General features: G+C 42.3%; 57 protein-coding genes, 4 tRNA genes and 1 riboswitch (1 of these 62 running past the window's edge). Of the genes, 46 read left to right on the forward strand and 15 right to left on the reverse strand.

Annotated elements, in window-relative coordinates; all coding sequences use genetic code 11:
• Both J8Z24_RS02160 and J8Z24_RS02165 read right to left on the reverse strand, forming a co-directional pair.
• A protein-coding gene (locus J8Z24_RS02160) for a class I fructose-bisphosphate aldolase (RefSeq protein ID WP_125252279.1) crosses the window boundary here: on the reverse strand, window positions 1-32 show its 5' portion. It extends 802 nt beyond the left edge of the window; only the first 32 of its 834 coding nucleotides appear in the window; it begins with the start codon at window positions 30-32; its stop codon lies off the left edge, out of view.
• Between the two features lie 29 nt (window positions 33-61).
• Window positions 62-1,351, reverse strand: coding sequence for a 3-dehydroquinate synthase II domain-containing protein (locus J8Z24_RS02165; RefSeq protein ID WP_147389386.1), 1,290 nt, complete (start codon window positions 1,349-1,351; stop codon window positions 62-64).
• A gap of 372 nt (window positions 1,352-1,723) precedes the next feature.
• On the opposite strand from J8Z24_RS02165, the gene J8Z24_RS02170 reads away from it, so the two are divergent.
• Window positions 1,724-2,620 (forward strand): LysR family transcriptional regulator, encoded by an 897-nt coding sequence (locus J8Z24_RS02170; RefSeq protein ID WP_125252277.1) that lies wholly within the window; start codon window positions 1,724-1,726, stop codon window positions 2,618-2,620.
• 141 nt (window positions 2,621-2,761) lie between these two features.
• On the opposite strand, the gene J8Z24_RS02175 is transcribed toward J8Z24_RS02170, so the two are convergent.
• Together J8Z24_RS02175 and J8Z24_RS02180 are read right to left on the reverse strand one after the other, a co-directional pair.
• Window positions 2,762-4,132, reverse strand: coding sequence for an aspartate kinase (locus J8Z24_RS02175; RefSeq protein ID WP_252095185.1), 1,371 nt, complete (start codon window positions 4,130-4,132; stop codon window positions 2,762-2,764).
• Window positions 4,133-4,142: 10 nt separating this feature from the next.
• The gene (locus tag J8Z24_RS02180; RefSeq protein WP_125252275.1) at window positions 4,143-4,592 is read right to left on the reverse strand and encodes a carboxymuconolactone decarboxylase family protein; all 450 of its coding nucleotides are present in this window, start codon (window positions 4,590-4,592) and stop codon (window positions 4,143-4,145) included.
• 318 nt (window positions 4,593-4,910) lie between these two features.
• Here J8Z24_RS02180 and J8Z24_RS02185 point away from each other — a divergent pair, with 318 nt between their 5' ends.
• The 16 genes from J8Z24_RS02185 to speD all read left to right on the forward strand — a co-directional run bounded on the left by J8Z24_RS02185 (window position 4,911) and on the right by speD (window position 23,822).
• A complete protein-coding gene (locus J8Z24_RS02185; RefSeq protein WP_147389388.1) occupies window positions 4,911-5,753 on the forward strand; it encodes an SGNH/GDSL hydrolase family protein in 843 nt (280 codons plus the stop codon).
• A 9-nt stretch (window positions 5,754-5,762) separates the two neighbouring features.
• The gene (locus J8Z24_RS02190) at window positions 5,763-6,215 is read left to right on the forward strand and encodes a GNAT family N-acetyltransferase (protein WP_252095186.1); all 453 of its coding nucleotides are present in this window, start codon (window positions 5,763-5,765) and stop codon (window positions 6,213-6,215) included.
• 4 nt (window positions 6,216-6,219) lie between these two features.
• On the forward strand, window positions 6,220-6,753 hold the full coding sequence (locus J8Z24_RS02195) for a nitroreductase family protein (protein ID WP_128732296.1): 534 nt from the start codon (window positions 6,220-6,222) through the stop codon (window positions 6,751-6,753).
• 2 nt (window positions 6,754-6,755) lie between these two features.
• A complete protein-coding gene (locus J8Z24_RS02200; protein ID WP_125252272.1) occupies window positions 6,756-7,301 on the forward strand; it encodes a nitroreductase family protein in 546 nt (181 codons plus the stop codon).
• Between the two features lie 12 nt (window positions 7,302-7,313).
• On the forward strand, window positions 7,314-10,640 hold the full coding sequence (locus J8Z24_RS02205) for a non-ribosomal peptide synthetase (RefSeq protein ID WP_252095187.1): 3,327 nt from the start codon (window positions 7,314-7,316) through the stop codon (window positions 10,638-10,640).
• Window positions 10,640-12,253: an NAD(P)/FAD-dependent oxidoreductase gene (locus J8Z24_RS02210; protein ID WP_176032442.1), complete on the forward strand. Its 1,614-nt coding sequence runs from the start codon at window positions 10,640-10,642 to the stop codon at window positions 12,251-12,253. The genes J8Z24_RS02205 and J8Z24_RS02210 overlap by 1 nt, the downstream gene beginning before the upstream one ends.
• 28 nt (window positions 12,254-12,281) lie before the next feature.
• Window positions 12,282-13,460 carry an iron-containing redox enzyme family protein gene (locus J8Z24_RS02215; RefSeq protein WP_125252269.1) on the forward strand — a complete coding sequence of 393 codons (1,179 nt, stop codon included), beginning with the start codon at window positions 12,282-12,284 and terminating at the stop codon, window positions 13,458-13,460.
• A gap of 627 nt (window positions 13,461-14,087) precedes the next feature.
• Window positions 14,088-15,098, forward strand: coding sequence for a sigma-54-dependent transcriptional regulator (locus J8Z24_RS02220; RefSeq protein WP_161972763.1), 1,011 nt, complete (start codon window positions 14,088-14,090; stop codon window positions 15,096-15,098).
• A gap of 567 nt (window positions 15,099-15,665) precedes the next feature.
• Window positions 15,666-16,247, forward strand: a complete 582-nt coding sequence (locus J8Z24_RS02225; RefSeq protein ID WP_128732293.1) for an anthranilate synthase component II — start codon at window positions 15,666-15,668, stop codon at window positions 16,245-16,247.
• 372 nt (window positions 16,248-16,619) lie between these two features.
• Entirely contained in the window at window positions 16,620-17,795 is a 1,176-nt protein-coding gene (locus tag J8Z24_RS02230; RefSeq protein WP_176032441.1) for an HDOD domain-containing protein, read from the forward strand.
• A gap of 356 nt (window positions 17,796-18,151) precedes the next feature.
• Window positions 18,152-19,363 (forward strand): aspartate aminotransferase family protein, encoded by a 1,212-nt coding sequence (locus J8Z24_RS02235; RefSeq protein ID WP_125252264.1) that lies wholly within the window; start codon window positions 18,152-18,154, stop codon window positions 19,361-19,363.
• 67 nt (window positions 19,364-19,430) lie between these two features.
• On the forward strand, window positions 19,431-20,444 hold the full coding sequence (astA, locus tag J8Z24_RS02240) for an arginine N-succinyltransferase (protein ID WP_147391182.1): 1,014 nt from the start codon (window positions 19,431-19,433) through the stop codon (window positions 20,442-20,444).
• A gap of 15 nt (window positions 20,445-20,459) precedes the next feature.
• Entirely contained in the window at window positions 20,460-21,932 is a 1,473-nt protein-coding gene (gene astD / locus J8Z24_RS02245) for a succinylglutamate-semialdehyde dehydrogenase (protein WP_147391183.1), read from the forward strand.
• Window positions 21,933-22,071: 139 nt separating this feature from the next.
• Window positions 22,072-22,407, forward strand: coding sequence for a DUF3802 family protein (locus J8Z24_RS02250; RefSeq protein WP_176032459.1), 336 nt, complete (start codon window positions 22,072-22,074; stop codon window positions 22,405-22,407).
• A 106-nt stretch (window positions 22,408-22,513) separates the two neighbouring features.
• Window positions 22,514-22,927, forward strand: coding sequence for an OsmC family protein (locus J8Z24_RS02255; protein WP_125252260.1), 414 nt, complete (start codon window positions 22,514-22,516; stop codon window positions 22,925-22,927).
• Window positions 22,928-23,012: 85 nt separating this feature from the next.
• Window positions 23,013-23,822: an adenosylmethionine decarboxylase gene (gene speD / locus J8Z24_RS02260; RefSeq protein WP_125252259.1), complete on the forward strand. Its 810-nt coding sequence runs from the start codon at window positions 23,013-23,015 to the stop codon at window positions 23,820-23,822.
• Between the two features lie 134 nt (window positions 23,823-23,956).
• On the opposite strand, the gene J8Z24_RS02265 is transcribed toward speD, so the two are convergent.
• From J8Z24_RS02265 to J8Z24_RS02275, 3 genes are all read right to left on the reverse strand, one after another.
• Window positions 23,957-24,604 (reverse strand): hypothetical protein, encoded by a 648-nt coding sequence (locus J8Z24_RS02265; RefSeq protein WP_252095188.1) that lies wholly within the window; start codon window positions 24,602-24,604, stop codon window positions 23,957-23,959.
• Window positions 24,605-24,623: 19 nt separating this feature from the next.
• Entirely contained in the window at window positions 24,624-24,779 is a 156-nt protein-coding gene (locus J8Z24_RS02270; protein ID WP_252095189.1) for a hypothetical protein, read from the reverse strand.
• 154 nt (window positions 24,780-24,933) lie between these two features.
• On the reverse strand, window positions 24,934-25,239 hold the full coding sequence (locus tag J8Z24_RS02275) for a helix-turn-helix domain-containing protein (protein WP_176032437.1): 306 nt from the start codon (window positions 25,237-25,239) through the stop codon (window positions 24,934-24,936).
• A gap of 376 nt (window positions 25,240-25,615) precedes the next feature.
• On the opposite strand from J8Z24_RS02275, the gene J8Z24_RS02280 reads away from it, so the two are divergent.
• Entirely contained in the window at window positions 25,616-25,849 is a 234-nt protein-coding gene (locus J8Z24_RS02280; RefSeq protein ID WP_128731284.1) for a hypothetical protein, read from the forward strand.
• Between the two features lie 266 nt (window positions 25,850-26,115).
• Here J8Z24_RS02280 and J8Z24_RS02285 read toward each other — a convergent pair whose 3' ends face one another.
• Window positions 26,116-28,194, reverse strand: coding sequence for a TonB-dependent receptor (locus J8Z24_RS02285; RefSeq protein ID WP_176032436.1), 2,079 nt, complete (start codon window positions 28,192-28,194; stop codon window positions 26,116-26,118).
• 112 nt (window positions 28,195-28,306) lie between these two features.
• Here J8Z24_RS02285 and J8Z24_RS02290 point away from each other — a divergent pair, with 112 nt between their 5' ends.
• The 8 genes from J8Z24_RS02290 (at window position 28,307) to J8Z24_RS02325 (ending at window position 36,066) form a co-directional block, all read left to right on the forward strand.
• Complete coding sequence (locus J8Z24_RS02290) at window positions 28,307-28,696, forward strand: acyl-CoA thioesterase (protein WP_176032435.1); 390 nt, start codon at window positions 28,307-28,309, stop codon at window positions 28,694-28,696.
• A gap of 96 nt (window positions 28,697-28,792) precedes the next feature.
• Window positions 28,793-29,212: an META domain-containing protein gene (locus J8Z24_RS02295; RefSeq protein ID WP_176032434.1), complete on the forward strand. Its 420-nt coding sequence runs from the start codon at window positions 28,793-28,795 to the stop codon at window positions 29,210-29,212.
• 80 nt (window positions 29,213-29,292) lie between these two features.
• Window positions 29,293-29,423, forward strand: a riboswitch (TPP riboswitch).
• A 118-nt stretch (window positions 29,424-29,541) separates the two neighbouring features.
• A complete protein-coding gene (gene thiC / locus J8Z24_RS02300; protein WP_252095190.1) occupies window positions 29,542-31,494 on the forward strand; it encodes a phosphomethylpyrimidine synthase ThiC in 1,953 nt (650 codons plus the stop codon).
• A gap of 268 nt (window positions 31,495-31,762) precedes the next feature.
• Window positions 31,763-32,776 carry an FAD-dependent oxidoreductase gene (locus tag J8Z24_RS02305; protein WP_176032432.1) on the forward strand — a complete coding sequence of 338 codons (1,014 nt, stop codon included), beginning with the start codon at window positions 31,763-31,765 and terminating at the stop codon, window positions 32,774-32,776.
• Entirely contained in the window at window positions 32,773-32,970 is a 198-nt protein-coding gene (gene thiS / locus J8Z24_RS02310) for a sulfur carrier protein ThiS (protein WP_176032431.1), read from the forward strand. The genes J8Z24_RS02305 and thiS overlap by 4 nt, the downstream gene beginning before the upstream one ends.
• A gap of 3 nt (window positions 32,971-32,973) precedes the next feature.
• The gene (locus J8Z24_RS02315; protein WP_128731280.1) at window positions 32,974-33,771 is read left to right on the forward strand and encodes a thiazole synthase; all 798 of its coding nucleotides are present in this window, start codon (window positions 32,974-32,976) and stop codon (window positions 33,769-33,771) included.
• A 35-nt stretch (window positions 33,772-33,806) separates the two neighbouring features.
• A complete protein-coding gene (gene thiE, locus J8Z24_RS02320; RefSeq protein WP_252095191.1) occupies window positions 33,807-35,330 on the forward strand; it encodes a thiamine phosphate synthase in 1,524 nt (507 codons plus the stop codon).
• Entirely contained in the window at window positions 35,323-36,066 is a 744-nt protein-coding gene (locus J8Z24_RS02325) for a HesA/MoeB/ThiF family protein (RefSeq protein ID WP_176032428.1), read from the forward strand. Before thiE ends, J8Z24_RS02325 begins: the two co-directional genes overlap by 8 nt.
• 135 nt (window positions 36,067-36,201) lie before the next feature.
• Here the strand turns inward: J8Z24_RS02325 and J8Z24_RS02330 are convergent, their stop codons facing one another.
• The 3 genes from J8Z24_RS02330 to rsgA form a co-directional block, all read right to left on the reverse strand.
• Window positions 36,202-36,522 carry a hypothetical protein gene (locus J8Z24_RS02330; protein ID WP_176032427.1) on the reverse strand — a complete coding sequence of 107 codons (321 nt, stop codon included), beginning with the start codon at window positions 36,520-36,522 and terminating at the stop codon, window positions 36,202-36,204.
• A gap of 252 nt (window positions 36,523-36,774) precedes the next feature.
• Window positions 36,775-37,641 (reverse strand): archaetidylserine decarboxylase, encoded by an 867-nt coding sequence (gene asd, locus J8Z24_RS02335; RefSeq protein ID WP_128731277.1) that lies wholly within the window; start codon window positions 37,639-37,641, stop codon window positions 36,775-36,777.
• Between the two features lie 86 nt (window positions 37,642-37,727).
• Window positions 37,728-38,780, reverse strand: a complete 1,053-nt coding sequence (rsgA, locus tag J8Z24_RS02340; RefSeq protein WP_147391243.1) for a small ribosomal subunit biogenesis GTPase RsgA — start codon at window positions 38,778-38,780, stop codon at window positions 37,728-37,730.
• A 161-nt stretch (window positions 38,781-38,941) separates the two neighbouring features.
• On the opposite strand from rsgA, the gene orn reads away from it, so the two are divergent.
• The 19 genes from orn to alr all read left to right on the forward strand — a co-directional run bounded on the left by orn (window position 38,942) and on the right by alr (window position 50,697).
• Entirely contained in the window at window positions 38,942-39,487 is a 546-nt protein-coding gene (orn, locus tag J8Z24_RS02345; protein ID WP_125252243.1) for an oligoribonuclease, read from the forward strand.
• A gap of 162 nt (window positions 39,488-39,649) precedes the next feature.
• Window positions 39,650-39,725: transfer RNA gene (locus J8Z24_RS02350), tRNA-Gly, on the forward strand.
• A 48-nt stretch (window positions 39,726-39,773) separates the two neighbouring features.
• Window positions 39,774-39,849, forward strand: a tRNA-Gly gene (locus J8Z24_RS02355).
• Window positions 39,850-39,977: 128 nt separating this feature from the next.
• A tRNA-Gly gene (locus J8Z24_RS02360) sits at window positions 39,978-40,053 on the forward strand.
• A 285-nt stretch (window positions 40,054-40,338) separates the two neighbouring features.
• Window positions 40,339-40,414, forward strand: a tRNA-Gly gene (locus tag J8Z24_RS02365).
• 206 nt (window positions 40,415-40,620) lie between these two features.
• Window positions 40,621-40,962 carry a 30S ribosomal protein S6 gene (gene rpsF, locus J8Z24_RS02370; RefSeq protein ID WP_010368810.1) on the forward strand — a complete coding sequence of 114 codons (342 nt, stop codon included), beginning with the start codon at window positions 40,621-40,623 and terminating at the stop codon, window positions 40,960-40,962.
• Between the two features lie 38 nt (window positions 40,963-41,000).
• The gene (priB, locus tag J8Z24_RS02375; RefSeq protein WP_088531731.1) at window positions 41,001-41,330 is read left to right on the forward strand and encodes a primosomal replication protein N; all 330 of its coding nucleotides are present in this window, start codon (window positions 41,001-41,003) and stop codon (window positions 41,328-41,330) included.
• Window positions 41,331-41,341: 11 nt separating this feature from the next.
• A complete protein-coding gene (rpsR, locus tag J8Z24_RS02380) occupies window positions 41,342-41,569 on the forward strand; it encodes a 30S ribosomal protein S18 (protein ID WP_002962753.1) in 228 nt (75 codons plus the stop codon).
• Window positions 41,570-41,604: 35 nt separating this feature from the next.
• Window positions 41,605-42,057: a 50S ribosomal protein L9 gene (gene rplI / locus J8Z24_RS02385; RefSeq protein ID WP_099640397.1), complete on the forward strand. Its 453-nt coding sequence runs from the start codon at window positions 41,605-41,607 to the stop codon at window positions 42,055-42,057.
• A gap of 325 nt (window positions 42,058-42,382) precedes the next feature.
• Complete coding sequence (locus J8Z24_RS02390; RefSeq protein ID WP_125250983.1) at window positions 42,383-42,793, forward strand: type IV pilin protein; 411 nt, start codon at window positions 42,383-42,385, stop codon at window positions 42,791-42,793.
• Window positions 42,780-43,238: a GspH/FimT family pseudopilin gene (locus J8Z24_RS02395; RefSeq protein WP_128731275.1), complete on the forward strand. Its 459-nt coding sequence runs from the start codon at window positions 42,780-42,782 to the stop codon at window positions 43,236-43,238. Before J8Z24_RS02390 ends, J8Z24_RS02395 begins: the two co-directional genes overlap by 14 nt.
• The gene (locus tag J8Z24_RS02400; protein ID WP_147390762.1) at window positions 43,229-43,648 is read left to right on the forward strand and encodes a type IV pilus modification PilV family protein; all 420 of its coding nucleotides are present in this window, start codon (window positions 43,229-43,231) and stop codon (window positions 43,646-43,648) included. The genes J8Z24_RS02395 and J8Z24_RS02400 overlap by 10 nt, the downstream gene beginning before the upstream one ends.
• Window positions 43,648-44,127, forward strand: a complete 480-nt coding sequence (locus J8Z24_RS02405) for a PilW family protein (RefSeq protein ID WP_176032426.1) — start codon at window positions 43,648-43,650, stop codon at window positions 44,125-44,127. Before J8Z24_RS02400 ends, J8Z24_RS02405 begins: the two co-directional genes overlap by 1 nt.
• A 4-nt stretch (window positions 44,128-44,131) precedes the next feature.
• Complete coding sequence (locus tag J8Z24_RS02410; RefSeq protein ID WP_176032425.1) at window positions 44,132-45,865, forward strand: DUF7305 domain-containing protein; 1,734 nt, start codon at window positions 44,132-44,134, stop codon at window positions 45,863-45,865.
• Between the two features lie 257 nt (window positions 45,866-46,122).
• A complete protein-coding gene (locus tag J8Z24_RS02415) occupies window positions 46,123-46,674 on the forward strand; it encodes an RNA polymerase sigma factor (RefSeq protein WP_125250988.1) in 552 nt (183 codons plus the stop codon).
• Window positions 46,667-47,146, forward strand: a complete 480-nt coding sequence (locus J8Z24_RS02420) for a hypothetical protein (RefSeq protein WP_128732447.1) — start codon at window positions 46,667-46,669, stop codon at window positions 47,144-47,146. The genes J8Z24_RS02415 and J8Z24_RS02420 overlap by 8 nt, the downstream gene beginning before the upstream one ends.
• 10 nt (window positions 47,147-47,156) lie before the next feature.
• The gene (locus tag J8Z24_RS02425; RefSeq protein WP_128732448.1) at window positions 47,157-48,095 is read left to right on the forward strand and encodes a DUF4097 family beta strand repeat-containing protein; all 939 of its coding nucleotides are present in this window, start codon (window positions 47,157-47,159) and stop codon (window positions 48,093-48,095) included.
• Between the two features lie 123 nt (window positions 48,096-48,218).
• Window positions 48,219-49,598, forward strand: coding sequence for a replicative DNA helicase (dnaB, locus tag J8Z24_RS02430; RefSeq protein ID WP_125250991.1), 1,380 nt, complete (start codon window positions 48,219-48,221; stop codon window positions 49,596-49,598).
• Between the two features lie 19 nt (window positions 49,599-49,617).
• The gene (gene alr, locus J8Z24_RS02435; RefSeq protein WP_128732449.1) at window positions 49,618-50,697 is read left to right on the forward strand and encodes an alanine racemase; all 1,080 of its coding nucleotides are present in this window, start codon (window positions 49,618-49,620) and stop codon (window positions 50,695-50,697) included.
• A 32-nt stretch (window positions 50,698-50,729) separates the two neighbouring features.
• Here the strand turns inward: alr and J8Z24_RS02440 are convergent, their stop codons facing one another.
• The 4 genes from J8Z24_RS02440 to J8Z24_RS02455 form a co-directional block, all read right to left on the reverse strand.
• Window positions 50,730-51,158 carry a secondary thiamine-phosphate synthase enzyme YjbQ gene (locus J8Z24_RS02440; protein ID WP_176032424.1) on the reverse strand — a complete coding sequence of 143 codons (429 nt, stop codon included), beginning with the start codon at window positions 51,156-51,158 and terminating at the stop codon, window positions 50,730-50,732.
• A 22-nt stretch (window positions 51,159-51,180) separates the two neighbouring features.
• Window positions 51,181-51,654 (reverse strand): chemotaxis protein CheX, encoded by a 474-nt coding sequence (locus J8Z24_RS02445; RefSeq protein ID WP_125250994.1) that lies wholly within the window; start codon window positions 51,652-51,654, stop codon window positions 51,181-51,183.
• A 79-nt stretch (window positions 51,655-51,733) separates the two neighbouring features.
• Window positions 51,734-52,168 carry a zinc uptake transcriptional repressor Zur gene (zur, locus tag J8Z24_RS02450; protein WP_125250995.1) on the reverse strand — a complete coding sequence of 145 codons (435 nt, stop codon included), beginning with the start codon at window positions 52,166-52,168 and terminating at the stop codon, window positions 51,734-51,736.
• Between the two features lie 72 nt (window positions 52,169-52,240).
• On the reverse strand, window positions 52,241-54,715 hold the full coding sequence (locus J8Z24_RS02455; protein ID WP_176032423.1) for an EAL domain-containing protein: 2,475 nt from the start codon (window positions 54,713-54,715) through the stop codon (window positions 52,241-52,243).
• Between the two features lie 451 nt (window positions 54,716-55,166).
• Between J8Z24_RS02455 and J8Z24_RS02460 the strand changes: the two genes are divergently transcribed.
• On the forward strand, window positions 55,167-57,182 hold the full coding sequence (locus J8Z24_RS02460) for an amidohydrolase family protein (RefSeq protein WP_252095192.1): 2,016 nt from the start codon (window positions 55,167-55,169) through the stop codon (window positions 57,180-57,182).
• Window positions 57,183-57,671: the final 489 nt, after the last annotated feature.

Here is a 57,671-nt window from a genome sequence, read left to right on the forward strand (position 1 = left end):
CTTAAACGTAACTTTCTTCCAAAATAACTCATATTGACTAATCCTTTGAGTTGAGCTGTGATTACTTCTCTATGATGTTTTCATCTATTTTGATACCAACGTGACGACCAACTTCAGTGGTGTAGCCCAGTACTTTGTCACCAGCTTTTAGTTCAGAAATGTTCAGTGGTTTAGCATCTGCAGAGAAGATACGAACATGCCAGTCATCCTGCATGATGACGTTCACTTGTTCACCATTAGGGAACTCGACTTCAATGATACGTAGTGGGCGTTTTTCGATTTTTACACGACCTACAGGTGCTGTTCTTACGCGACCTTTAGAATTTACTAGCATGACATTAGAGCCTGCTTTTAGCTCTGACATGTAATCTGTTCTGTCGTTGGTGTTATAGACATAGCTGTGTACGGCACCAGCATTAACTCTAAATGGACGTAGCTCCATATATGGTAGGAAGTAAACTTCAGGACAACATAAAATACCGCCTTGAGATGTTGAGCCAACTAACATACCTTCATCATCATCAAATAACGTACCAGTGTCGATACATGCGCGGTAACCCATACCTACCGGGTAGCTTGCTTTTACAGTACCAACTTGGATAGGTAGATTATCTTGCTCACGATGTTCAATACGAGAGATAAACTCGTCTAAATACGAGTGTTCTTCAGGTGAGTAAATAACACCTTCTGCACCGTATTCCATTACACCTAATGTAACAATTGCGTCATCAACATCTCTTGGCGATGAGATTTGCTTCATTAGAATAGTGTTGGTTTTTTGCAAAGATGCGATCACAAGTTCGAGTGGAATATTCGTTGGATCTTTAAATAGGATACTTAAATAATCTGCCTTTAAACCATCATATACTGAACTGTGTAGGCTATCGTTGTCATCTACATAACAGTGATAACATACTGAAAAACCCTCTTCTTTTAGAGGTAGAATCATCTGGTTATCAGTGTAGCTAACGACCAATCTTTTTGACTTATCTTCTTTAAACTGTTTACAAAGCTTGCTCTTCTTAAATTGCTCAAGCTCTTTTTTATCAGATAGCTTTAAGATAACTAACATTCTGTTAGGAATGTACTTAATTAAATTCTCGATATTATTTAAATAAGTAATAATACCTGAATACTGTAAATTAATTATTCTTGCAAACATGTCGTCATCCGGAGACTGTTGCTTTAGATTTTTTGTATCAAACCAGATGATAGGTCCATTCAGCTCGGCTCTTTTATCATTTTTACCTTCGCCGATATTGCTTAATTTAATCGCATTACGGCGATTAATATTTTCAGCTGTTTCATACTGTTCAGTTACCTGTTCATCTTTTTTGACGGTAGCTTCCATTTTCTTGTCCTTAAATTATTGAGTAGTTGATTTGGTCGACATAGGTAGAGCAAGAAACGAACCATAATAAAACTTCTTTTAAATCATGCGCTTGATTGTTCGTCTAATAGGGGCGGGATAGAAAAAAGTACATGGTGTATTTTTTTTGTTACTGATCTATTAGATAATTTACAATGTAACATATTGTTAAAGGTTTTTAGTTGATTTAGCAGTCTGGATGGTTGCTTATATATGTAAATGTTGTGTTTCTTTTGTTTTTAAGTGGTATATGTATTTAGTGTTTTACATATATGTATACAAATGTATTGTTTTTGTTTTGTTTGAAGTGGTGTATCTTCCTCAATTAGGAATGGATAACAACAGGTGGTAGTAATGCTGAAAAAGGTATCGACATTTTTAAAAGTCGTAGAGTGTGGAAGTTTTAGTAAAGCAGCCGATGTATTAGGAGTTAGCCCTTCATCTATTTCACGTCAGATCAGTCAACTTGAGGATCAAGTAAAAGGTAAACTACTTAAAAGGACTGCAAGGTCTATCGCATTAACAGAAGTAGGGAGAGAGTATTATAAACAGGCTGCTAAAATCATTCAGGACATTGAAAGTTTAAATTCAATAGGTCAATCTCAGTGTTCTGAGGTTGAGGGTACGCTTAATATATCAGTATTTGAATCATTCGGTCTCAAGTATATCGCTCCATTATTACCTAAGTTTTTACAACAGCATCCTAATTTATCTGTGGAGTTAGACCTGAGTAATGATGTCGTCGATTTATATCGAGAACGTTTTGATGTAGGTATTCGTTTGGGCGTGCCAAAAGACTCTCGTCTTGTTGTTAGGCCGTTGCTCAAAAATAATATGGTGTTGTGTGCATCACCTGAATACCTAAAACAGCACGGTACCATTAAACATCCTAACGAGTTGACGCTACACAATTGTTTGTCACTATGTCGCAATGGTAAGGGCGTAAAATGGAGTTTTTGCCATGAAGGAGAAAAAATTAATGTTGATGTAAAAGGAAACCTTATTTCTGCTGGTGGCCAGGTGTTAATTGAAGCGGCTAAGCAGGGGCTTGGGTATGTTCTATTGCCTGAATGGGCATTACTAAAAGATTTACAAAGTGGTAATTTAGTTCAGTGTTTAGATAACTGGGAAGCGGATATTGGTCGAACACAAATTTATGTGTTTTATTTAAAAGATAATTTTACTCAAAATAATATTCAGGCGTTTTTTAATTTCCTCAAACAAGAATTACCAAGTCAATTTATCATTTAACCTGCTAACCTATTACACATAAATTTGACGTAGTAGTTAGGGATCACCGTCGCTAGAGAGCAAGTTATTATCTTTAGTTCAGGTTATTTAATCTACACCACATATTGGAAGCAGGAGCAATTGCCCCTGCTTTTATGGCTACTATAGCTGAGTCACGCTTTCTGTGGCGATAGCCAGATGCAGCTCTTGTAGCAATGCCAACAAGTGTTGAGGTTCGACGACAAAGCTCATCACGCTCTCATGACCAAGGCCAAAGGTTCTAATCACTGGGTGCTCATCAAGCAAGTTAGTTACGTAGGTGGTAAAGCGGCTGGCTTGATTTAATTGACTACCCACGATAGAAGCTAAAGATAAGTCTTGCTCACATTGGATCAAAATATCTTCAAAACCGTTAGAGATCAGGTATTGATCAATTTCATTGAGGCGTGCTTCGTCCATATTTTGGGTGATCAACACAATGCTATTTGCATGTAACTCGCAGACTTGAAAATGAAGTCCCAATTGTGTGATCAATGCAAGTAGTAATTGGATCCGTGTTAGCTCTGCAAGACCGCTTTGATTGATCGTTAACAATGATACATTATTCAAATAAGTGACAGAGTATGCACCTGTTGGTTCATTGATATTATGGATCAACGTATGCTTCCCTGAGGGTTTAAAAGTAGAAGCTACTTTAATAGGAATACATCCTTGCATTGCCGGTTCAATAGACTTTCTGTGAAGCACTTTTGCTCCCAAGTTTGCCAGCATAGCAGTAGCACGATAGCTCAACTCCTCAATCGCAAACGTATCAGCAATAATACGCGGATCTCCTGAATATACACCTTCGACATCAGTCCAAATTTGTAACTCTGTTGCTTGGCTTGCTTGGGCGATGATTGCTGCACTAAAATCACTGCCGCCACGACCCAAAGTAACGAGTTCGTCAGTCTCGATGTGTTTTGCAATAAATCCCTGAGTAACGATAAGTTGCTCTGAAGGAAGTAACTCAAGTTGTTGCTGACAAGCTTGAGTGCACAATGCAATATCGACTTGATAGTCATCATACTCATCACCGCTAACAGAAATGAGTTCTAACGCACTGCGCTCTTGATTTTGCAAGCGACAGCTGGCAAAAATCATTGAGACTAGCTTTGAGGAAATGATTTCGCCCATCGAAATAATCGTGTGATAGTCGCTGTTATTTCGAGTGTGAAAGAAGCGGGAGGCTTTCCTTACCAATTGTTCAAGCCATATTGAGATCGCTTCATTACATACCTGTTGCAGTGGTAAGCCGTACATTGGTAGTGTGAAGTTTTCATAAAATTGGGTGATCTCAGAATGGATCAAGCTGATGTGCTCTAAAGAACGAGAACGGGTCAAAGCAACCAGTTTTTCAGTGATCCCTGCTTGGGCACTGACTACAACCACTTTCACTGATTTATCATTTTTGACTATATTGGCGCACTGCAAAATAGATTCAAAAGAAGCTACACTTGTTCCGCCGAATTTCGCAACCTTTAAAGCACTCATGGAATTATCCTTATACGTTATATGTTCCTGCAACAGTTCCAATTGACAATACCAAGCGGTTCCAGCTATTGATACCGATCACAGCCAAGCTTAGCTCACCAATTTCACTGTTTGAGAAATAGGCTCTGACTTCTTCATACACGTGGTTTGGTACCTGTTCTGTTGAGATGTTAGTGAGCGTTTCTGTCCATAATAAAACCGCACGCTCTTTCTCATCAAAGTAAGGCGTTTCTCTCCAATTTTGCACATTGATTAATTCATGAACATCAAGCCCATCTTTTTGCGCATTTTTGAAGTGCATATCAACACAAAATGCACAACCGTTAATCTGCGAAGCATACAATTTGATCAGGTGTAGTAATTTCTTATCAATTGAGCTTGACTGGATATTCTGCTCCATATTCATAAGAGAATTGAAGACAAACTCAGGCATATCTTTATAAGTCATTCTTTCTTTCACGGTTGTTCTCCTTACATTTAGTATGTTAACCAGAATGAACAAGGCAAAATTTAAGCCAAGGTTAATTTGTTTTTTTAATATTATGATATTTATAGCTTTTTTGTTGGTTTTTGCTGGGAGGCATGGTTCCAGCATGGAGAAAGATGAAATTATGTTTTGCTCTGAGTACCCAATGTAATCAATCTAGTACTTCGCGCCACTGAATAGCTAAGTGAAAGTTTAAAAATCCATAGTTATCAATGCGTTGGATGTTTGGCATGGAATTTGGTTATTACCCTGTAACACGAGAGGATTTGAATTTTATTTGAGGGTGTGGCCATGTCACAAGACGATTTAGAAAAAGCGAAAAGGATTATACGATTTTTTCATCCGGAAAAACGTTTCAGTTTTATGTCGGGTGCGAATGATCCTGCGGTATTAGCAGCAATGTTTGGTGTACCCCAAGACACCTACCTTGCGATCCGAAACGAGTTTGAACTTAACGTCAACCTTGCTGCGCGAGAGCTGCTTAATGAACCTGATTACCTAAAAAGCATTCAACAGATCCCGCTTGTAGATAATGCCACTATTGCAGTGATCGGTGATAGTTTGACGGATGATTATCAATCTTGGTTTGAAATCTTGCAAAAAAGTTTTCAGATTGCCCGTCCTGAAGCCAATATCACTTGGGTAAACACGGCATTGTCTGGTGATACCACAATGCAGCTATTTTCAACATTAACTCAAATAGAAGCGGTAAAACCTGATTACCTATTTTGCTTGATTGGTACCAACGATGGCCGAGTTCATGGTGATGGCAAAAAGTCATGCACTGGATTTAGAGAGGTGATTGATAACCTGTCTGAAATCGCTACGCGTGCTGAATCTTGTGTGCAAAAAGAGTTTATCTGGATCACTCCTGTAGGTGTTCAAGAAGATTGGATCAAAGAAGATTGGCTACTGAATAAGTTTAACGCTTCTTGGAGTCATCAACAGATCTTACAAACCGCTGAGCTGATCCGTACTCGCCCAGAAAAACACATCGATATTACCGAGATTTTTGCAGGTGAAAGGCGTGACGCCATGTTCCTTGAAGATGGCTTACATTGGAGCCTACAAGGACAGAAATCGGTAGCTAGAAGTGTTGTCACAGGTTTCCATCGCATTTTGATGCAGCGCTAAGGAGTGCCCGTGAGTATTAACATAAAAGTAGCTAGCCTCGAAGACAATGCCCAAGTTGCAAACTTGTTTGATTTATATCGTCAGTTTTATAAACAAGATAGCGATCTAGATGGTGCTGCGAGCTTTATTTATCAGCGTTTGATGAAAAAAGACTCAACTATTTTTCTCGCAACGTCAGAGGAAAGCGAACTGGGATTCCTACAGGTTTATCCAACATTTTCTTCCATTTCAATGGCTAATGTATGGCTTATTAATGATCTGTATGTATGCAGTCGTGCTCGAGGCCAGGGAGTTGCAAAACAGTTATTGCAGCAATGTGTTGAACAAGCTGAGCAACTGCAAGTTAAGTTAATTCGCATCTCAACTGAGTTTAGCAATACCGCAGCGGCGCAGCTATACGAGCAATTTGGCTTCGAAAAAGATACTCGCTTTCAACATTATAACTATTTCTTAAAAGGATAATGAGATGGATAGACAAGAAACGTTACATCAGCTTATTAGCGCTGCTTTTCTAGCGCCAACGTCTTTCAACTTGCAGCACTTTAGGTTTATTGATGTGCAAGACAAAGATAAGCAACAAACACTACTTAGTGCAGCTGCTAACTGGGCTGATGAAGGTGAACCTGAGTTTGTTATTGCACTTTGTGGTGATAACAACAGTTGGCAAGAGGCAGCGAATTTTGCCAAACACGTAAGTGATGAATTTGTCGAAATGTCGCAGCAAAAAGCCACTATGGTTTATAGCAGCAACGAAGTAACACGACGTGATGAAGTTAACCGCACCAATGGCTTTGCATTTACCAACATGTTGGTGAAAGCACATCAATTGGGGTTAGGTTCTCGTGTACTTGAGATAGACAGTCCATCTTCAGTCACTGATTTATTGAATATATCTGACGCCTATTCGCTGTCGGCTGTGGTGGTGTTTGACAAAGCATTAGCCAAGCCACTACTTAAATGCCAACCGGATTTAAACCTAATCTCTGAAGATGGATTTTAATTATGAATATGTTTTCTAACGAAAGACTGGCTGTTGCCATGCGTGAGCGCCGCGCAATCAAGCACTTTGAACCAAGCTTTGTTATTCCTGAAGGTGATAGAAAGCACATCCTTTCATTCGCTACGGAGTTAGACCTTGGCTTTAATATGCCACCACTTAGGATCTGTCGTGTATCAGACATGGCATTAAGAGAGCAAATTAAAGAAGTCGGCTTTCAGCAGCCACAACACACCGGTGCAAGTGAGCTTTGGGTTGTATGTATTGATACTAAAGCGCTTTCAACTAAAGAAGCAGAGCACGCAAGAACGCAAGCGATGTTTTATGGTGCTGCATATTCACAAGCCTTGATGCTTGGCGCAGCTAGCCTAGGTTATGACTCATGCCCAATGATAGGTTTCCAGTTTGGCCCTGTTGGTGAGTTGATCTCGCTGCCAGAGTCTTACGTGCTGTGTAACTTTGTGGTGATGGGTAAGCGCAAAAAAGCCCCGCTTACACGCGGCTCAAAACTTGCTATCGAAGATGTTTTATTTACTGATGAATTAGTGTAAGGCGGCAGTAAGATGGCTTTATCCTCGTTAAGTTTTCCAGTTTCAGCTGAACTACAACCGGTAGCTAGTACAGGTTTTGTAGCCGCATTGGCACAAATATTACAACGTGTACTAAAAGTAGAACAGTTGGCGATTACACTAGATGAGTGTTATCGGTTGATAGCGCTCAATGCAGAAAGTGAACGTCGCGATATTGAGCTGCAACTTAACGAGGTATTTACGGATCAAAACTGCTTTTCTCAGCTAACGATTGAGCCGCGGACAGCTGAGCATGGTGGTGCGACAGCACAGTTAGTTTTGGCGCTAGGCGACGGGCAAATCAACATTACATTTGATGACTCGATTTTTCCAGAAGCGCTACTTAACACCATACTTGAAAGCGCCTTAACCCAGTTAATGGACGCTCAAACAAGAGCCACGGCTGCGCTACATATACAGCGTCAACATTTTTCGGGTACTGAAGCGGCATGTTCAGCTGATATTAATCAGCAGTTTCTGCATATAGTTGATCAATATCCAATGCGACAAGCCATTACTGATGGTGATATTTGCCTCACTTATGGTGAGCTAGCGCAACAAGTAAGCATACTTGCATCTCGCTTGGCTAACCTTTCAGTGCAAGGTAAACGAGTTGCAGTGGTATTGCCTCGCGGCCATAAAACCGTTATTTCAATGCTTGCAATTAGCTTTGTTGGGGCAACGTATGTCCCGATAGAGACGTTAAACCCAGTTTCTTATATTTGCGAGCAGATCAATCATATTGCAGCGGCGGTGGTTATCTGTGATAAGACTGATGATAGTTATCAAGACTTACCAAATAGCCATCATTGGGACTCACTGATTGCCTCAGCTGGTACAGAGTTTGTTCCAGAGGTGATGCACCCAGACAGGGAATTTACGGTGTTGTTCACCTCTGGATCAACCGGTAAATCTAAAGCTGTGGTTCATGCAGAGCGCTCTTTTTTAGCCCGATTTGATTGGCAATGGCAAGTCTCGCCAATTACCGCTGAGGATGTTGTCGGACAAAGAACCAATGTTGGCTTTGGGCCACACATTTGGGAAATCTTAGGAGCCATCTTAAAGGGTGCGCACCTGGTTATCTTGACTGATGCTATTGTGGCAAATCCAAAGCAGTTAATTAGTTATATTCAGCAATATGAAATAACTCGGCTTGCTCTAGTGCCTTCGATAGCGAAATTGTTGGTTGAGACCAAAGGGGTGCAAGCAAATTGTCGCTCTTTACAAGTTTGCTCGTTAGCGGGTGAAGAATTTGGCATGCAGTTAGTTGAAAAACTAAGGAACACATTTGTAGGTTGTCAGATATTTAATGACTTCGGCTCTACTGAGTGTAATTGCATGTTCTTCCATCCAATCAGCAATGAAGTCACCTTGGGTAGACCTTCTAGTGCCGCATCGTTAACTATCATCAATGATGCTGGTGAGCCTTGTTTACCATTTGAAGCCGGCATGCTGCATGTAAATGGAAAGACGTTGGCCAAAGGGTATGTCAACGAGCAAGGAGAAATTACTGAGCTGCCACAATCACAATATGGGTATGTCACAGGAGACAATGTTTTTTTTGACGAAAAAGGCTATTTGTATTCTCAAGGACGCAAGAATAATGTGGTTAAAGTGCGGGGAATGCGTGTCGACATCGTGAATGTTGAACAGCAATTACAAACATTATTAGAGATAGACAAACTCAAGTTAGTCGCTCGCAAAAAGTCAGATGGTGAAACCCAGCTGATCGCTTTTTACCAGTCTTCGCATCTTGCTGTTGAATTGCTACGACGTTGTAAAGATAAATTACCAGTGCATTACTGTCCGGCATTTTTCTTTTCAGTCAGCTCTTTTCCGCGTTTACCAAACGGCAAGTTAGACCGAATGCAGCTGTTGAAAAAATTACAAACGCACGCTGACCATAACCAAAGTACAGCCAAAGATAAGCTTATCAAGATCCTTGCCGATATTACGGAGCTGCCGTTATCAAGTCTTGATATTGAAGCTTATTCACTGGTTGAACTAGGCGTGGATTCATTAGGACTAGTGAAAGTCGCGCATGCTATAGAATCGGTGTTCTCGCGCTCTGTTTCTTTGGCGCAGGTGGCTGCAATTACTTGCTTTTCTGAGCTAGTGGAGTTAGCGCAAGGGCGCTTTGTCACACCAACACAGAAATTAGTACATCAAGATGTAGATCATTTATTAACTTACTTTACGACGTTGCAGCCACAGTCTAACCCCGCAGGTAAAAGTGTATTGCTCACCGGTGCCAGTGGGTTTATCGGGGCATTTATGCTAGCCGAATTAACTAAGCATCATATCGTTTATTGCCCGGTTAGAGCGCAAAACTCACAGCATGCACAAGCCAAAGTTCAGCAAAATCTACAAAAATATGGTTTATCGGTTGAAGTACCTGAAAACCTTCGCGTAGTGGCTGGTGATATTACCAAACCCAACTTTGCCTTATCAAAAGTACACTTTGAGCAACTCATTGACGAGGTTGGCACTGTGTATCACTTAGCGGCAAATGTGAACCATGTACAAAGTTATGCAAACTTACGTATTGAAGTGCTGCAAACATGGGAAAACTTACTGCCATTTATCAACCGTGCTGGTAGTCAGTTTCATTTTTTCTCCTCAATTGCGGTATGTAAATTAATTGATGGGCATTGGCGTGATGAGGCTGTGCCTGAAAACCCAGACTCGATAGCTTCTGGCTACGGTCAAAGTAAGTGGCTCGCAGAGCAGTTACTTACAAGCTGCCAAGCTGCAGCATCCATCAACATTTATCGACTTGGTGAAATAGGTGGCTGTCGAACGACAGGGCAAGGCCGAAGCGACGACTTTGTACATAATTTATTGGCTGTGATGTCGGCTATTCCTTTTTACCCAGCAGAATTGGCGGAGTCGACTCTGGTGGTGGATGTGTTGCCTGTGGATTGGTTGGTGCAATTTACTCAGCTGGCGATGGCGCAACAAAAAGTGACCTTGTTTAATTTGCAAAACCCAAGTCCTACGCCGCTTAGTCGCGTATTGGACGATTTGGGGTGTAAGCCATCAACAGAGGTCAGTTGGCAACAATGGCTAACAGAAATTCACCAATGCGTAATCGACAACGCCGATAGTTTACTAAATGTTTTACCTTTTTATACCACACCTAATGATCCTAGTTGGCTCAATTACTTTTCATCTTTGGAAATGGACTGTAGTGCAATGACGCAGATCTTAGGTGATCGTCTAGGAACACCTGAGATCGCTCAATTGCAGTGGCGCGCGTATGCGCAAAATTGGCGTAAACACGGATTAGATTTTAACAAAAACAAAGGAGCACAGTTCTAATGAACGGAGCAGACAATACCATAGTGATTCTGGGTGGGGGGCTTGCAGGATCAACATTAGCTAAACAGCTGATCATGATGTATCCCAACTTAGATATTAAGATCTTAGAGTTTAACTCTTACCCAGTACCACTGGCTAAATTTAAAGTTGGTGAGTCAACTGTAGATATGGCAGGGCACTATCTTAGAAATGTATTGCAACTTGAAGCACATTTAGAACAAGAGCAATTACCTAAATATGGGTTACGGTTTTTCTTACCTGATAGTGACAATACGGATATTACCACTCGCGTAGAAGTTGGTAATGGTCAGCGTCCTGTATCCAAAAGCTACCAGCTAGATCGCGGTAAATTTGAAAACTTTATGCATGCGACGTTGCTTGAGCAAGGCGTTGATTTTATTGACTCTGCAAAAGTGGTCAACATTGCTATCAATGAATCATCTCACCGTGTCACCTATGTTAAGGACAGTGGTTCAGAACATACGATAGAAGCTCGTTGGGTGTTAGACGCAAGTGGTGGTGCGCGACTATTGCAAAAAACACTTAACCTTGAAGCGGTGCATACCAAAAGTCACCACTCAGCATGGTTTAGGGTTGCTGGCAAAGTGGAGATCAACGATCTATCCACCGATCCACAATGGTTAGCACGAGTTCCTGAAGTTGCTCGTCAATTATGTACTAACCACCTGATTGGCAAAGGTTACTGGGTGTGGATCATTCCACTATCAGGAGATAACACCAGTATTGGTGTGGTGGTTGACCCTGAGTACCACGATGTGGAACAGCTTAAGACATTAGAGTCTACGCACGCTTGGTTAAGCCAGCACGAGCCACAATTGGCAGCGCTATTACAAGCTAAACAGTTTGAGGTTATGGATTACAAAGCGATGGGCAACTTTACTTATCGTTGTGAATCATTGTTTAGTCCAAATCGCTGGGCGTTGACCGGTATTTGTGGTTCGTTCACAGATCCATTCTATTCACCAGGCACTGACTTTATTGCCATTGCAAACACACTGATTTGTAAATTGGTTGGTGAAGATCTTGCTGGAAACGATCTTAAAGCGCCATGTATGGCTTCCGAGCAGATGTACTTTGCTGGCTACGACTCATTAATCAGCACAGTAGAGAATCAATACGGCATCTTTGCACATAATTTGGCAACCAGCTGTAAGCTGCTGTGGGATGGCACATTAGCATGGTCAGGCGCAGGCTTGATGTTTTGTAATGACCGATTTACAGATGCAAAAATTGCCATGGAAGTATCAGATGAACTGATGCTAATGGGCAAACTGCATACCACAATGCAGCAAGTATTCCGTCGCTGGAGTACCTCAATTCCTGACCGCGAGCTGCGCAAAGACATTATTGTCGACCAGCTAGATAATTTTGGCCAACGAGCACAAAGAGCGTTAGTGCAAGATTATTCAGATGAAGCGTTAGTGGCGCAGGTCAAACAGAACTTCAATACGTTGTGCACATTGGCTGTCGCAATGTTCAAACTAGTAGAAGATAAACCCGTTACAGATTCAGAAGTGGCTTTATTGGTATCCGGTTACCGTCATGAGCCTGAGGTAGAGACTGAGCTGAACAATTTACTTTTCAATCATTAATATTAAATAATAAAACTTGGAGTATATCATGCAAGGAACAGTAACTAGCGTATCAAAAGCTCGAGTTGGTGAGCGTTTTGAAGAACTAGTCTCAAAACATCCACTGTGGCAAAACCCACTTCTAGTGGCATGTTCTAAGAACGAATTAAGTCTTAAAGACTATGGCTACTTAATTGCTCAACACTTTTACTATTCAAGAGGGTTTACACGACTATTGTCAGCCCTAATGATGCAGTGTGACGATGATAAGTTCAGAGCTGAGCTTTCTCATAACTTATGGGAAGAAGCTGGCGAAGAAAATATGGAAGAGCGCCATTCAAATTTACTACGTAAAATGATGAATGATGTTTTTGATATTGCAAATCCAGACGGAACCGATTTTAAAACCTACACCGTGACGTATTTTGACGAGTGCCTACGTTTTCTTAAAAACACGAATAGCATCGGTGCTGCGGCATTCCTTGGTTGGGGTACTGAAGGGGTTGTTGCCAATATTTATGAATATTGGTTCGAAGGCCTAAAAGGTTTAGGTGTAGAAGAAGAAGCGCTACGTTATCTAAGTCTACACATGGAGTGTGATGATGAGCACGCAGAAGTTATCGAAAATATCGCACTATCACAGTGCAATGATGATGTGTCTTCACATGCACAAGAGATTGAGGCAGCGATCAACAAAGCGCTCGATTTACGTGACGAGTATTTCCGCGCAATCTACCAAGATATTACGACAGCGAAGATTGAACCGCTAGTATCGGCTATTTGTGGTAAGCAACCGTACTATAAAGTTGAAGATGTGCCTTCGTTTAGTAGCTCATTAACGCAAAATAGCGGTGTGAAGTTATATAGCAACCAACAACAAGATGATGGCATTAACTTTGAAGTAAGCCGTTTTAATATTGGTTGTGAAGTGATGGACCCAAGGTTACTTGAGATCCCTGAAGGCTGTCGCAACGAGTGTCATAAGCATGCTCACGAATCAATGTTCTATGTTGTATCAGGCGAGGGTCGAGTGCATATTGCTGATGAGCATATTGAAGTGTCAGCAGGTCAACTTGTTTACGTACCACGCTGGGTTGATCACTATAGTGAAAACACCGGAGAGGGTAAACTGACTATTCTTGCAATCACCGACTTTGGTTTGACTAAACACTTTCCAAATAACACTGACTTTAGCTATAGAAAAAAGCAACAAGAACAAGTTGCTTAATTATTCCAAGTTCTGGTTAGTTAGGCTCAGAGTCAAGGGTGCTTGCACTCTGAGCTACTCATCCTTTCGTTTTTTGACTATTTATTACTGTTGACTTGCAGTTTTTTCAACTTCTCACTCATTCAAGTACATATATAACGTTGCACGTTGTTTGTAGCTTTTTGATTATTATTAATTTTTTCTTTTTCTCTTCACATTCTCATGACTTTTTTTAGCGTGCAATTAAGGTTGCATCTGATGCAATCATAGTTTGACGTATTTTGTATTTTAATCATTGTTAAACTGGTTAATAATGTGTTTTAAGGAATGTTCATAATGTTACAACAAGGTTGCATTTCGCTATTTTATCTTATGGTTTTCTCTATTTTATTGAGTATTTTAAAACACTCAATAGGTGGTAAATAGCAGCGTAAAACCCCGTGTAATAACTAATACCAACAGTTCTTTATAAGGCAAAAAACGAAATAACAAAGTAAGGAGATGTTTTTGTTATTACTTTTTTACCTTTCTCGTCACACAAAGAAAGTTGGAGCCATGGTGCACTGGGTGGGCAATACCATTGCAGTAAATGATTAATGAGCGTTTTCCTGTAGTAAGTTGCGTCGGATGTTCATAAAGAGGGGAAGTATGGATAAGTATAATAAAGTACTAAACGGGGTCGGAGCTGAAAATCTAATTATTGATAGAGATGAAGACTTCAAAGCCTGCATCTTAGCTAAAAATGAAGAGCTTGCGAGTATTATTCAAGGTGAAACGGGAACAGGTAAAGAAGAGTTTGCTAAATTAGTGCATCGCAAACGTATTTATCTGCAAGGAGAAGAGGTTCCTTTCGTTTCTGTTAACTGTGCAAACTTTAATAACGAATTATCGTTATCGCTTTTATTTGGTCATGTGAAAGGTGCCTTCTCAGGGGCTGAAAAGAGCACAGATGGCTTTATCGCAGAAGCAAACGGTGGGATTTTATTTTTAGACGAGATCCACACCTTGTCTATCGAGACCCAGCAAAAATTACTGCGGGTACTCAATGATGGTTCTTATAGCCGTCTAGGAGATACCAAAACGCTCTACTCTAAATTCCAAGTTATCGCTGCGACGACTAAAGACTTGGATGAAGAAGTTGAAAAGGGCACTTTTTTAATGGATTTAAGGTTTCGGTTACTGGGCATCGAGTTAACCATGAAGCCACTGCGTGAACGCAAAGACGATATTCCTAAACTGATTGATGTTTTCCTTAAAAATAAGGACATTATGCTCAGTCCTGCACAATATACTGAGTTAGTCAGCTTATGTAAGAAGTATTATTGGCAAGGCAACATTAGACAGCTTTTTGGGGTTTTGAACGCCTGGATTGCGATGTGCGATGGTAAAGTGAATATTGCTTATTTTCCACAATATAACAACATGCTAAAACCATCAGCAGTGTCTAAAAGTGACAAAGGTGGGTATGGCAAAGTCATGTCGGTATTAGAGCGTGCTATTAGCCTAGATATCTCCTTTTCCGAAGCAATAGAAGAAGTTGAATGCTTCATTATCGAAGAAGCAATGGGTCTCAATCCCAGCGTTTCTGACGTTTATCAAGGTTTACAGCTAAGTAGAAATAATTTTTACGTAAAAAGACGAAAGTACGGCTTAACGTAATAAAAGACCAATCAGCCTTAATACTTGCTCAATTTGAAGGAGTAAATCTGACGCTAACAGCGTGCTCGACAAGATTTTCTCGCCTCAAAATAGACTACTTACTTAAGACAATTGGTATAAATCACTTTCTGAGGTGGCAGACAGTTACGCCGCCTCTGCACTTCTTTATAACCGCTGTTCTTTGGCTTAAATACGCGCTATCACTTTTACCAAATTCGTTTTAAGGCTGCTGTATCTTTGCAGTCCGTGCTACACTCCTGCCGTTTGTAATTTGGCCGTCGTGATTTGCCCATCATCGTACTGAGTGAGTTTTACTCATTATCTCGATGTACAAAGTCGATGCTCAAATTTAAGAGCCTGATATTCGTATAATGAACGCTAACCCATTTTGTCTGATGCTTGCTCAACTTGAGGGCGTAAAATAGTCGCTAATGATGTAAAAAGTTGCTTATTTGGCATAACCAAATAGTCAAACTTTTGCTGTGTTATCGATAAAATTGTCTTACCTCAAAATAGAGCAGTTAATGAGGCAAATTGGCATAAGCTATGGTGTGGAGTAAAGCTTATATGCTGTTAATGATCGATAACTACGATTCTTTTACGTACAATTTAGTACAGTACTTTCAACGTTTGAATATTGAAGTATTGGTTAAGCGTAATGATGAACTTAGCATCGCTCAAATTAAGCAGCTTCGACCAAAGTATCTAGTGTTGTCTCCAGGACCTTGTACGCCGAATGAAGCAGGTATATCACTGCAAGTAGTGGAACAGCTTCAGGGCAGTTTGCCTATTCTGGGGATCTGTTTAGGTCATCAGACAATTGCGCAAGCGCTAGGAGGTAATGTGCGCCGTGCCAGACAAGTCATGCACGGTAAAACTTCTCTTGTATATCACAATAATAAAGGGGCATTTAACGGGCTTCCTTCGCCTTATGAAGTCTGCCGATACCATTCACTTATTGTAGAAAAAAACGCCTTGCCAGCAACGCTTGAAGTGAGCGCATGGACACAGTCCCCAGAGGGTAAGTTTGATGAAATTATGGGACTTGTCGCACCAGATAGGGCGCTTGAAGGAATACAATTTCATCCTGAAGCAATCTTGACCGAGCATGGGTTGGCATTACTTGATAACTTCCTAAAACGCTTCTAAAGTTTAAACAAAACCAGCTCTGTTTTGTAATTGTGCAAATAATCTGCACGCTTGAGGTCGTGTGGGTATAATACCAATTTGACTTAATACTTGCTAAATTTGAAGGAGTAAATCTGACGCTAACAGCGTTAAAAATTTCTTATTTAGAACAACTAAATAGCAAAATTTTTGCCTTGTTATCGACAAGATTTTCTCGCCTCAAAATAGACCACTTAATTAAGAAAATTGGTATAAGCTTGGAGATGATGTTTCTGTCAGTGCTTTAAGATACGCACAATAAAACTTTAATATTGCCTTTAGTGGTATAATATCGAACAATACGACTATCTGTTGAGTGCTAAACTCATTGTTTCCTTTAGATAAGTAGCATGCATGACGCAAGAAAATAAGCAAATTAGAATGGCACAAGCGCTTTCTGAGCGCGCCCATGACCTTCTTATCAGCCTTAACTTTGCCCAAAAGCAAATCGGCTATATCCATACTTTTGATATTAGTTATGGAGAAAATATTGCCCAGCGTACCATGCTTGAGGTGGAGATTGCTGCGGCTGCAAAACGACAGGAAAGCAGTACGACTCATCATAAATACATAGCTAAAGCAAGTAAGCACTTACATTCAGTTATTGAAGAGGCAATTGCAAAACAATTACATGATCTTGATACCATTTACCATGAAGTGGTTGGCATTCAAGATTCGGTTCCTGCCATTTTTGATATTTTGGCCGTGCGTTCAGCGTCAGTAGGGCGATTAGAACCACTCGTAAATGATCTCAGTTGGTTAGGGCGAGAGCTTGTATCTTTGGTGAATTTGCCGCAGTATCGCAAGAAAAATAGCAAAGGCACATCGATTAAAGTCGATACCCCCGCGCTGGCACTGAGGTATTTGGGCTTAGAAAACCTGCAAATGGTGATCCCGACGATGGCGGTGAGGCATTGGATGCCCCATGCAACAGAACCGTTTGGCTTAATGAAGCGTAAAATGCGGGAGCTAAGTATGAGCACTGCAATTGCAGCAAAGGAGCTTGCCCCATTTTTTGGTGTTAAAGAACAACATGCCTTTACCTTGGGAATGCTACTTGAACTGGGCAAAATTGCGTTAGTCAGACTGTATTTACGTACTTTTGAAAGAGTATGGCAAGCCAAAGTACAAATTGCCCGTGATAAAAAGCAAAAAGATCTACATACCGCGCTAATGGAGCTATCTCCAGATCCCCTATTTTTGCGTAACTTGCTGTTAGAACACTCCGCAGATATATCTCGAAAACTAATAGAGAAAATGGAGCTGCGTTACCTTCCCTTTAATGCGGTAATGGAAGAGTATTCGCAAACTTATTTACCAAAATCGCATAAAAAAATAGCGGATCCGTTACCACTGACACAAGTGATGCAAAAAGCCTATGGCTATGCTCAAATGCTTGTTTTAAAAGACAGTCAGTTGATAGAAGATGACGAAGCTGAGATTTTACTCAGTCACCTAGAACTCACTGAAGAAATGCGTCAGCAATTGGCAAAATGTGCATTCCATAACCTTCAGTTGACGATTTTGTAAAAAAAAACGGAATTTTTTTTGCGACTATTCATTCAGAACCTAACCTTTAATGATCAGTGCAAGGCTGCATCATGCTTGCTTTGCCCTGAATATCAGCCCTAAATAGTTATTCACTTGAGTTGAGAATATATGTTAAACCCTTGAATGCAAAGGGCTGGGAACATGCTATAAGTGAGACAAATGGCGCTTTTTCTGAAATAATGAACGTATGAATTTTGTGCCATCAAGGGGCGGGTCAAAATACATAGCACCTAATTGGTGTGAATAAATATCCTATCAAGCGGTGGCAATGCGCCAACCTTCAAACGGAATGACTCCTTGTTTGCACTTTCACTCACCAAATATGAGGAAATAAAATGACTATCAATCGTGAATTGTTTGACGACGTAATGGTACCTAACTACGCACCTTCTGCTGTGATCCCAGTAAAAGGCGAGGGCTCTCGCGTGTGGGATCAAGAAGGTCGTGAATACATCGACTTTGCTGGTGGTATCGCAGTTAACTGTTTAGGTCATTGTCACCCAGCTTTGGTGGGCGCATTAAAAGAGCAAGGCGAAAAAATCTGGCATTTGTCTAATGTAATGACTAATGAGCCTGCACTACGTCTTGCGAAAAAGCTTACTGATGCAACATTTGCAGAAAAGGTCTACTTCGCCAACTCTGGCGCAGAAGCGAACGAAGCGGCACTAAAACTTGCGCGCCGTTGGGCACTTGACAAGTTCGGTGCTGAAAAATCGCAAATCATTTCATTTAATCAAGGTTTCCACGGCCGTACATTCTTTACGGTTACTGTGGGTGGTCAAGCTGCGTATTCGGATGGTTTTGGTCCAAAGCCTGGCGATGTAGTTCACACAAACTACAACGACTTAGCAGCGTTTGAAGCTCTTATCTCTGACAATACTTGTGCAGTGATGATGGAGCCGCTACAAGGTGAAGGTGGCATTATTTCACCAACCGCTGAGTTTGTTAAAGGTGTGCGTGAACTATGTGATAAACACAACGCGCTACTTATTTTTGACGAAGTACAAACTGGTGTTGGTCGTACTGGTGAACTTTACGCATACCAAGGTTTAGGAGTAACGCCAGACATTCTAACCACAGCTAAAGCACTAGGTGGTGGCTTCCCTATCGGGGCAATGATCACGACCACTGAAATTGCAGCGCACCTAAAAGTAGGTACTCACGGTTCAACATACGGTGGTAACCCATTAGCTTGTGCGGTTGCTGAAGCTGCATTTGATACCGTTAACACAACAGAAGTGCTTGACGGTGTAAAAGCAAAAGAACAGCTTTTCCGTGAATTACTTAATGACATCAACGAAAAGTACAACGTATTTAGTGAAGTACGTGGTAAAGGTCTATTGCTTGGTGGCGTAGTTACTGAAAAGTATCAAGGCAAAGCAAAAGAGTTCTTGGTTGAAGGTATCAAACAAGGCGTGATGTCACTTGTGGCTGGTGCAAACGTGGTACGTTTTACTCCATCTTTAGTTATTCCTGATGCTGACATTCGCGAAGGAATGGCACGCTTTGAAAAAGCGGTTGCTGCGGTAGTTGCTAACAACGCCTAATACTGATTGCAAGGTCACCTTTTGGTGGCCTTGTTGTTATCCACATTTTTGAGGAGTAAGCGGGCTCATGATGATCCTTCGCCCAATCCAAGAAAGCGATTATCCAGCGCTTTTAAACATTGCTCATGAATCAGGCCACGGTTTTACCTCTTTGCCTGTTAACGAAGAGCTATTACAGAAGAAGATTGCACGTTCAGTTGCTTCATTTGGTAAGCAAGCAGACAAGCCTTTTGATGAAGGGTATTTATTTGTATTAGAAGATACAGAAACTGGCGAGGTGGTTGGTACCAGTGGTATCGAAGCTGCGGTTGGTTTGGATGATGCGTTTTATCATTACCATCTGAGCAAAGTGATCCACTCTTCTCGCACGCTGAATGTTTACAAAGCAGTGGATATTTTAACGCTATGTAATGATTACACTGGCGCAACGGAACTATGCACGCTGTTCTTAAAGGATGGTTATCGTAAGGGAAGCAACGGCAAACTCTTATCTCGCTCTCGCTTTATGTTTATTAATCAACATCGTGCGCGCTTTGCCGAAACCGTGATTGCAGAAATGCGCGGCGTGTCGAATGAACAAGGTGAAAGTCCATTTTGGCAGTGGCTTGAAGAGCATTTCTTCTCTATGGACTTCCCAACTGCTGATTACCTCACGGGTATTGGCCAAAAGGTCTTTATTGCAGAGCTAATGCCAAAATACCCAATCTACGTCAACCTGCTCAGTGAAGAAGCACAAGCGGTGATTGGTGAGGTACATGACAATACTCGCCCTGCGATTGAGCTATTAAAGAGTGAAGGTTTCACCTTTAACGGTTACGTTGATATTTTTGACGCAGGCCCTACTGTTGAAGCCAAAGTGAGCAATATTCGCACGGTATGCAATAGCGAAAAGCGCACAGTGAAAATAGGCGATAGTCAAGGTGGATTCCCTGTTATGGTCGCAAATGATAAACTTGTGGACTATCGCGCAGCGGTCATAGAGTTAACTTTGTCTGATGACAATGAGATAACGCTTGCTCCACATGTTGCTGCGGCGCTAAAAGTAGAAGAAGGCGATCAAGTAAGCCTAGTAAAGATTTAAGATTGGGAACAGATTATGACAACACATGCAGCACAACTAATTAACGGTGAGTGGATTGCAGGACAAGGCGAAAGCTTTAGCTCTGTAAACCCAGCAAACAACGACGTAATTTGGACAGCAAACGCAGCAACAGCAGCGCAAGTTGATAGCGCAGTAAAAGCAGCACGTGAAGCTTTCTATTCATGGAGCGACATGAGCTTTGCAGCGCGCTTAGAAATTGTTAAGCGTTTTGCTGAAGTACTAAAAGAAAATAGCGAAGAGTTGGCTATCGCAATTGCTAAAGAAACGGGCAAACCACTTTGGGAAACTCGCACCGAAGCGGGCGCTATGGTAGGTAAAATCGCAATTTCTGAGAAAGCTTATCAAGAGCGTACTGGCGTGGTTGAAAATCCAATGCCTGTTGGTCGTGCAGTTATCCGTCATAAAGCGCACGGCGTGGTTGCGGTGTTTGGCCCATATAACTTCCCAGGCCATCTACCTAATGGTCACATTGTACCTGCGCTACTGGCTGGTAACACGGTTATTTTCAAGCCGTCTGAACTCACACCATACGTTGCTGAGTTAACACTTAAGTACTGGCAACAAGCAGGTCTTCCTGCGGGCGTGATTAACTTAGTTCAAGGTGAAGTTGAAACTGGTAAGGCACTTGCGTCACATGCTGGTATCGATGGCTTATTCTTTACTGGTTCTTCTCGTACTGGTCATTTATTACATGAGCAATATGCAGGCCAACCAGGTAAGATCTTAGCGCTTGAAATGGGTGGCAATAACCCACTCATCGTAAAAGACGTAGCGGATACCAAAGCGGCAGTGCATGACATTATTCAATCAGCGTTTATTTCAAGCGGTCAGCGTTGTACTTGTGCTCGTAAGCTATTCCTTCCGGCAGGTGAGCAAGGTGACATCATCCTTGAGCAACTGATCAAAGCGACTAAAGCGATTAAGGTTGGCAACTTTGATGATGCAGAACAACCATTTATGGGTTCAATGATCTCAAATGCAGCTGCAGCCGGTATGGTAAAAGCACAGCAACAGCTTGTTGAGTTAGGTGGTGAGTCGCTTATTGAGCTGACGCACACAGAAGGCACAGGCTTTGTGACGCCAGGTATCATCGAATGTACTAACATTGCAGACTTCCCTGATGAAGAACACTTTGGCCCGTTATTAAAAGTATTCCGCTACACAGACTTTGACGCGGCAATTGAAAAAGCAAATGAAACAAGCTTTGGTCTTTCAGCGGGTCTACTCGGTGACAACGAAGCGGATTACGACCGCTTCTTACGCCGTATTCGCGCTGGTATTGTTAACTGGAATCGTCCAATCACAGGTGCGTCAAGCGCTGCGCCATTTGGTGGTATTGGTGCTTCAGGTAACCACCGTGCAAGTGCTTATTATGCAGCAGATTACTGTGCATACCCAGTTGCTTCAGTAGAATTAGAGAAGGTAACATTACCTGCAAGCTTGAGCCCAGGTTTATCTTTAGATTAAAATAGCACTATCAATTTTATTGATAAAAAAGCAGCTTCGGCTGCTTTTTTGTGTCTAGTTGTCTACAAAAGTAGCAATCGAAAAAACTTTCTGCTTAAATCAATAGGAGATGTCTTTGATAGGTTCAGGTGAGCAAAGTATGGTTTTAGATAAACAAGGATATGATGATTTAGTCATGTATTTGACGCAAAATTTAGCCTTGTTTGAGAAGTCCGGGACGGTAGAGCCTGGTGCTCCAACAGTCTTGGAATTGATCGAAGATGTGATTGCTGAAAATGTTATCCGTATTTGCGAGCAACACAGTGAGCTTTCTACAGAGCAGCGTAGCATGATTGTGCGCGAGGTAGACGGCATTGTGTATGACTTGCAAGAGGTACTGTCGAGCGTTGTTGATAGACGTGTCACCATAGAGCAAAAAGAGTTTATTGAGGAATTTGCCGGCTTGGTGAAAAACCTGTTTGACTCAGCGGTATAGGTTGGCACAATTATCGTTAATAGAACCACACTACACTGTAAAGTGAAAAGTGGAATATAAAATACACCGCCTCGTGGCGGTGTTATTGCTTTTATAAAGGATAACTATGTTAGCTTGCGTTAAATGGGTTGAAGGCGATACCTTCATTGGGCGCTCAGCGTCAGGGCACAACGTGGTATTTGATACCGGCGCCGACAGTGCAGCACCAAGCCCAATGGAAATGGTGTTGATGTCAGCTGGCTGCTGCTCGTCGGTTGATGTGGTCAGTATTTTACAAAAAGCGCGTCAGGATGTTACTGACGTCGAGGTAAAGCTTACCGCAGAGCGTGCTCCAAGTGCGCCACGGGTTTTTACAAAAATTAATTTACACTTTGTGGTAACGGGACGAAATGTCTCTGAAAAACACCTAGCAAGAGCCATTAGTTTGTCAGCTGAAAAGTACTGCTCCGTGGCTTTAATGCTTGAAAAAGCAGTAGAAATTACGCATAGCCATGAAGTGATTGAAATTGACGCGAAATAACGCTTTTTCATGGCGTTATTTTCGTATAAAATCCGCGAACTTTTGTTTCTGCAACGCAGATTTTTTGTATTAAGGTGGGTCTATCGTGAACAAGCCCTTTGATAAAATTAAACTCCATGGCTTTAACAACTTAACTAAGAGTTTAAGCTTTAGCATTTACGATATTTGCTACGCCAAGACCGAGCAGCAACGTAAAGAGTATCTAGAATATATTGATGAGCAGTACAGTGCTGATCGTTTGACGGATATTCTCAAAGACGTGACAGATATTATTGGTGCAAACGTATTAAATATTGCACGTCAAGACTATGAGCCACAAGGGGCAAGTGTGACGATCCTAGTATCAGAAGAGCCTGTTGAACAACAGACTTTTGATAGCAACGAAGCACCAGGTCCATTACCTGATTCGGTGGTTGCACACTTAGATAAGAGCCACATTTGTGTGCATACTTATCCTGAAGCACACCCTCATGATGGCATTTGTACGTTCCGAGCAGATATTGAAGTATCAACGTGCGGTATTATTTCACCACTTAAAGCACTTAACTTCTTGATCCACTCGCTAGAGTCAGACGTAGTAACAATCGATTACCGCGTACGTGGTTTTACTCGTGACGTAAATGGTGTGAAGCACTATATTGACCACGCTATTCACTCTATCCAGAATTACATGACGGAAGACACTAAAGATGCCTACCACATGGTAGATGTAAACGTGTATCAAGAGAACTTATTCCATACTAAGATGATGCTCAAGGAAACAGATTTAAATGCGTATCTGTTTGGATTGAGCACCGATGATTTAGACCAAGACGAAGAAGAAGAAATTCGACAAAAGCTAAATCGTGAAATTCAGGAAGTGTTCTACGGTCGTAATTTACCTGAGACGGAATAATCCGTAGTATCAGGATAAGTAACAGTAAAAGGCGCTTTGGCGCCTTTTTTAATGTCAGAAATTCCTTGTTAAGTCATCATATAAGCGCATAGAGCACGACTGTGCCCGCTTATAAGGTGACAATTATAAAATCACTAAGATTCGCTTTCTAATTCCTCATCTGGCGTATCAGGACGCTGACGTTCAACAAAGATAGTGGCCAGTAGGGTGGTGATCACACAGGAGAGTAAAATCGACTTTAGGATTTCGTAGTTTTTGTATACCCAGCTCCAACTCCAATAGGGTTTAGATGCTTTTTCTGATACACCGAAAAAGAAATCCATATAGCGAATCAAGTTTTCACCAAAAGCAGCTAAATCGACCAATATGAACGCAAAGAAAATTCCATACAAAATAGGATCAGCATGAGTCATATAAATAGCACGCCAATTATCCGGGTTTGTCAGGCGTACATACCGCAGCGATAATCGAACTCTATATTTAAAAAACAGCAAAGAAAGCAGGTCTAATAAGAAGTGAGCACTAAAAATAAATGTATTCGGTAAAGGGGCTGTGAGACCTAACTCCATTATGTGCTGAACCAGCACAAGCTCAATAGCAGTTAGAATAAATAGTATTACAGTTATATGCTGTAAATTTACTAATTGGCGTGAAATGTAAGTCACACCAACTAGCAAAGCCATTGTATGGGCTTGATAAGCAAAAGCCGTAAAATAGTGAGCAGCTGTAAACATAGCGGTAAGGAGGATCGCTAATAATGCAAAATACCAAGAACTTTTCATTAATTATCCTTTAAATTAGCTAACCAGACTTGCCATCCGTAGTCGACTCGGCCTTTACTCTGGGATCTTCATCTTTATCGCCATGGCTTCCGCCTGATATTATTTTAACTTCTGCCAAAGTTAGTAGGGTAAAATTTGAAAGTTGGCGAGTCATTTTTTGTATAAAAAAGCGCATAATGATGTCCTTTCTAAGTTAAGTTTTGCGGTGTTTTGATTTCACCTTACTTTACTCCTTAATAAACAAGTTGAAAACATCGTGTAGTCAATATGCGTGATACGTAACGTGATTGTTTGATATATGTGATTATAAGGACAAAAGGCTTGGGCATTCATTTGCGGCTACCTTCTTTACTTGGTTTGTCACGTGGGGTTGGGGATTTACGCCAAAGTTTAGCATCATCAATTTTATCTCTAAGCGCTAAAATTTGTTCCCTTAATGGGTTTAGGTTAATCCCACAAGCGTCACACCACACTTCAAAATACTCGTAAGGGAATTTACTGACTCCCTTTTCATAGTTTTCATAAGTGCCGCGCTCTACACCGACTAATTTAGCCATTTCGAGTGTTGTTTTACCGGCCACTTTGCGCATACGGCGCAAGTCATCTGCGGTAAAGCGCTTGTCAAATTTACCCACCAACTCAATCTTTTTGTTTGCCGCTTGTGCGTTACAAATAGCGCAACGTGCTTTTGCGCTGATTGGTTATATTTATTAGCTTAACCAGGTTGCATTTTTGTATCTAAACAGTAAACGCGAGTTTGTCTTAGAAAATTTATTTTTCAAGCTTTGTCAGACCAAAAATGTATATTTTGTTTCACTGTTATTTGCTTCGCATAATTTTTGTGCGAAGCACACCAAGTTTATTTTAATTCAGCTCCGCTATGTTGTTATTTAGCTTGTGTGTTTACTGATAAATTTAACAGTAAATTTAAAAAATTTTGCTTCGCGCAGATTTTTGCTCAAAGCTTTTGTTACTTTAGTGTGAAATAAAGTGAACATGTTGGAGAGCAATATGGATTATCTACGCCAATATCATGACTTAACAATTTATTACGACGCACTAAAAAAAGCATCAAAACAGTGCAATAACGTACCAGATACTACCACCAAGTGGTTATCGTTAGTGGAGTCAACCTTGTTTGAATTACAAGAGCTTGCTCACATGGAAAAAGCGTATATGCAGAAGTCAAAAACCATGAATAACTTGGTTGAGCTAGTATATTCCAGCGCGCCCAGTATGGAATAGCATAGCGCGTTTAGGTTTTGCGGTGAGGGGGAGCGTTTTACTCTAATTTTACGCTTCCCCCTTTTTATTATTTAGTATTAACCGCTGTGACAATACTGTAATGTACGGTGCGACGTTATCGTATAGTCATGCTGGTAGATATAGCAATTAATTAAGATAATTGGCCTGTTTGTTTTTCATAGTTATTTGAAGATAAATAGAATATAAAAAAGGGGAAGCGTATAGAATATACTTCCCCTTTTTTAATAAGTATAAACGTAAGTTGATTACAGTTCGTAGGTAAAACTTAATCCGTATACGCGTGGTTCACCGTACTGCACGTAGGTATGTGGCTGCCAACCGTCTAATGGGTTGTTACCAAATCTAAAGCCGCGTACCACAATATCTTCATCCGCTAGGTTTCTGCCCCAAGCTGTGAGTGACCAGTTATCACCGTAATAGCTTAAGCTGGCATTGATCAGGTTATGATTACCGGCTTGCTCGTTGTGACTATCCGAGAGGTAATAGTTGTCTTTACCTTCAACGCCAAGCGCTACTACTAGGTTATTCATTAGCTCGTAATTAACAGCAAATGAGTATTGATAGTTTGGTGCTTGTGCTTGATCGCGGCCGTCTAAGCTAATGCCACTTGCTGCAACAAAATCTTCTATTTCTGTTTCCAAATAGCCAGCGCTATAGGTAAAGCCAAGGCGCTCGTTGTAACTAAAGGTGCCTTCTAGCTCTAGTCCATAGTTGCTGCCTTCACTGGCGTTATCGATATAGCCTGCAAATTGCTGGTTAGATACTTGCCACTGCTTTAGTTGAATGTCATCACGCTGCATATAAAATGCAGTAACACGTACAAGGTGACGCTTATCTTCAGATTGCCCTTTCACGCCGAACTCGGCATTCCAGACATACTCTGGGTCAAAATAATGGTGCTCTGTGGGAATGTTTAACCCTTCGTCTTTGGCCTTTGCTAATGCTTCACCATTTACGCCACCAACCTTGTAACCACGAGATAAGCTGGTGTAGATCATAGTACGAGGGACAGCTTGGTATTCAAGTGCGACTTTACCGCCCCACATTAAGTCATCGGTTGCGATGGTAAAGCCATTGCTGTCTAAGTAATCAGCGTCGTATTGTTCTGCGCGTAGGCCGCCAATCAAGCGAGTTTTATCTGATAGGTGATGCACGTACTGGCCAAATATAGCTTTGCTTTCGATTGAATAGGCAGAAGTAAACGGTGTAGCAAGCCAAGTATAGTGGCGGGTTAGATCAACGTCGTTACGCTTGGCATACATGCCAACTACCCAGTCGCTCTGCTTATCTTTGATTAAAAACTCAATATCGCCTTTTTCATAATTACGGGCATAAACATCGGTTGAGCTATATCCTTCAGGGTGTAATCCCGCGCCGCAGAGTTCAGGTTTACTTGGATCGTTACACACCCAGTCTTCATCAAAACTATAGAGGGCATCAGCGTCTAATCCTGATACTTTAAACTCAACATCAAACAAGTCTGAGCGTGTATATTTGCCACGAAAAGCAAAAGCGTCAGACTCTAGGTTATCTTGCCCAGGTTCATCAGCAACACTATTGCGCGAATTATCTAAAGTAAAGCCATCATAACCGTTGTCAGTATCGATATGATGGAAAGTAAACTCTAGGGCAAGATTGTCGCTGACCTGAGAGTTAAGTTTTAGTCTAGCGGCTTGCTCATCTTGCGTCTGCGTGGGCTTATTGAGATAAAGATTATCAACATAGCCGTCGGATTCTCGTTGATATAAGCTCACTCGTGCAGCAGTGTTATCGCTAAGCCCAGCGCCTGCGGCAATACCAGCTTCATAACTGCCATAGTTGCCTGCGCCAAGTTTTAGTTTTAGTGAGGGTGCAGTTGTTGCCATTTGAGTATTTACTTCAACAATACCTGCCAAGGCATCAGAGCCAAACTTGGTACCTTGAGGGCCGCGATACACAACGACTGATTCGGTATCAAATAGTAGCGCGCTGCCACCTAATCCCGAGTAGTTAATGCCGTCAATCAATAAACCGACGCTAGGATAAATAGGATCAACAAATTGTGAACGCAAACCCACGCCACGAATTTGCATAAAACGGCCACGAGACGCGCCTGCGGTAAAGTTAACATTGGCAGTTGCACCAAGGATCTCATCTAAGTATTGGGCACCACGCTTGGTGATGGTTAGTTCATCAACAACCGAAGCGCTAGCACTGAGTGTTTGGATGGTTTCATTTTGAAAGTCACCAGTAACAACGATGGTTTCCAAGTCATCATCGGCAAGTACATGATGAGAGAAAAGTGGCAATAGTGCCAACGTGATCGTAGAGAGTTTTAACTTCATGCTTAATCTTTGTCCCATTTTTAATTGGGCACAGTTTAGCAAAAGCCAGACCAGTTAACAGTGAAATTATGTTATATCTTAGCCCATTAATTTTAATGCAATAGGTGTTGATATGAGTTTTAAGCTTGATTTTAAAGTGCGTGACTATGAATGCGATTTACAAGGTATCGTCAATAATAGTGTGTATTTTAATTATTTAGAACATGCAAGGCATGAGTTTTTGTTGGCCCATAACGTTGACTTTGCAGCACTTGCTGAGCAAAAAGTGAACTTGGTGGTGATCCGCAGTGAAATGAATTACAAAGATTCATTGCGCCCAGGCGATGACTTTTACGTTGAAGTAAGCCTTGAGCGAGAAAGTAGGGTGAAGTTTGCGTTTAAGCAAAAAATAATCAGAACCCATGATAATAAGTTGATGTTAGATGCGCTAATCACTGGCACTTCAGTTAACGAACGTGGCAGACCTTTTTTACCGGATGCTATCACTCACTTATTTGATTAAATTAATGCCGAAAAAGTCATTTTTACAGAATTTTACTGCAATTATTGCCCAATGAAACGTTATAATAAGTATTGGGCATAAAATAGATGGTTTACCATGAAATTCATCAGCATAATTTGCGCAGTTATTGCGCTTAGTGGATGTGTCTCAACAGGGAAGGTAGACACGCAAGCGCTTAAGTATTCTAGTTGGCAGCTTCGCAGCATAAATGGCCAGCCACTTACACAATCACAGGACGCATCTTCAGAGAGTATGCAAGCGATTGACATTCGTTTTATAGACGCGTTGCAAGTCAATGGGTTTGCTGGATGTAATCGCTTTTTTGGTGAAGGTGAAATTGTTGATGGGCAATTAATCGTCAAAAATCTAGGGATGACCCGTAAGTACTGTGGTGAGGATGTGGCTAAAGTTGAGTCACAGCTGATTAATCAGTTACAAATCGGCGTATTACTTGAGGTTAAGGCTAATATACTGACCTTAAAGGGAAAGCCTGAATTTACTTTTGTTAAACAATAAGCCAAAACCCCACATACCAGTGTGAATGCTGGCGACAATACTTGCGAGCGTTGATGTAAGTAAGTAGACTGGCGCTAATTCGTTACTTGTCGGAGTGCCTCGAATTTTTACAGCAAGCCAGCTGCTAATCATTCAGGCTGAGATCGCATTTTGCGGGATCCGTGGACCTGATCAGGTTAATGCCTGCGTAGGGAACAAGACAGCAAACGTGTTGCGTTTGTCTGTAGCAATAGTGGTATATTGCTATCCACCTTACCCGAGGACTATCCTCGTCTCCTCCTTTTTTGGAGATCTGACAAGACACCTTTGATGAAAGTAAGAGGAACGTCATGTCAAACAATAGTAGCAAGTTAAGTCGTCGTGAAGCACGAGCAGCTGCGGCAGAATTTATCCATAATCTTAAAGGTCAACCTTTCCCCAATTCTCATAAAGTCTATGTCGACGGCGACCAAGCCGGTGTGCGCGTTGGTATGCGTGAAATCACGCTAAGTGATTCGTTTGTTGGTGGCACCGAAGACAATCCGGTATTTGAATCAAACGACCCTATTCGTGTTTATGATACTTCAGGTCCATACACAGACCCTGAAGTACCGGTTGACGTTCGTGCTGGTCTTCCTAAATTTAGAGAGCAGTGGATAGTTGAGCGCGATGATACCGAAATGCTAGAGTCGGTGACGTCACAGTTTTCCCAGCAGCGTATGGCGGATGAAGGGCTTGATCATATTCGCTTTGAACACCTACCTAAAATTCGTCGTGCCAAGGCGGGTAAAAATGTCACACAAATGCACTACGCACGCCAAGGTATCGTGACACCAGAAATGGAATATGTGGCCATCCGTGAAAATATGGGGCGTGCTAAATTACGAGATGAGTTATTAGCACAGCAGCACAAAGGGCAATCGTTTGGAGCCAGTATTCCTGAGTTTATCACGCCTGAATTTGTCCGTGATGAAATTGCTCGTGGCCGTGCTGTACTGCCAAACAATATCAATCACCCTGAGACTGAACCGATGATCATCGGACGTAATTTCTTAGTTAAAGTTAACGCCAATATCGGTAACTCATCAGTGAGCTCTTCTATCGAAGAAGAAGTCGAAAAGATGGTATGGTCGACTCGCTGGGGGGCAGACACGGTGATGGATCTATCGACAGGGCGCTACATTCATGAAACTCGTGAGTGGGTGGTACGTAACTCGCCTGTGCCAATTGGTACGGTACCAATCTATCAAGCACTAGAAAAAGTCAATGGCGTTGCCGAAGACTTAACGTGGGAAATCTTCCGCGATACGCTAATTGAACAAGCTGAACAAGGGGTGGATTACTTTACCATCCATGCTGGCGTACTGCTGCGTTATGTACCAATGACGGCAAAACGCGTCACCGGTATTGTGTCTCGCGGCGGTTCAATTATGGCGAAGTGGTGCCTAGCGCACCACAAAGAAAACTTCCTCTACACGCATTTTGAAGAGATCTGCGAGATCTTAAAGCAATACGATGTTTGCTTTTCATTAGGCGATGGCTTGCGCCCAGGCTCTATTGCCGATGCCAATGACGAAGCACAATTTAGTGAGCTACGCACTCTTGGTGAATTGACTAAGTTGGCGTGGAAGCATGACGTACAAGTATTTATTGAAGGCCCAGGCCATGTACCGATGCACATGATCAAAGAGAATATGGAAGAGCAGCTAAAGCATTGCGATGAAGCGCCATTTTACACGCTTGGTCCGCTTACCACAGATATTGCTCCGGGTTATGATCACTTCACTTCAGGGATCGGTGCGGCGCAAATTGCTTGGTATGGCTGTGCGATGCTGTGCTATGTGACACCAAAAGAACACTTAGGCTTACCGAATAAAGAAGATGTAAAAGAAGGTTTGATCACCTACAAGATAGCAGCACATGCAGCGGATTTGGCAAAAGGCCATCCGGGTGCTCAAGTTCGTGACAATGCGTTGTCTAAAGCGCGCTTTGAGTTCCGCTGGCATGATCAATTTAATCTTGGTCTAGATCCTGACCGCGCCCGTGAATATCACGACGAAACATTGCCGCAAGAGTCGGGTAAAGTTGCGCATTTTTGCTCTATGTGTGGGCCAAAATTCTGCTCAATGAAGATCACGCAGGATGTACGTGACTACGCAAAAGAGCTAGAAGCACGAGGGATTGATCCGAATAATGTAGGTGAAGAGATCAGCATTAAAATGGTGGATGTTGAAGCTGAGATGAAAGCAAAGTCTGAAGAATTTAAGCAATCAGGCTCAGAGCTTTATCACAAAGCGATATGATACCACTTTGTCTTAATACTTGCTCAATTTGAGGGAGTAAATCTGACGCTAACTGCGTTAAAAGTTTCTTATTTAGAACAACTAAATAGCAAAACTTTTGCCTTGCCTACAGGACGTAGGTACCTCGGCGTGAGCAGGACGCGGAAGCGGTGTTATCGACAAGATTTTCTTGCCTCAAAATAGATCACTTAATAAAGCAAATTGGTATCACTCATCCCATCGTAGCCACTTTGATGTCTGTGAGGTGGCTCATTTTAGGAGTGTAGCGATGTCTACTCAAGCACGTGTTGCTATCTTGGGTTTTGGTTTAACTGGGCGTATCGCCGCATTGATGCTTGCAAAGCGCTATCAGATCAGCGTATTTGAGCAAGCAGAGCAAGGTGCTGAGTCTTCAGCTGGGAGTGTCGCAGCGGCTATGTTAGCGCCGTTGGCTGAGTCTGTGATATGTACTGAAGCTTTGGCGTTACAAGGGCTTGAGTCGATGAGGTTATGGCCGCAAATACTTGCTAAACTCGACAGCCCAGTCTTTTTTCAACAGCAAGGCTCACTAATTGTTGCCCATGCGCAAGATCGTGGTGACTTGGTGAGTTTTCAGCAGCGCTTAAAGCCGTTAAAAGAGCATCGTGCGGAAACGGTGAATGGTGCTCAAATAGCCGAACTTGAGCCGGAGTTGGGGGGCGTGTTCCACCAAGGCTTGTATTTACCTTGCGAAGGCCAACTGGATAATCAGGCGTTTTATCAAAGTAGTACTACAACACTACTGAAGCAAGGTGTAGAAATTAATTACGGGGTTCATTGTGATGAGGCGAAAAAAGCGCAGCTGAGTCACTCGTATGATTGGGTTATTGATTGTCGCGGTCTTGGTGCAAAAGTAAAATGTGAAGGGCTTCGTGGCGTGCGTGGAGAAGTAGCTAGAATTTTTGCCCCTGAAGTGACCTTGACTCGACCTGTGCGTTTGATGCACCCAAGGTATCCTATTTATATTGCACCAAAGCCGGATCATCAGTTCGTGATTGGTGCGACGGAAATTGAGTCGCAAGACAGTGCAGAGATCACTGTGCGCTCTACACTTGAACTACTCTCTGCTGCTTATTCAGTGCATCGTGGATTTGCTGAAGCGCGAGTATTGTCCTTATTAGCCGGACTTAGGCCCGCATTTAAAGATAATCACCCCAAAATTGACCAACAAGGCAATGTGATCAGTATCAATGGTCTTTATCGGCACGGCTATCTGCTGGCACCACTTATTGTGCAACAAGCACTATCTAAGGAGTTATTATGAAAGTCGAATTTAATGGCGAAACGATTAATATCGACCACGAGCAAACTATTCAGGAGTTTATCACAGCCAAAGGTGCGAGGCCGCCTTTTGCCGTGGCACTCAATGGTACCTTTGTTTCTCGCACAGAGCTGCCAGGCGTGACACTGAACGACGGTGATAAGGTTGAGCTTTTATCACCAATTCAAGGAGGGTGATTTATGCAGTCTTTGGCTGATACGCCACTTACCATTTATGGTGAACAATTTACGAGTCGAATGCTAATTGGCTCAGCGCTTTATCCTTCTCCTGAAGTCATGCAGGCGGCTATCGCCACCTCGGGTGCTGAAATTGTTACTGTGTCGCTGAGACGCCAGCAAACAAAGCAGGCTGGTGATGACTTTTGGTCGCTAATCAAGGAGATGGGACTACGCGTCTTGCCGAACACCGCAGGTTGTCACAGCGTAAAAGAAGCGGTGACACTGGCACAGATGTGTCGAGAAGTGTTTGCCACTGATTGGATTAAACTTGAACTTATTGGCGATGAATATAACCTGCAACCAGATCCAATTGCATTACTCGAAGCCACCGAAATCTTATTAAAAGACGGTTTTAAAGTGTTGCCTTATTGCACTGATGATTTGGTGTTGTGTCAGCGCTTGGATGCGTTAGGCTGCGAGGTTTTAATGCCTTGGGGCGCACCAATTGGTACAGGGAAAGGGCTGTTAAACCCATATAACTTGCAAACTATCCGCACACGTTTGCCTCATCAAACCTTGATTGTCGATGCCGGGCTTGGCCTGCCGTCTCATGCTTGTCAGGCACTTGAGTTGGGTTATGATGCGGTATTACTTAATTCGGCGGTGGCTGGGGCGGGTTGTCCTATTACTATGGCAAAAGCATTTGAAGCCAGCACAGTCGCAGGGCGTCTATCTTATTTAGCAAAAGCAATGCCGCAAAAAGAGGTGGCATCGCCCTCTACACCAACCCTTGGGATGCCTTTTTGGCATGCAAATTAACTTGAGTTGCGGATAACTACATAGGGAGCTTTTTTATGTCACATATTGTTTGGAGTATAGCAGGCTCTGATTCTGGTGGTGGCGCAGGCATTCAGGCTGATCTCAAAGCAACGCAGAGCTTTAATGTCCATTGCTGTACAGTAATAACGGCGCTAACCGCGCAAAATAGTTTAGGAGTTGAGGCGTTAAATCCTGTTTCTACTACAGTTATCGAATCTCAACTAACAGCACTTTCGCAAGATATGCCTGCGACAGTGATAAAAATTGGCATGCTTGCCAATGTGCAACAAATCCAACTTATTGCTGAGCATTTAACACATTACAAAGCAACATGGGTAAAGCCGCCAATCGTGGTTTACGACCCTGTTGCCATTGCGACCAGTGGGGACGCGTTAACGGAAGAGGATACGGTTGATGCGTTAAAAACCCACTTGTTACCGCTGGTGGATGTTATAACGCCCAATACGCATGAAACTCAGCTGCTGACTGGCGTGTATTTAATTGGCCCGGAGGCGGTAAAAGAGGCGGCTGCCAAACTGCGAGAGTTCGGTGTAAAGTCGGTGATCATTAAAGGGGGACATTGGGATTACCCGAAAGGTTACTGCATTGATTATGGCGTAGAAGCGGATACTGAATATTGGCTCGGAAACGAAAAAATTCAAACCCCACATAGTCATGGCACGGGGTGTAGTTTATCGTCAGTTATGGCATCTTGTATCGCTAAGGGCTACCCGTTTAAAGATGCCTTTATTCTTGGTAAAGCCTATATCAATGCGGGATTAAAAGCGGCAATACGATATGGGGAAGGGGTGGGACCTGTAGCGCACACGGGATTCCCTGTGACGCTCAATGATTACCCTCAAGTGGTTGAAGCGGGATCTTGGCTTGCGGACGAATTAGAGTTTACCTTACCAGAGGAGTTTAACTTTGCCGCAGGTTTTGCCAGCATTGACGACCCCATTGGACTTTATGCTGTGGTAGATAGCGCGGATTGGGTGGAAAAGTGCCTCGCGATGGGGGTCGATACGGTTCAGCTGCGGATTAAAGACCCAGAGCAAGCCAATCTTGAAGCAGAAATACAAACTGCCATAGCACTTGGACAAAAGTACGGTGCAAAGGTGTTTATTAATGACTATTGGCAGTTAGCAATTAAACACGGTGCGTATGGCATTCATTTAGGCCAAGAGGATATTGATAAAGCAAACCTAGCTGCTATTCAAGAAGCGGGGCTGCGCTTAGGTATTTCTACCCATGGTTTTTATGAAATGCTCCGAGCGCATAACTATCGTCCCAGTTATTTGGCTTTTGGTGCAATTTATCCAACGACAACCAAAGACATGACAGGTCAAATCCAAGGGCTTGAAAAGCTGACGCACTTTGTTCCTTTGATGGAGCCTGTCTATCCAACCGTCGCCATTGGTGGTATTGATCTTAGCCGAGCACAGGAAGTGGTTGCAACAGGCGTCTCTAGTATTGCGGTGGTCAGAGCAATTACTGAAGCCCAAGACCCACAGCAAGCTGTACTTGAACTAAAACAGGCGATGACACAGCATGACTGAGCTGAGTGACAAAGAGCGGCTAAGATACAGTCGCCATTTGCTATTAAAAGAGGTCGGCGAACAAGGACAGTTGGCTTTAAAGCAGGCACATGTTGCCGTTGTTGGGTGCGGCGGGCTGGGAAGTCCAGCGCTGTTTTATCTTGCTGCCAGTGGCATTGGTAAGCTTACATTTATTGATCACGATGAAGTTGAGTTGTCTAACCTACAGCGGCAAATTTTGTATAAAGTGAATCACTTAGGCCAGCAAAAGGCTAAAGCTGCGGCAAAGGTGCTGGCGAGTCTCAATAACGACATAACACTTACACCGATTAATGCACGCTTGACCCAAGAAAATATAGCTGAGTTGCTTAGTGAGGCCGATGTTATATTAGATTGTAGTGATAACTTTACTACCCGTTATTTGCTCAATAAGTACTGTTATCAAACAAATAAGGTGCTGATAGCAGGCGCAGCTATTGCCACCCAAGGGCAATTAATGTGCTTTGATTTTAGAGCCAAGTCACCTTGCTATGCTTGTATTTTCCCAACAGACTCACAAGCTCCAACGGAAAACTGCGGTAACTTTGGCGTATTGAGTCCAATACTTGGGATCATTGGCGCGCAGCAGGCATTACTTGCTGTAAACGTGCTACTTGGACATCATCAAGGGAGTTACTTTTCTTACATAGATGCGCTGACACTAGTTCAGCACCAATTACTACTAGTCAAGGAAGATAGCTGTAGCGAGTGCAGCTAATCATAACCGTTGTATAAGGTTAAATAGTAATACATAAAGCCAAAAAAAACCCAATTATTAAAATTCATTTAATGATTGGGGTTTATTTAAAAATGAAGTTTATTCTAAGCTAAAGCAATTTTACTTTGAACGGAGCTATTTCCGAAGCCAAACTGTGCCATTACTAAATTCAATTTGCTGGCAATTGTTCGTAATCTTAAAGGTAATATTGTTAGCAGTGCCCTCTAGCTTAGATATAACCCCAGGTGTTTTTTCTAAAGCTTCATTAATGAATAAAAGCTTTTCTCCTTTTTGTGTGACATAAGCTTCCTTTCCTTCACTTTGACAAACGCTAGTACAGATGTAACTACCTGAAACATTGGCATAACCTTGCTCATTCATAATACATTGAGCAACAGAGCCTGTAGCAGTAAAAAGTGAAACAAGAGTGAGCACTGATTGTAGAGTACTTTTCATTTAACTATCCTTTTATAGGTCAAAACCTATAACTACGAAGTTATTTCAACGTTGTCAATGCTACTTTCTCTGTGCTGTGGAGTTACTTTAGATAAGGGGAAAGTTAAAATTTAATATTGTTTCTAAGTACCGCACTTTAATTATTAGCTGCCCAAATATTTGAGTTCTAAAAAGTGGTCTAAACGACATCTTTGAAAACTTAAATATGGAAGCCTGTAGTGAGGAAAAACAGGCCGCCACATTCACAGTAATTTACTCTGCTATTTTTGCAAACGGTGTACCCATACGTGTTACTGTTTCTGGGTTTTGACCGTCAAGGAAGTCCGCTTTTTCAGCGCCCCACGCTAAGATCACTGTTGAGCCGAGCTTAAAGCGACCCATTTCTTCGCCTTTTTTCAGCTTAATTGCATTGTCACCAGTCTCTGGATATGTCCAAGTAAACACATCTCTACCCGCAGGCGGAGTGACGGTCCCTGCCCAAATAGTTTCAATACTGGCAACTATGGTTGCACCTACCAATACCATAGAAAGAGGTCCAATTTCAGTATCAAAAATGGCAACTACACGTTCGTTGCGCGCAAATAAGTTAGGCACATTTTGTGCAGTCAAAGGATTTACCGAAAATAAATCACCAGGCACATAAATCATCTTGCGCAGTGTGCCATCAATTGGCATATGAATACGGTGGTAATCTTTTGGTGCAAGATAGATAGTGGCAAACTTACCACCTATATAAGGGGTAAAATCTTCCTCTTTGCCGCCAAGTAAAGTTTGCAGGCTATAGTTGTGGCCTTTAGCTTGGATGATTTGACCATCGACAACGTCACCTAACTGGCTAATCGCACCATCAACAGGGTGAGCTAAAATATTGCTTTCTTCAGCAAGAGGACGGATCCCTGGTTTCAAAGGGCGAGTGAAAAACTCGTTGAAGGTTTTGTAGTGAGCTGGATCTTCGTGCAGAGCTTCACTCATGTCGATTTTATATTGTTTGATAAATAGCTTAATAAGCTTTGTTGTTAATGCACCGGCTTCTGCTGCTGCAAGCTTACCAACCAAACGAGAAACCGCATGTTTAGGTAATGCATACTGCATGGCAATTTTTAGTTTATCCAAATTCACTTTTAACAGTTCCTAATTGTAGTCTTGCCACTAAGGTACTTAGTAGCCGTTGGGCTCAACGGGTTGAGCCAATTTAGCAAATATTATCAGACTCTCGGAGCTCGCGCACCTGCGCGACCATCTGCCATAGACTCTAAAATGCGGTGGTAGCTTTCAAAGCGCAGTTCGCTGATTTTTCCTTCATCGACGGCTTCTTGGATAAGGCACCCGGGATCATTGAGGTGTTTGCAGTCTCTAAAACGACAACCTCCAATAAATTCTCTAAACTCTTTAAAACACCAAGTCACTCGCTCAACTTCTAGATGCCATAAGCCAAACTCACGGATCCCCGGGCTATCAATTAAGTTTCCGCCAGAGGGGAGGTGATGTAAGCGTGATACTGTTGTTGTATGTTGCCCTAAGCCGCTATTTTCGGAGACTTCTTTGGTCAGGATATCGGCATTTGGGAGTACAGTATTAACGAGCGTCGATTTACCCACACCAGATTGACCAACAAAAATATTATTTTTGTCTTCTAAGATATGTTTCAGCTCATCTATGCCTTCACCTGATTTGGTGCTGACTAACAGCACGCGATAACCAAGCTCACGATAGATATCTAACACTTCATCAACGTAATCCAAGCTTTCTTGGTCGAGCAAGTCAATTTTGTTTAGTAACAAAATTGGCTCAATCCCCATGTCTTCACAAGCAACCAAATAGCGGTCAATGATCTGTGGGGTAAACTCAGGCACAACTGCTGATACCATCAATATCTGGTCGATATTGGCAGCGACGACTTTTACACCATCATAAAAGTCGGGGCGAGTAAGTTGTGTACGTCTTTCATGTACAGCCTCAATGACTCCGGCTAGGTCGCCATCACTGACCTTGGCACGACGAAAAATAACTTCGTCACCGCAAACCAAGCTGCTCACGGTGCGGCGTATATTACAACGCAAAATCTCTTGCTCTGTGGTTTCTATATCTGCATGTTGCCCGAAGCGGCTGATCACCACTGCCGCTTCTGTTGGTCCTAGGTTGTCATTTTGCCATGAAACATCAGACACTTCTGTCCCTTTCGCTTTATCGATACGCTTCTGATGATTAGCTCTAATCCGTCGGGATTGGCCTTTACTGAGTTTCTTTTTCTTTGCCATGTCTATAATCTGTTTAAGCTTGAGCGTGCAGAGCGTTTAAATTTAGGCTATAAATCAATAAAACGCCGTGCATGGTAAAAAAAGCTTTAGGTCGAGTGTTTAAACTAATATGATATATCTAATTGCATTGGATCTAAAGGAAAGTACCGCTAAGGTAATGTATGTCTTTTCATGAATCAAACTTGATCTGGCTCGATCTCGAGATGACGGGGCTGGAACCAAAAACAGATAAAATCTTAGAAATCGCGACGGTGATAACAGATGGTGATCTCAATATTTTAGCTGAAGGTCCTGTAGTGGCAATTCATCAAAGTAATGAGCTCCTTGATGGAATGGATGAGTGGTGTACTAATCAACACGGTCGTTCAGGTCTTACCGATCGCTGTAAAGCCAGTAAATACACAGAAGCCGATGCAATCAAGCAGACGTTGGACTTTTTGAAAGAGTGGGTACCACCAGGTGCTTCACCAATGTGCGGTAATTCGATTGGGCAAGACCGTCGATTCCTCAACAAATACATGCCAGAGCTAGAAGCTTACTTCCACTATCGCAACCTAGATGTAAGTACAATAAAAGAGCTAGCAAGACGTTGGAAACCTGAGTTATTAGGTGAAATTAAAAAGAAAAGCTCCCATTTAGCCTTAGATGACATCAAAGATTCCATTATGGAATTAAAGGTGTATCAAGAAAAATTCTTCAAAGTTTAAAAAAATACTTGCAAAGCAAATTTTATCTTGTAGAATCCTGCCCCGCTTGAGACGACAAGCTCTGCGGGGTTTTTAGCCCAAGCGTGGCACTAGCTCAGCTGCTGTAGGTAATCAACGCGACCTAGCGTGGTTATCAACAAATCCAGAGCTAAACATTGTGATGCGGCACTAGCTCAGCTGGTAGAGCGCGACCTTGCCAAGGTCGAGGTCACGAGTTCGAACCTCGTGTGCCGCTCCAAACTTCTCAGTTTATATTCGACTGAAAAAATAAAGAATATAATGTGATGCGGCACTAGCTCAGCTGGTAGAGCGCGACCTTGCCAAGGTCGAGGTCACGAGTTCGAACCTCGTGTGCCGCTCCAAACCTCTCAGTTTGTATTCGACTGTAAAAATTAAAGAGTATATTGTGATGCGGCACTAGCTCAGCTGCAGTAGGTAATCAACGCGACCTTGCGGAGTTACCAACAAATCCAGAGCTAAAAGTTGTGATGCGGCACTAGCTCAGCTGGTAGAGCGCGACCTTGCCAAGGTCGAGGTCACGAGTTCGAACCTCGTGTGCCGCTCCAAACCTCTCAGTTTATATTCGACTGTAAAAATAAAGAATATATTGTGATGCGGCACTAGCTTAGCTGCAGTAGGTAATCAACGCGACCTTGCGTAGTTACCAAAAAATCCAGAGCTAAATATTGTAATGCGGCACTAGCTCAGCTGCAGTAGGTAATCAACGCGACCTTGCGTAGTTACCAATAAATCCAGAGCTAAATATTGTGATGCGGCACTAGCTCAGCTGCAGTAGGTAATCAACGCGACCTTGCGTAGTTACCAATAAATCCAGAGCTAAATATTGTGATGCGGCACTAGCTCAGCTGGTAGAGCGCGACCTTGCCAAGGTCGAGGTCACGAGTTCGAACCTCGTGTGCCGCTCCAACTCTTCTAAATTTCTATATTCATCAAACACTTCCTATTCGCTTTTAAAATACACCCATATTCCACCAAATTTTTGCAATAAACTGATTGCTTAATTTTAGTTCGGCACGTAAAATACGCGCTCTTTCGGCCCTACTATTATCGTTCCTTGCCTTACCCCGACTGGCCGAAACGGGACAAGGCTATACTAACCGTAAGGAATATCCATGCGTCATTACGAAATCGTATTCATGGTTCACCCAGATCAAAGTGAGCAAGTACCTGGTATGATCGAGCGTTATACTGGTGCTATCACTGAAGCTGGCGGTACTATCCACCGTCTAGAAGACTGGGGTCGTCGTCAACTGGCTTACCCAATCGAAAAGCTTCACAAAGCACACTATGTTCTATTGAACGTTGAAGCACCAACTGAAGTAATCAACGAGCTTGAAACTTCTTTCCGCTACAACGATGCAGTGCTTCGTAACCTAGTTATGCGTACTAAAAATGCAGTAACTGAAGCATCTCCTCTTGCAAAAGAAGAGAAAAAAGAAGCAGCTTCTGCTTAATCGTTGTTGATTTCGGATTTGACTAACCTTTCGAGGTAATGGTGAGTACTCAGGTTGACCTGTATACCAATCAATATCTGCTCTCGGGCGTGATTTGTAAAACACCTAAATTTAGTCAAAGCCCAGCTGGGATCCCGCACTGTATATTTGTACTTGAGCACAAATCAATGCAGCTAGAGGCTGACCTAACTCGAAATGCCTACGTGCGTATTCAAGTGGTTGCCAGTGGAGAACAGTTCCGAAACCAAACTGAGCATTTATACGTTGGGCAAGCATTACAAGTTCGCGGTTTTATAAATCGCCACGAGAGCCGAAATGGCTTAAGTCAGCTAGTATTGCACGCACAACATATTGAAAGAATTAATTGAGGAAATTACTCATGGCACGTTATTTCAGACGTCGTAAGTTCTGCCGTTTCAAAGCGGAAGGCGTACAACAAATTGATTACAAAGATCTGGCTACTCTTAGAAACTACGTAACAGAAAGTGGCAAAATCGTACCTAGCCGTATCACAGGTACTAGCGCTAAATACCAGCGTCAGCTAGCAACTGCTATTAAGCGTGCTCGCTACCTAGCCCTTCTTCCATACACTGACTTACACAAGTAAGCAGCTGATTACTAGTTTTTAAAAGGTGTAGAGACATGCAAGTTATTCTACTAGACAAAATTGCAAACCTAGGTAGCCTAGGTGATCAGGTTAATGTTAAATCTGGCTTCGCACGTAACTTCTTATTCCCTAAGGGTAAAGCAGTTCCTGCAACTAAAGCTAACATTGAAACTTTCGAAGCACGTCGCGCTGAGCTTGAAGCGAAAATCGCTGAAGAGCTAGTTGCTGCACAGGCACGCGCTGAAAAACTAGAAGCACTAGCTGAAGTAACTCTAGTTTCTAAAGCGGGTGACGAAGGTAAGCTATTCGGTTCTATCGGTACTCGCGATATTGCTGATGCTATCTCTGCAGTAGGTGTTGAGGTATCTAAGTCAGAAGTTCGTCTACCTCTTGGTACTATCCGTGAGACTGGCGAGTTCGACGTAGCTATCCAAGTACACTCTGACGTTACAGCTACGATCAAAGTAATCGTAATCGCTGAAGCTTAATTTTTAATTAAGCCCAAAAAAGCCGTGTGTTTTTATACACGGCTTTTTATCACTTAATTGACCTATATTAAGTGCCCCTTCAAAAAAAATCATAATAATAATCTTATTCATACCAATTTCAGGTATGACATGGATGATCCTCTCGCTAACGGATACCTCGAAAAACGAGGTAGTTCAGTTGTAATATGGTGTAATAGGTTTCCTTTCTAGAAACTTTTGCTTCATGTTATGTTTACATATTATAGGCTTGTCCTTTTCTTTGTCTTTTGTCTGTCATAAAGTAAGTCTAATGACAGCGCTATCAAATTGGTGGTGGAATATATAAATGCCTGTGAATAAAGGTTTTACATTAACTGAGTTGTTAATAGCAGTGGCTATCGTGACGATTACAGCAAGCTTTGCATATCCGTCGTATGTGCAATACGTTCAAGATGCAAATCGTTCTCAAGCACAGCAACAATTGCTAGAAACTGCTGCTGTGATAGAGCGCATTTATAGTCGCAATGGTGGCTACCCTGATGCGGACTTGATGCCTAATTTGCCACAATCAGATCTGTATTCCTTTGCTTACATTCCACTAGATAAACCTAATGGTGCTGTTGGTCAGTACCGAAACTTAAGCTATCGGCTCACTGCCACACCAATAGCAGGTAAAGCACAAGCAGCAGATAGATGTGGTGTGTTAAGTATTAACCATCAGGGAAACCAAGGAGCAAATAATAATGACTGTTGGTAAGTGTCGCCGCGGCTTTACCTTGCTTGAGCTGTTAATCTCTATGGCCATTTTAGCCATTTTGGCTTCAGTAGCTGCACCTAGTTTTATTAAGCAAATTCAGCAAGATAGAGTGACTACTCATGCCAATGAATTACAGGCCATCTTTCGTTTAGCTAGGAGCGAAGCCGTCAGACGTGAACAACAAGTTGCTTTGGTTATTGAAAGTGGTGATTGGGTAATTAAAACGACAGAAAATGGTCAGTTAACAGAAGTGGGCCGTTTTACGATTAAACACAGCTCAATAGAAGTGGCATTGGCAGACCAAATAGTACGCGAAAGTGGTGAAGTATTAGCGACAAATAATATACTTATTACAGATAACCTGACAAATACGCAGGACTACCGGTTGTGCGTACTGGTGAGCGGTCAGAGTTGGTTAGGTGAGGCAGAGCAAAATTGCAGCTAAATAAAGGGTTTTCACTTATTGAGGTTGTGGTGTCGATGTTAGTGGCGGGGTTGATGCTGCTAGGCCTTGCTGCAACACAATTAAAGTCACTGCAGTTTGCATCCAATAGTTTTCAATACACTATGGCATTAATACATGGGCAAAACGCGATTGAAAGAATGTGGCCTTTGCTGTGTGAGTTACAGCACAATAATGGTGATATGACTGCGGCAAACCCTTTGATCCAGCAACTACATCCAATTGATGATCGTTTTACGCTAATTCTGCCTGCGATTTATAGTAACAAAATGCAGATTACGGTGAGCTGGCAGGATAACAGAGTAGACAATCCTGCAGAAAATCAAGTTTCTTTAACTGCTAGCTATCCAAATGTTGCGAATACATGCCCACCACCGCCAGGAGGTAGCTGATGAGCCATAAAGGATATACTTTGCTTGAGCTGATGATTGCTATGGTGGTTGGCCTGATATTAGTTACAGGAATAGCGGCGTCTTACACGTCAATTAAAGAGACTGTAACAACAAGCCAGGGACTTGCTGCTTCACAAGAAATCATTCGCTATACCAATCGGGTAATGATGCGCAGCATTAAACAGACACAAAGTATCCCTACAGTGTCCGCGACAGATATTCGTATCGATCAGTTAGCTGGTGTCCCTGCTTGTGATGGTAGCGTTCCATCAACTGATTATACTGAGCGTTACTTTTTACAAGGTGAGTATTTAGTATGTGACCGTGGCAGCGGAGATGTGAATTTATTAAAAGGCGTGACAGGGTTGGCATTTACCATCAATGGCCAGCTGATCACGGTGACAATCCAAGGTAATCGTTTTCCTTTGCAGTATGGTGCAGGCATACAAATGAATTTTTACGCTGGATTAGGTAGCTAATACAATGAAACAACAACAAGGTTTTACACTAGTAAAGGTGATGCTGCTTGGTGGCATGGCGAGTGTTGTCGTATTTGCTTCTCTCAAGGAAGGTGTTGTACAAGAGAGATTAAGCGGTAATTTCCAAAAAGATATTAATGCCCGATTAGTAGCTGAGCAGGGGATAAGAGAATACCGCCAGCGATTGGAGCAGTCATTAATAAATAACCCGACGAGTGTTGCTCAATTGGTTGCTGGCGTTAGTACAACAGGTGATGGTGCCATCAATGACTCGCGTTTTAATATATCGGTAACCACAAGTGGTAATGAGTTCAGCGTTGAAAGTTTAGGTCAACGCTATGGTGAACATGCCAATCATAGATTGGTTGCACGCTTTGAGCTACAGCCAGCCCCAAAGGCATCTATTTTTCAAAATGCGGTAACAGGCTGTAAAGGTGTTAACCTATCAGGTAGTGGCGCAGTAGACAGCTATGATTCATCAAAAGGCACTTACGAAGAAACCAAAAGCAACGATGGCGATGTGCATACTGTAGTTGGTGATGCTGATGTAGTGCTGTCTGGACATTCGCCAATTAAAGGTGATGTGCAAGCATCCGGGATAGTCTATTTAAAAGGTTCATCCCCGATCCTTGGCGATGTAAGATCGAATACTGGGGTGGATATTTCGCCTTCATCCAGTGGTATTCGAGTTGAGGGAAATGTCTATAGCCGTGGCTTTTTCAAACATAGAGGTGGAAAAATAACTGGCTATGTTCGCGCAATGGGAGATGCGCAAATGGAGTGGGGCGCTGAGATACTTAATCAGCAGGGGGATGCTTTTGACATCCAGTATGCCGGTAGTGGTCAATTTAAAGATACAGGGCTACAGCTACAAGATGGAGTGCATTACTCGGATCCTAGGTTTAGGGTGCAAGATTTAGTGGTTGAGCCGGTAAAAGTCTATGATCCAGATTCTCCAGATTATGATCCGGCTAAGCCCAATAAAGAATGTGATCCGCTCGCTTTGCCGTTCAACATGAATAGTATTATCGATCCTAATAATCAATATACAGATTTACAGGTTGGCGCCCGACAGATCTTACACTTTAAGCCAAAGCAGGCGGTGTATGAGCGTAATGGCACTCATGTTTATGTCGCCAAAGAAAAAGCAATTTACTTATTTCAAGGCATCGATCAAAACTTAGGAGCTGCAACAGAACGCACTCAGCTAGCATTTCCATTTAAAAGTTTAAAGCTTGGTTCTGATGGTCAAATAAAGGTCTCTGGCGGTGATGTGATCTGGCTGGTTGATGGTGACATGACATTATCGGGGAACACCCAAATTTGGATCGAAAAAGGCAGCTCGCTCACTGTTTTTACTACGGGAAAAGTGTCAATTGGTGCAAGTGCAAAAGTAGTCGCAGAGCAAGAGGGGTTGACTGAGAGCGGATTACCAGTATTTAGTGTTTACTCCTCTTTTGATGAGCCAAATGGATTTGTGTTTAGCGGGGCCTCTTCTTTGTACGCTGCAATTTACTCGCCTTTGACTACTATCTTACTAAATGGCAGTGGACAATTTTATGGGACAGTTCGAGGCGCTTCAATTACTGGTACTGGCGGCACTGGGATTCACTTTGACCAAGCACTGAAAAATGCAGGAATTGGTGTGCAGCCACCATCAGGTGGAAAGCCGAAGTTGATCTTCAAAGGCTGGCACTACAAACCGTATGAGGTTGAAGAGCAAGAAGCATCAAATTGATACCATTCATTCGCATAAGCAAATTGGTATTATTTGAGTTGTTGCACATTTTTTTATCTTTCTTTAAACCATTTCTCATTTAGCTTGCGTCTAAACCTGTACTTATACCAATTAGTCTTGATACTTGCTCAAAATAGAAAGTTTAGTTAAGCAATTTGGTATTAAAGAAAAAGCTGAAATGAGTAATTGGGCGTTGGTGGCTTTGTTTGTTTCATGTGATATGCGAAGATGAAGTATCAACCCAAAGGAACAAACGCATGATAATTAATGCCAAAGCGGCATTTTCACAAGAACAAACTGATGCGCTAGTGGCTAGATGTCAACAGGGGGATCAAGGTGCATTCCGTGAGCTATTTGAACAGCACCACCGTCGAGTTTATGCATTATGCCTGAGATTGTTAGCTGAGCCTGCTCACGCGGAAGATGCTTGTCAGGAAGTTTTTGTGCAAGTGTGGCAAAAGATTGATCAATTTAAAGGGCAATCACAATTTTCGACCTGGCTCCACAGTGTGGCGAGTAATATTGCTATCAGCTACCTTCGAAAGCAAAAAAACTGGTTTCAAAAGGTGGTGAGCTTTGAACAATCGGGGCTTGATGAACAAGGTGCTGAGCAGCTTGGAGAGCTCAACGGATTGGACAAACTGATTGTGAGATTACCTGAGCGTGCGCGATTGGTTTTTGTATTACATGCCGTTGAAGGGTATCGCCACGAGGAAATTGCCAATATGTTGAATATGGCTGTAGGTTCGAGTAAATCGCAATATCACAGAGCCAGAAATCTATTACAGGAGTGGTACAACAATGACTAAACCATCATTTGATGAATTTATGCATACCGCACTGAATGATGAGCAGTCGCAGCCAGCACCGCAGCGCGATTTATGGCAAGGTGTTGAGCGCGCGATTAATCAAGCGCAGCCTGTGCAGTCGCCAAAACAAAGTAATTGGCAAAAGCTTTCTGGTATTGCCGCTTGCACTTTTGCGGGTCTTCTTGCTTGGCAAGTAATAATGAGTCAACCAAAACAGGATTCATTGGCAAATATCAGTGCTTTTTTTGAGCAGCAAAAACAATCTTTGCTTGTGCAGTATGAGACGCAACCAGCCCTAACCTCAGATTGGCAAACTCAGTTGCAAGAACTTGAACAAGCTGAGCAGGCAGTAAAGCTTGCGTTAAAGCAAGACCCTGAAAACGCTGCACTACTAAATATGCTTGCTCAGGTTTATCAACAGCAACTCGATTTAATTAATAAGGTTCATGAACCTCGTTGGCAACAAATTTAGGAGAACTAAAATGAAAGCATTAATTTTTGGCCTTGCAGCACTGCCAACATTGGTATTGGCTGGAGAATCTATCGATAAAGAACTGTCCATCCCTGCTAACGGCAAAGTTATTATTGAGAACCAACGTGGTGATGTCATCATTAAAACATGGGATAAAAACCTGTTTAAGGTGAGCGGCAAGCTTGATGATAAGGCCGAAGGCTATAAGTTAGAGACCTCGGGTGAGATCACAGAGTTTATCGTAGAAATGCCAAAACGCTACAATAGCTGGGGAACAGGTGGTGGCTCGAATTTAACGATTTATATGCCGAGTACCAGCGAGCTTGATTTTGAAGGTGTTATTGTTGATGTCGAAGCGGCGGAGTTAACCGCAGGAGCCAGTATCAAAACAGTGAACGGTAATATCAAAGTCAATAAGATCAGCGGTAAGATCTCACTAGAAACTGTAAATGGCGACATAGATAGCCAAGAGTTAAATGGTAATATTCAGTTTGAAACAGTAAATGGTGATATTGACGATGTAGCCTCCAATGGGAAACTACGATTTAACGCCGTGAACGGTGAAATTAAAACGCAAACTACAGCAACGGAGTTACGTCTAGAAAACGTAAATGGTGAAGTTGAGCTAAAAATGGCGGAGCTGAAAGATTTACGTTTATCGACCGTAAATGGTGAGATTGAACTCTACACCAACAAGCTTTTAGATAATGCGGCAATTAACATGGAGAGTGTGAGCGGAGACATTGCACTATATTTCCCGAGTGATGTGTCAGCTCGATTTGAAATAAATGCTCATTCAGGTGGACGCATAACCAACGAATTAAGCGATGATGAGACAAAAAAAGCCAAATATGGCCCAGCCCGCTCTCTTGAGTTTGTATTAAACGGTGGTAATGCTGATGTTGAAATCGACACTGTCAGTGGCAATATTGAATTAAAACGAAAATAATCACGCATGATGGATACAAGCACCACAAAAGGCCAGAGTTTAACTAAACTCTGGCCTTTTGTGGTTTGCACTTGTAAGTAGACCAGATACAATAGAGGGCCTTCTCTTTTTCAATGTTGTGATATGGCTAAATCAGATCTACAAGTCGATACCTTAAAAGTTCCTCCGCACTCAATTGAAGCCGAGCAGTCCGTGTTGGGCGGTTTGATGCTCGATAATGAAGCGTTTGACCGTGTTGCGGAATTGGTGGTTTCCCATGACTTTTATACCAGAACCCACAAACTGATTTTTGAGGCTATGGAGAAGTTGGTAGAGTTAGGTCAACCTATCGATTTAATCACGATTTCTGAAAACCTTGAGAAAAACAACCAGCTAGAAACCATAGGTGGTTTTTCTTATCTTGCTGAAATTGCAAAAAATACCCCCAGTGCAGCAAATATCGACGCCTATGCGAGTATCGTACGTGAACGTGCGGTAGTACGTGAAATGATAGGGGTAGCCAATGAAATCGCAGAGGCTGGTTTCAACCCTGAAGGACGCGACAGTCACGAGCTCTTAGATTTAGCAGAAAGCAAGGTGTTCAAGATTGCTGAGCAGCGCACCAAGAGCACTGAGGGACCACAAAGCATTCATAACATCTTAGAAAAAACTGTAGATAAAATTGAAGAGCTATACCAGTCTCCTCAAGACGGTGTTACAGGAGTGAGTACTGGATATGGTGATCTGGATAAGATGACTGCGGGTATGCAGCCTTCAGATCTTATTATCGTTGCCGCGCGTCCATCGATGGGTAAAACCACATTTGCGATGAACCTCGCTGAACATGCTGCGATGACGCAGGATAAACCTGTACTGATCTACTCGCTAGAGATGCCCTCAGAACAAATCATGATGAGGATGCTTGCTTCTTTAGGTCGTATCAACCAAACCAAAGTACGTACAGGGCAATTAGATGATGATGATTGGGCTCGTCTATCATCAACCATGGGGCTGCTAATGGAAAAGGGCAAGATGTATATTGATGATGCGTCGGGTCTTACCCCCACTGATGTACGCTCAAGAGCAAGACGTATTGCCCGCGATCATGGTGGGATCAGTATGATCATGGTGGATTATCTCCAGCTTATGCGCGTGCCTAGCTTATCTGACAATCGTACACTTGAAATTGCAGAGATCTCACGTTCACTAAAAGCCCTTGCCAAAGAACTCCAGTGCCCAGTTATTGCGCTCTCTCAGCTTAACCGTACACTAGAACAGCGTGCTGACAAGCGCCCAGTAAACTCTGACCTCCGTGAATCTGGCTCCATCGAGCAGGATGCCGACTTAATCATGTTTATTTATCGCGATGAGGTTTACAACGACGATAGTCCCGACAAGGGAACCGCGGAGATCATTATAGGTAAGCAGCGTAACGGTCCAATTGGTAAGGTTAGGTTAACTTTCCAAGGTCAATACTCTCGATTTGATAACTATGCAGGCCCTGCAATAGACGACGAATATTAATCTTCAATTGAGTAGTAATATGCGATTAGCAAGTGCTGAGATAAATTTAACCGCGCTAAAAGAGAACTTGAAGTTAACACAACAGTTAGCACCAAACAGTAAAGTCATGGCTGTACTTAAAGCCAATGCTTATGGGCATGGACTTGTTAAAATAGCACAGCACCTCCAAGATGCAGATGCCTTTGCTGTGGCTAGAGTGGACGAGGCGTTAGCACTGAGAACGGGTGGGATCACAAAGCCAATTGTGCTGTTAGAGGGTTTTTTTGATCCCTCAGATTTACCTATTTTACTAGCCAATAACTTGCAAACCATTGTTCATGACATTTCTCAGCTCGAAGCCATTGAGCAGGCAAACCTAGATGCACCGCTTACGGTCTGGCTAAAAATCGATACTGGCATGCACCGCTTAGGGGTGGAGCCAGAAGAGTTTGAACACTTTTACTCTCGTCTTAAACGCTCTAAAAATGTGGCCGAACAAATCCATCTCATGACGCATTTTGCCTGTGCTGATGATACAAAAGATAGTAAAACACAAGAGCAGCAAACGCTGTTTGATACGTTAGTGTCTGGTAACAGCGCGCCACTATGCTTGGCAAACTCAGCTGGTATAATTGGTTGGCCCAGCTCTCACGGGAACTGGATCCGTCCAGGACTTATGCTTTATGGCGTATCTCCGATGCTAGATTGCGTTGGTAACCAACATGGTTTACAACCCGTGATGCGATTGACCACCAAAGTTATCGCGATTAAGCGCGTTAAAGCCCATCAGGCAGTAGGCTACGGTGGACGTTGGCAAAGTGAGCAGGATACCTACCTTGCAGTAATAGGAATGGGCTACGGAGATGGTTATCCTCGTCATGCAAAGCAAGGTACACCTGTGGTGATCAGAAATAAACGTTACGGTATTGTCGGCTCTGTATCTATGGATATGATCAGTGTGAATATCGGTAACAACTTAGATGATATTGCTGTCGGGGATGAAGTCGAGATGTGGGGGCCTCACTTACCGGTGGAAGAAATTGCACAATGTGCGGATACTATCGCTTATGAATTACTCTGTAATGTCACGCCCAGAGTCAGTTATGAATATATCACCTAAGCGATATTGAAGAGTAGGAGTTAAACTGGGTTTTAACTCCTTTGCCCCTGTAATGTGGCTACGATGCGTCTTGCACCACCGTAGTCGCGATGTTCCCCTAAATAGATACCCTGCCAAGTACCTAACCGCAAACAACCTTGATAAATTGGGAGCGTCATTTCGCAACCTAAGGTGCTCGACTTAATATGTGCCGGCATGTCGTCATCACCTTCGTAGTCATGGCGATAATAACTCTGTTTCTGCGGTACAAAGTGATTAAAGTGGCTCTCCATGTCCATACGCACTGTAGGATCTGCATTTTCGTTCACCGTCAGGCTGGCTGAGGTATGCTGAATAAATAGATGCAGCAACCCCACCTCATAATGATGTAATTCTGGTAGCTGGCTGATGATTTCATCATCAATTAAATGGAAGCCTCGATTACGAGGCTTTAGAGTTATTTGTTTTTGGATCCAACTCATAGACTACACAAACATCTTTTCGTCACTGAGCGAGCTTATCGAAGCTGACTTCAATATTGGCATTACCGTCAGCAGAGGTAAAAGGCATAATGAGTTTAGGGCCATCACACTTATGGGTGATAGTATGCCCTGCACCAGAAACAACAATAGGGGTTGCCATATCAAACTCATAACCCTTTTCGCCAAGTAAATTTTTGGCACCGCCAGTAACCATATTGGTGATTTCGCCAACCATATCAGTGACGTCTTCGTTTATTGAATCAGGTCGTTCACCAAGCATCCGCTCCATAATAGTCAATGCTAGGTTTTCTTCAAATGTGATGGAAAATGAGCCTTTTGTTTGTGGGCCAACCATACCAATTACACCCGAGACATCACCCTGTGCTACCTCATCTTTTTTGACTTTTGGCTTACCAGGGGTTAGCTCAGTTTGTGCCATAGTAGCTAATACATTGATAAGAGATGATAAAAAGGGGTTGATGAATTCTACATTCATATGGATTTTCCCTTACGCATTTTAAATAAATTTGTGTTGCTGTTTTTATTAAGTGTAGTGTTTTTTTACTCCACTGCACTTAATCTTTACAATTTTCGCAACGGCCATGAGCTTCTATGGTCTGCTCGGTGACTATAAACCCCGTTTCAGCTGCTAGGTTGTTTAGTTCATGAGAAATCGTATTAGAGTGTAACTCTTGAACGTTTCCACAGCTGTCACAGATCAGTAATTGCACGGGGTGCATATGGTCGAAATGATGGCAAAGCATAAACGCATTGGTACTTTCGATTTTATGGATAAAGCCCAACTCAGAAAGGAAATCCAGTGCGCGATAGACGGTTGCAGGCTTTGCTGCGGGCTCTGTCAGCTTTAGCTCTTCAAGGAGATCATAAGCACCTACACCACCTTGCTTTGAGGCTAGTAGTCGAAACACTTTCTCTCTAATTGGGGTAAAACGTGCACCACGGTTATCACATACTTGCTTGGCTTTGCTAACTAGTAACTCTATATTCATGATTTCAAATCCTTACACTGCCTTGCAATACTAACATATTATTTTTATTAGTCTTGTCTTTGCCCTGATAAATTATAACCGAGAATGTGCGATGACTTTTTTGTTGGTATTTTGGGTGCGAAAAAAAGCTTCAAATTGCTGTGCCGTTAATGGTTTACTAACTAAGTAACCTTGTCCAAAATCGCATGCCAAATGTTGCAATATTTTTAGTTGTGTTGACGTTTCAACTCCCTCTGCAACGACTTTCATTGATAGGCTATGCGCCATGTTAATAATAGTAGTGACCAATGCCTGCGACTCTGTTGAGACGAGCATATCAGCAATAAAGCTTTGATCTATTTTAAGTACATCAAACGGATAATGACGCAGGTAATTAAGAGAAGAGTAGCCGGTGCCAAAATCATCAAGAGCAAGTTTAAACCCGAGTTCATGAAGCTGATCCAATGCTTGTTTTACTTGTGCCTGTCCAGAAATAAGCACTCCTTCGGTTATTTCTAATTCAATATCGTGACTGGCTATAGACCGATCATCAACAAGGAGGGCTATTTTTTGAATTAAATTTGGGTCTTTGAACTGCCTAGGCGAGAGGTTAATAGCCACTTTTAGGTTCGCCTGTAAACTCTTTTGCCACTGATTAACCTGTTGTATAGTCGTTGCCAGTACGAATAAACCAATATCTATGATGAGCCCATTTTGTTCGGCAATCGGGATAAATTCCGCAGGAGATACCGAGCCGAGGGTTTTACTATGCCAACGTAACAGCGCCTCTGCACCGAATAATTCACCATTATTAATGTTAAATTGAGGCTGGTAAAAAACTTCGAGCTCATCCTCTGCTAGTGCGATTCTTAGTGCTTCTTCGATGGCAATTTGTCGTGATAGCTTCAGACTCATCTCTTGGTTGTAAAAACAATAGCCATTACGACCGTTATTCTTTGCATTGTACATCGCGGTGTCTGCACAACTTAGCAATTCAGCTGGAGTGTCAGCATCAAGAGGATAGACAGCAACGCCAATACTGATTGAAATATTAAAGTCCCTATCATTGAGCTCAATGGGTTCATGGAACAACTTAACCAGCATATCGGCGACACACGTAATATCAGAGACATGATCAAAACCATTCATCAATATAATAAATTCATCACCTCCCAGCCGGGCAACAGTATCCTGCTCCCGTATTGAGAGGGTAAACCTTTCTCCTGCTGCGACGAGAACTTGATCTCCGATTTCATGACCTAGGGTGTCATTGATCCGCTTAAAGTCATCTAAGTCTATAAAAAATACAACAGCCAGTGCTTCACTGCGCTGTGCCGTAGACAGCTGTTGCGTTAATCGCTCCATGGCTAAAAAACGATTTGGGAGATCTGTGAGTGAGTCATAAAAGGCATGATGTAAAATGACTTCTTCTTGCTTTTTCTTTTCGGTAATGTCACGAACTACAATAACGAGCTGCTCGCTGTTTGGGATTGGAGAAAGCCGCGCTTCAAATAGCTTGTTCTGACCGTCAATAGTCAATGGATATTCTATTTGTGTTAACTGATGCTGTTGAGTTGCAGAATTTATTGCTTGGTTAAACTGTCGAGCAGCATGATGAGGTAAAACATCAGCCATCTTTTTGTGAATGAACTGTTCTGGTGAAAGATACAGATCATCTTTTTTACCAGTGTGACACTCAACAATAGTGCTATCCGAATTGATAATAAAAAACAAGTCAGGTAAGGCATGGAAGACGCTTGTCATCAGTGCATGGCGACGCGCCAGTTCTTGGTTGGTTTGCAGTTGTTGTTGCCAGTTTTGCTCCAGTGTTTGCGCGGTTTTATTCAGTTGCTCAGCAAGTACTGCAAACTCACCTTGCCCAGTTATCTGCACACGGCTGGTGAGTGATTTGGTTGAAAGGTCGTGTCCAACATCAATCAGCCTTTTGATTGGTCTATGAATAAAGTAATGGGTAAAGCTTAATAAACCTGCGGTTAACAACACCAAAAACGCAATGAGTATAGCTGCTTTGGCGGTAAATTGCTGTTTTAGAGAAGTGTAGATCTGGCTGACATCATAGAGTGCAACCAGTCGGATCAAATCATCAGAATGAATAACCGGGAGGGTGGGGGATACGGGAATAACGGTAACAAAATACTGCTTTTCGGGAATATACACCGTAAAGAGGTCAAGCGCGTGTAACGCAGAAGCCAAATTATGTTCCTTGATGACGCGAGTAAATAAGTTAAAACCAGCTTCTGACTGTGGATCCAGTTTCATTACCAAGTCATTTTTAATTATAAAGAGGGCTGCATATTTATCATCTGAGTAGTAATCCTCAAGGGTTAAGCTAACCTGACTGATATTGCCCTTGGCAAATTCAGTGGATAGGTGTTTACCTAAATGCCTCATGCTCTGTGTGAGTTGTGCTTGATATGTACTAAGTAACATATCTCTTTGGGTTACATAAGAATAAGCAATGATAAGAGAGGAGATCAGCAAGCCACAGAGTACGGTACCCCAAGTCAGAGTTTGTTTTAAGTTAATGGCAATAGCTTTGTTATTCATATGTCTCGTTCTGAAACGTCCAATGCGCGTAATCCTCTACCGTAGCCAAGCCAAACAGGTGTTATGTCTGTGGGGCTTTCAGGTGAGCTACACTCTAGCTTATTTTATGCTGATTGATGAATCGTCAACAATCAAAGATAGTGTAGTTCACTAACTCAAGGCTGTATCACATTTCAGTAATAATTATAGCAACTGGCTCTTCAGAATTAGGCGCGAAACCAAAACTAAAATCATTTTTCAAGAAGCCTATCAAGGAGAGGAGGATAAAGTCGTCATGACTATAAAAGGTGGCTAAAGTAAGAGCAAATAAATGCGTAGTTCTCTGTAATTACACATGAATTGTAACAGTTCTCATGCTTTGATTTTAGCGAGTGTGGGGGTAACATGAGGGTCAGAACTCTACCCCAAAATAGAGCAGAATAATAGCAAACGGAAATTCAGGAATAATAAAATGACAAAAACTATAATAAAAAAACGTACCTTATCACTGCTAGTGGCAAGTGCGCTTGCAGCACAAAGCTGGGCAGCACTGGCTGAAACTATCACGAATAACGTTTACTCGGAAAAAGGATTGGCGGGAACGCTTACACAAGAAAAAATCGATGACCAAAACTACAAAGCAAAAATTGAATTTGGTTGGAATAACCGCCGTATCTTAATCGATGAAAACCTCACACTGAATGAGCAAGGCTTACCTATCAAGCTCAGCCTTCAAGGGCGTTCTGCATTTGGCTCAAAAATTGATGAGACATTTAGTTATAACCGTGGAATTGCGCAGTGGAAAAGTGTCAATGAATCCGGTATCAAAGCTGATGCAACGTTAGATTTTTACGTGCCATCTAATCTCCATCTAGCACTAGACAACGCCACAATGCGTTATGTGCTTAAAAACAATCAATATGAATTAGATGTATACCCCCAAGGTAAAATGTTGATTGAGAAGTTAAAAACACTCAAACTTGGAGAGCAAACTGTGCACTTATTAGTGACCAGTGGTCTTAGTCTTACACCAAACTTTGCTTGGTACGACGATGATGGTAATTATTTTGCACAAACTTGGGGAGCAATGTATGTATTACGTGATGGTTTTAGTAAAGCACAGTTTGAGCAGCTTGAGACCATCCAAAAGCAAGCTGAACAGCAGCACCTTGAAAATCTTGCTAAGAAGCTGACGCACCAAGTTCCTGAGCTTTTCATCGAAAATGTTGCGGTGTTTGATAGTGAACAAAAAAAGCTGCTGAAAAAACAAGATGTATTGATCCAAGATGGCAAAATTGTAGAAGTCGCTAATCATATTAAGAAGCCAAAAGGGGTGGCTAGTATTGATGGCAAAGGAAAGACTTTGATCCCAGGGCTTTGGGATATGCACGGTCATTTATCAAAAGAAAACGGCATCCTTAATATTGCCAATGGCGTGACCAGTGTTAGAGATATGGGTAATGAGCACGACAATATTATGGAGATTGAAGCGCTCTTTAATACTAATCAAGTATTAGGATCTCGCGTATATCGTGCGGGTTTTATGGATAAATACAGTGAAAACTCAGCGGGGTTGAGCGTTAAGTCGTTGCAAGAGGCGCTGGATACCATCGACTTTTTCGCAGACAATGGCTATGTTCAAGTCAAACTGTACTCTTCAATAGATCCAAGTTGGGTGAAGCCTATTTCTGAGCGAGCACATAGCCGAGGGTTAAGGCTTAGCGGCCATGTTCCCGCCTTTATGACAGCTGAGCAAGCAATCGCAAATGGATATGATGAAATCCAGCACATCAATATGCTTTTCCTTAACTTTTTAGCGGGTGAAGAGGTCGACACCAGAACACAAAAACGCTTTTCACTAATGGGAGAGCAGGCTTCAGGTTTATCACTAGATAGCCCAGAGATGAATGCGTTCATCAAGCTGCTCAGTGATAAGAAGGTGGTTGTTGATCCGACGGTATCGACGTTCAGAAGTTTATTGATGTCAGAAGATCAAAAAGTCAATCCTGAATTTGCCGCTATCTCCGAGCATATGCCAATTGCATTTGCTCGCGGCTTGAAAGGGGCTGAGATGCATGTTGATGAGCAGTTTAAACTCAGTTATCAAGAGTCAGGCGAAGCGATGCAGAAAATGCTGAAAAAACTCTATGATGCCGGTGTGCCTATGGTACCTGGTACCGATAACATAGCTGGTTTTACCCTGATCCGAGAACTAGAGCTTTATGTTGATGCGGGGATCCCAGCTGCGGAGGTGCTGAATATGGCCAGTATCGAGAGCGCTAAATTGATGGGGGTTGCACATCAAACAGGCTCTATTGCCAAAGGTAAAGTAGCTGATTTAGTGTTGGTGGACGGCGATCCACTCAAGGACATTACAGCATTGCAAAAGGCAGCCTTGGTGATCAAAGGCGAGCAAGCCTTTAAACCTGCTGAAATCTACCGAGCGATTGGAGTGAAGCCATTTACTAGCGCGCCCTCACTAAAGTAGATAGTAATACCAATTTGACTTAATAGTTGCTCAATTTGAAGGCGTAAATCTGAGGCTAACAGCGTTAAAAATTTCTTATTTAGAATAACTAAATAGCAAAATTTTTGCCTTGCCTACAGGACGTAGGTACCTCGGCGTGAACAGGGCGCGGAAGCAGTGTTGTCGACAAGATTTTCTCGCCTCAACATAGACCACTTAATTAAGAAAATTGGCATAACCCAACGACTAAATAAACCAAGGCCAGTACAAAAATATGCGCTGGTCTTTTTTATTTATGCCTCAATTTGAACAAGTGTTACGACTAAATGGTGTCCGTTAATCCTTCTGTTAGTTCCTCTTAATACGCTTTAGCTATAACGTGCGACTGACCGCTGAGTAATCCTAGTTGAGTGTTTGATAGGCTTTTCTATTGCAAAAATAAAGCTCAAAGCGCAATAGCCTTTAAATATGTCATACAAAAATCTTAAAATTAACTGAGTGTAATCTAGT

This window comes from Pseudoalteromonas sp. SCSIO 43201 (genome assembly GCF_023716725.1).
Lineage (GTDB): Bacteria > Pseudomonadota > Gammaproteobacteria > Enterobacterales > Alteromonadaceae > Pseudoalteromonas > Pseudoalteromonas peptidolytica.

Excerpts from the sequence above, each read along its gene's own strand:
- J8Z24_RS02165 (WP_147389386.1), bottom strand. The coding sequence starts at position 1,351 with ATGGAAGCTACCGTCAAAAAAGATGAACAGGTAACTGAACAGTATGAA.
- J8Z24_RS02170 (WP_125252277.1), top strand. The coding sequence starts at position 1,724 with ATGCTGAAAAAGGTATCGACATTTTTAAAAGTCGTAGAGTGTGGAAGT.
- J8Z24_RS02175 (WP_252095185.1), bottom strand. The coding sequence starts at position 4,132 with ATGAGTGCTTTAAAGGTTGCGAAATTCGGCGGAACAAGTGTAGCTTCT.
- J8Z24_RS02185 (WP_147389388.1), top strand. The coding sequence starts at position 4,911 with ATGTCACAAGACGATTTAGAAAAAGCGAAAAGGATTATACGATTTTTT.
- J8Z24_RS02195 (WP_128732296.1), top strand. The coding sequence starts at position 6,220 with ATGGATAGACAAGAAACGTTACATCAGCTTATTAGCGCTGCTTTTCTA.
- J8Z24_RS02200 (WP_125252272.1), top strand. The coding sequence starts at position 6,756 with ATGAATATGTTTTCTAACGAAAGACTGGCTGTTGCCATGCGTGAGCGC.
- J8Z24_RS02205 (WP_252095187.1), top strand. The coding sequence starts at position 7,314 with ATGGCTTTATCCTCGTTAAGTTTTCCAGTTTCAGCTGAACTACAACCG.
- J8Z24_RS02210 (WP_176032442.1), top strand. The coding sequence starts at position 10,640 with ATGAACGGAGCAGACAATACCATAGTGATTCTGGGTGGGGGGCTTGCA.
- J8Z24_RS02215 (WP_125252269.1), top strand. The coding sequence starts at position 12,282 with ATGCAAGGAACAGTAACTAGCGTATCAAAAGCTCGAGTTGGTGAGCGT.
- J8Z24_RS02220 (WP_161972763.1), top strand. The coding sequence starts at position 14,088 with ATGGATAAGTATAATAAAGTACTAAACGGGGTCGGAGCTGAAAATCTA.
- J8Z24_RS02225 (WP_128732293.1), top strand. The coding sequence starts at position 15,666 with ATGCTGTTAATGATCGATAACTACGATTCTTTTACGTACAATTTAGTA.
- J8Z24_RS02230 (WP_176032441.1), top strand. The coding sequence starts at position 16,620 with ATGACGCAAGAAAATAAGCAAATTAGAATGGCACAAGCGCTTTCTGAG.
- J8Z24_RS02235 (WP_125252264.1), top strand. The coding sequence starts at position 18,152 with ATGACTATCAATCGTGAATTGTTTGACGACGTAATGGTACCTAACTAC.
- astA (WP_147391182.1), top strand. The coding sequence starts at position 19,431 with ATGATGATCCTTCGCCCAATCCAAGAAAGCGATTATCCAGCGCTTTTA.
- astD (WP_147391183.1), top strand. The coding sequence starts at position 20,460 with ATGACAACACATGCAGCACAACTAATTAACGGTGAGTGGATTGCAGGA.
- J8Z24_RS02250 (WP_176032459.1), top strand. The coding sequence starts at position 22,072 with ATGGTTTTAGATAAACAAGGATATGATGATTTAGTCATGTATTTGACG.
- J8Z24_RS02255 (WP_125252260.1), top strand. The coding sequence starts at position 22,514 with ATGTTAGCTTGCGTTAAATGGGTTGAAGGCGATACCTTCATTGGGCGC.
- J8Z24_RS02265 (WP_252095188.1), bottom strand. The coding sequence starts at position 24,604 with ATGAAAAGTTCTTGGTATTTTGCATTATTAGCGATCCTCCTTACCGCT.
- J8Z24_RS02270 (WP_252095189.1), bottom strand. The coding sequence starts at position 24,779 with ATGCGCTTTTTTATACAAAAAATGACTCGCCAACTTTCAAATTTTACC.
- J8Z24_RS02280 (WP_128731284.1), top strand. The coding sequence starts at position 25,616 with ATGGATTATCTACGCCAATATCATGACTTAACAATTTATTACGACGCA.
- J8Z24_RS02285 (WP_176032436.1), bottom strand. The coding sequence starts at position 28,194 with ATGAAGTTAAAACTCTCTACGATCACGTTGGCACTATTGCCACTTTTC.
- J8Z24_RS02290 (WP_176032435.1), top strand. The coding sequence starts at position 28,307 with ATGAGTTTTAAGCTTGATTTTAAAGTGCGTGACTATGAATGCGATTTA.
- J8Z24_RS02295 (WP_176032434.1), top strand. The coding sequence starts at position 28,793 with ATGAAATTCATCAGCATAATTTGCGCAGTTATTGCGCTTAGTGGATGT.
- thiC (WP_252095190.1), top strand. The coding sequence starts at position 29,542 with ATGTCAAACAATAGTAGCAAGTTAAGTCGTCGTGAAGCACGAGCAGCT.
- J8Z24_RS02305 (WP_176032432.1), top strand. The coding sequence starts at position 31,763 with ATGTCTACTCAAGCACGTGTTGCTATCTTGGGTTTTGGTTTAACTGGG.
- thiS (WP_176032431.1), top strand. The coding sequence starts at position 32,773 with ATGAAAGTCGAATTTAATGGCGAAACGATTAATATCGACCACGAGCAA.
- J8Z24_RS02315 (WP_128731280.1), top strand. The coding sequence starts at position 32,974 with ATGCAGTCTTTGGCTGATACGCCACTTACCATTTATGGTGAACAATTT.
- thiE (WP_252095191.1), top strand. The coding sequence starts at position 33,807 with ATGTCACATATTGTTTGGAGTATAGCAGGCTCTGATTCTGGTGGTGGC.
- J8Z24_RS02325 (WP_176032428.1), top strand. The coding sequence starts at position 35,323 with ATGACTGAGCTGAGTGACAAAGAGCGGCTAAGATACAGTCGCCATTTG.
- J8Z24_RS02330 (WP_176032427.1), bottom strand. The coding sequence starts at position 36,522 with ATGAAAAGTACTCTACAATCAGTGCTCACTCTTGTTTCACTTTTTACT.
- rsgA (WP_147391243.1), bottom strand. The coding sequence starts at position 38,780 with ATGGCAAAGAAAAAGAAACTCAGTAAAGGCCAATCCCGACGGATTAGA.
- orn (WP_125252243.1), top strand. The coding sequence starts at position 38,942 with ATGTCTTTTCATGAATCAAACTTGATCTGGCTCGATCTCGAGATGACG.
- rpsF (WP_010368810.1), top strand. The coding sequence starts at position 40,621 with ATGCGTCATTACGAAATCGTATTCATGGTTCACCCAGATCAAAGTGAG.
- priB (WP_088531731.1), top strand. The coding sequence starts at position 41,001 with ATGGTGAGTACTCAGGTTGACCTGTATACCAATCAATATCTGCTCTCG.
- rpsR (WP_002962753.1), top strand. The coding sequence starts at position 41,342 with ATGGCACGTTATTTCAGACGTCGTAAGTTCTGCCGTTTCAAAGCGGAA.
- rplI (WP_099640397.1), top strand. The coding sequence starts at position 41,605 with ATGCAAGTTATTCTACTAGACAAAATTGCAAACCTAGGTAGCCTAGGT.
- J8Z24_RS02390 (WP_125250983.1), top strand. The coding sequence starts at position 42,383 with ATGCCTGTGAATAAAGGTTTTACATTAACTGAGTTGTTAATAGCAGTG.
- J8Z24_RS02395 (WP_128731275.1), top strand. The coding sequence starts at position 42,780 with ATGACTGTTGGTAAGTGTCGCCGCGGCTTTACCTTGCTTGAGCTGTTA.
- J8Z24_RS02405 (WP_176032426.1), top strand. The coding sequence starts at position 43,648 with ATGAGCCATAAAGGATATACTTTGCTTGAGCTGATGATTGCTATGGTG.
- J8Z24_RS02410 (WP_176032425.1), top strand. The coding sequence starts at position 44,132 with ATGAAACAACAACAAGGTTTTACACTAGTAAAGGTGATGCTGCTTGGT.
- J8Z24_RS02415 (WP_125250988.1), top strand. The coding sequence starts at position 46,123 with ATGATAATTAATGCCAAAGCGGCATTTTCACAAGAACAAACTGATGCG.
- J8Z24_RS02420 (WP_128732447.1), top strand. The coding sequence starts at position 46,667 with ATGACTAAACCATCATTTGATGAATTTATGCATACCGCACTGAATGAT.
- J8Z24_RS02425 (WP_128732448.1), top strand. The coding sequence starts at position 47,157 with ATGAAAGCATTAATTTTTGGCCTTGCAGCACTGCCAACATTGGTATTG.
- dnaB (WP_125250991.1), top strand. The coding sequence starts at position 48,219 with ATGGCTAAATCAGATCTACAAGTCGATACCTTAAAAGTTCCTCCGCAC.
- alr (WP_128732449.1), top strand. The coding sequence starts at position 49,618 with ATGCGATTAGCAAGTGCTGAGATAAATTTAACCGCGCTAAAAGAGAAC.
- J8Z24_RS02440 (WP_176032424.1), bottom strand. The coding sequence starts at position 51,158 with ATGAGTTGGATCCAAAAACAAATAACTCTAAAGCCTCGTAATCGAGGC.
- J8Z24_RS02445 (WP_125250994.1), bottom strand. The coding sequence starts at position 51,654 with ATGAATGTAGAATTCATCAACCCCTTTTTATCATCTCTTATCAATGTA.
- zur (WP_125250995.1), bottom strand. The coding sequence starts at position 52,168 with ATGAATATAGAGTTACTAGTTAGCAAAGCCAAGCAAGTATGTGATAAC.
- J8Z24_RS02455 (WP_176032423.1), bottom strand. The coding sequence starts at position 54,715 with ATGAATAACAAAGCTATTGCCATTAACTTAAAACAAACTCTGACTTGG.
- J8Z24_RS02460 (WP_252095192.1), top strand. The coding sequence starts at position 55,167 with ATGACAAAAACTATAATAAAAAAACGTACCTTATCACTGCTAGTGGCA.